Below are 57,671 nucleotides of genomic sequence, written 5' to 3'. Positions count from 1 at the left end.
GGTGCAGGATCGCGATCACGTCGTCGCTGACGTGATCGTGTAGGTCCTCGGTCAGGACCGGCGCTGTGCAGTCTGGGTCGGCGACGTCGTGCAGGAGAGCTGCCGGAAGCACGGCGAACGGAAGGTCCCAGCCGGCGGCGATCTCGGCGACCTGCACCGGGTGGGTGATGTACGGATGCCCGCTCTTGCGTCGCTGCCCGGCGTGAGCGCCCTCAGCGATGGCGTAGGCGGTGCTGAGGCTGGTGACCTGCTCATCGGTGAGCTGGCCGTGACGGCGACTGGCGGCCAGAAGCAGCGCGCTCAGCAGGGTTTCGGGCATCATGGGGTCCCGGGGTGAGGGGTGAGTGGCTGCCACGTCGCCTGCAGGGCAGTGATCTCCCGGCGTGCTTCCCGGGCGCCCAGGCCGGTCAGCCGGTACAGCCGCCGGGCAGGCCGGCCGCTGCTGCCGGGGTCGATGTCCTCACGCCGGGACTCCAGCCACTGCTGGTCCTCGAGCCGCTGCAGCAGCGGATACACAGTGCCCGTGAGCAGGCCGGCACGCTGGCACAGATCCAGGCCGTAGTACTCCGCGGTCTCGTCCTGCAGCATCAGCCCCAGGATCTTGACCGCTGCCAGGGACAAGGCACGGCGTCGTCTCACGCACCCAGCGTGCATCCTACGTCGTAATTCTATCTAGCCCTATGTAGAGTTATGGCATACCCTGCGATGAATGTGGGAAGAACCTGCCGAGGAGGCCGTCATGTCGAACATGCTGCTGCTCGTCCTAGGGATCCTGGGAATCATCCACATCGAGACCGCCCTGGCCGTCACCGCGGCGATCGCCCTTGTCCTGATGCTGCTCGGCTGCGTGTACGTGGCCGAAGCACTCCAGGGTGCGCACCCTTAAGCCCACCGGAGCACCGTCCGTGGTAGGCGAGACCAGGAGCCTGCTGTCGACGAACCCGCCATGCAACGTCCTCGGCTCTGCGACCCAACCAGAGGGGCACCAACCTTCAGCCTCACGATCTCGCCACGCCGGGGTGGACTCCGGTGAAGCGCCGCGGCCACGGGAGAACCAGGCACCAGCCAGGCGACAGCTCATGACTGAAAGGCTTCGCTGTTCAGCAACTTACAGATCGTGAAGCTTGCGTAGGAGACCAGTCAAGAGATACAGGATGGTGGCCAGCCAACGAATCCAGAAGTAGGCGATCAAGGCAGAGATCGCGGCGGCGAAGCCTGCAGCGCCTCCGACCTCACCTCCCACGTTCAGGGCGATGATGAGACCGAGAAACAAGGAGATCGAGGCCAGCGCCCTGAGATATCCGACGAGCCTGTAGCTGCCGTTCAGTTCCCGGGCCAGCATGACCAAGGAGCCTCTCGCAGCATCGGCGTTGCGCCTGGTGCGCCATGAGAGTCGCTTGCCCCAGCCTTCTCTGAAAATACTCACGGTCCAGATGTCGACTCTTGCCGAGCCAAGCTGGACAGGGTCATACGAGAGGCCTCGGTCAGCGGTTTCCTGGACCGGCGCTTCTCTGGGGGCACCGATATCTGCCCGGGGTTCTTGTCCGGCCGAGCCCCAGCATCTCACTACCCTGCGCGAATGGCTCGCTACTGTGGGAGCGGCCTTCCCGGAGCGCCCCCGGTGCGATGCCCCGCACCTGCCTGCCAGCCCTGGACCTACCTAAACGCCAAGCCCTCCGGCAGCGCCGTCATCGCCCGTGGGGACGCCTTCCTCGCGCTGCACTGGGCTCAAGCGCCGGCCCTCGGCAGGTGGGACCTGCCCGGCGGCTTCTGCGACGCCGATGAGCATCCCGGCGATACCGCTGTGCGCGAGACCGCCCAGGAAACCGGCCTGAAGATCTACCTCAGGCCGCTGATCGGCCTCTACCTCGGGCATTATCCGTGGCAGGGCGAGACCCATTCCACCCTGAACGTCTACTACCTGGCTAACCTGGCCGACAAGGATGCCCAGCCGCAGATGAACGACGAGAGCCTCGAGGCAGCCTGGATCCCCCTGCACGACACTCCAGGCCTGGCGTTCGAGCACCAGAACCTGATGCTCACCGACGCGGTATAGCTCCTGCACCGGCGGCGTTCAGCACCTGCGTCCGACGGAAGGGATGCTTGTGGCGATCGGTGCCGCGCAGGTCCTGGGTGAGCCCACCACTTCCAGATCCACGACGCCGCCCTGGAACACCCGCCCTGGTAACCATCGACCAGGTCCTCGCCCGCCCCGCCCTCGACGACCGCAACCGCCAAGCAGCCCGGCGGAACGGTCGAGCACAGGCAGGACCCCTGGGAGGCCGCTCTGCGTGAACTGCAGGAAGAAACCGGACTCGACCTTGTGGGCCCGCCCCAGCTGCTCGGCGTCGACTGGCGCCAGCCGGCGGGCACCGATCCCTACACGCAGTACTACTTCACCGGCCCCCGTCTCGACGCAGCACGCGTGCAGCCCCAGCTATCGGTCGAACATGACCAGTGGCAGATGACCTCGGCGAAGGAATGGCCCGACCTGGTGGGGCAGGCCCAAGCTGTCACATTCTCGCGGCTACTGAACGCTCTGCAGCACGGAACGTGCTTCTACCTGCGCAACAACCAGACCGTCCCGGCCCGGTGAGAGGAGGCCTGTCCCTGGGACCGGAATCACCGGCCACAGAGCCAACCGCGCAGGCCCACGGGCCGGTCCGGCTCAAGTTGGGTGCCCCCATGGCCGATCATCCCCGCTGCTCGTCTTTACCGGACGCGCCAGTGGGGGGATGCCATGCACGACGGCGCGGCGGATGGCCGCCACAAGGTGAGCACTTACGCAGACGTGACCTGGGAGCCTGCAGCGACCGACGCCGACGACAAGGATGTTCAAGATCTCCTGCAGGCCATCGACGGCGTCCTGGATTACCTGGTCCCGGCCTGGGAAACCCTGATCACCCAGACCCCGCAGGTGCTGGAAGCGGTGACCTCAGACCCCCGCTCCGTGGCATCCGGGCTGCACATGGGCCTACAGACCACCTGGGTCCTGTCGCATCAGTTCATGTCGCTTCCTGGGCACACCCTCCCCCAGCGTCTGGCTTACCAGGCTGCCGCTCGAAGCCGTTGGGCGCTGACCTTGCACCGGTTCTCCGCCGAGTACACCGTGACCGACGACGACTTTGCCTCTGGCCATGCCCAGAGCGACATGATCCAGCAGCTGTGCACCGTGCTGAACCTGCTGGCCGAGGCCCAGTCGATCCACCGCCAGTCCGATCACGCCGGAGCGGTGGCCCGGGCCCTGGTCCATCTGGCTCACGTAGTCCGCGGCCTGGGGCACACATCCGTGGACGAGCATCAGGACCGCATCGAGGCGTTGCAGCACAGCCTGGCCGGTGTCCTGGAACGTCACGGATACTCCCTTCAGGACCAGGCCACGCCCACGGCGCCGGTGTGGCAGCCTGCCATGTCCCTGTGCCTCCAGCGCCACGGTGACCATCCGCTGTGGAGACCGGTCATGGACCTCGTCGACGCACTCGGCGATGGCATGAACGCCCGCGCCGAGCACGAGAACCTCGACAAGGACTGGACGGCAACGGCCAGCGCCGTCGTCCTCGGGTGTTGTCTCAACCTCATCGTCACAGCCACCCTGGACCCCAACACGTTGGCAGCCGCGAGTGTCTTCGGGCGAGCCCCGTTCAGCCCTGATCGTTCCCTGCTGTGGTCGCCCCGTGATCTACAACGCCTCGCCGATCAAGCATCCGACCCCGACCTTCATGTGCTCCTGGAAGCCACCCGACTGATCGGCAGCGCCGAGGTCGCACATCCCCGCGCCATGGCCGGTATGACGGCCAGGCTGTCGTCGTGCCTCGATACCTGCCTGGACGCCCTCATGGCCGCCGTCAGCGCAACCCCGTCAACGTTCGCCTTGCGGCAACGGTTCGCCGACTGCAAGGCCGCTGTGCTGCACGACCTGGAAAGGGCGGCCCTCCCCTCGCCGATCACCGAGATGGTGCGCGACCACATCAACGCCTTACCATCCGTCTCAGAGGCCCACGGGCAGCGCCAACAGATCCGCCAGCAGGACCACGTCATTGACATCTACATGGCCGTCCGCCGACTGGTACTGGCCTGGTTCGCCGTCGCAGACCCCGATGAACAGATCAGCCGGCAGGAACGTCGATTTACTTCCCAGCAGGTGCTCTTCGGTCTGTGCGCGCCCCTTTTTAATGAGCTGAGCCCCGACCTGGATTCCTGGCTGTTGCAGCGCACCACTCACGGCAATGCGCACAGCGAACTGGAGGGCTTCGATCCGCCCGCGCTGCGTCGGCAGGCCGAGGAGACACTGATCGCCCTGTTGAGCATGGCCGCTCTAGCCTTGACCTCGGGCGGCCGTGACCTCGACTCTGCCATCGCCTCCTCGCTGGAACTGCTGAGCATGCTGGCAACCTTTTTCGACAGGATCATCACGGCCGTCGCCCCGCACGACCCACCGGATGCGCTGATGTCCGCCGTGGACGCCGCCGGTCTGGCACAGATCGGGGAGCGCACCGTTCAGCGGATCCTCCACGTCCTCGGCCAAGGAGCGTAGGTGTTCGAGACCGACATCGCCATGGACCGCTTCATCGACGAACTACGTCATCAGGAGTCTCTTCTGGGCAACCGGGTGGATGCGCTGCACGATCTGTTCGACCTCGACCGCCCCGAAGGCTTCTCCCCGGCCTCAAGCATCACTACGGGTCTCCTGGCCGAACACCTCCACTCTCTGCCCGTGGAACTGCGCTCGCGTCTGGCGGATCGACTGGACATCGAGGGCCTGGACGACGCGGATGCGGTCGCCCTGCTGCACGAGCGAGCCCAGACCCTCCTCATGAGCTTCTCGACGTTCTCTGGCCTGCACACGGCGCAACAAACAACGAGCATGGACGCCATGCCCGCAGCAGCAGCTGACTGGGTCCATGAGGTGTACAGCGATCTTCGGGACTGCAACAGTCTGCTGTCGCAGCTGCGGACGGGCACGTTCGACGCGGATACAGCCGTCTTTGAGGACCTGGCGCAGGAGGCGTCCGATCGTGCCTACGCGAACGCGCTCCAGAGAATGCAGGAGGTCGACGACGACGAAGCCAGCGACGGAGCCGAGGAGGCTGTCCCACATCTGGTCCTGGAGTCCTACGGTCGTGCGGGCAGGACCGGGCTCGCCAACACGACCCGGCGGTACCTGCGCGTGCCGGGCGCCAAGGAGTATGTGGGCTTCCTCGAACTGGAGAAGAGTCTCCTGCACTGCTGCGACGAACGTCTGCGGGATCAGATGCGCGCGCACCTGACCGCGGAAGGACTCGACGTGGCCGGCAGCCTGGATGCTCAGGAGCCCAGGGCGTTTCATCCCTGGGCGACCTATCCGCTGGAGGGATACGTGCGGCTGGTGGCCGCCTACGAGGAAGTCGGGCGCTTCTACTTCTCCGACCGCCGTTTGGTCGTGGTGGACGATTGCCTGCGCGACACCGCAGAGAACGTCCTGCGTCGCCTGGGCGTCGTCGCCCCGGACGAAGCAGTCGATCGCGCCTACCGTTCCATGGGTTACGACGGCAGCATCATCTGGGACCCACCGCCGAACTGGCCACAGACACCCGCTCAACGGCGTGATCACGAACGCGTGCAAGCCTTCATGCGGGAGGCGCAGGCCCCCGTCGGCAAGTTGACCAAGACGATGAAAAGTGCCTGGAAGTCTGCCAAGAAAGCCATCAAGCAGGGCGATCCGCAGGCCTGGCCCTTGGTCTGCGCAGCCGTGGCCGAGACCGGTTGGCACCGCTACTTCATCGCCGACGAAGCCGGGGTCTTCGAGAACAAGCACATTCCCGACGGCTGCTTCGTCGTGGCCGAGGACGGCCGGGTCCTGGTGAACCAGGAGACCTGGGGGTTGTTCCAGGGCGACCGCGAGGGCTCACTGAGCAACGACATCCTGGACGTGCCCAGCGGCATCCACTGGCTGACGCAGGACCAACTCGATGCCCTGAGCTTCGCTGCCCTGCCGCCGGTGATGACCCGCGAGCTGAACCAGGAGTGGGAGCGGGTCGGGCACCTCCTGGCCGCTCAGGACGTCGAAGCGGCACGAGCCCAGGCGACCCTGGCTGCCCAGGCGTGCGGCTGGGAACGCTACGAACCCGCCTCGCTGCGTGTGCAGTCCTTTAGCTTCCGCCTGAGCTCTGACGCCGACGGCGAAGAATTCGAGGGTGCCGGTGACACTGAGGACGAGGACGACGAGGAGGCCATTTTCGGGTTCGAGGCCACCATGACGTTGGGCGGTGACTCCCGTTTCTTTTCCTGTCCGGTGGTCCCCTCCGGGTACTGCTACGTGGAACATGCAGGCTACGAACGGCGGGGGGAATGGCGACGTCTGCGCAGCAAGCTGGTCGTTACGCACCCGGACGGCATCCGCGCACTGCGCGCCCGGGCCGACGTGGAGGCCCTGAACTCGGCGCTGGAACGTGCAGCCGAAGGCCTTTACCAGGTGGACGAACTCATCCACCTGGCCGCGCAGGCTGCCACGCCTGTCGTTCCCACGCTCAAACACACCGTGAAACCGCTTCCGCGAACGCAGTTGCCCGTCGAGATCGGGCTGCTGGATCGCTCCGACAGCTCCGACCACGGCGACGACTCCGACGATCGCGATGAGTACGACGACGATGAATCCGGCGGCGAGCCTGACTTCTGGTATTGGGACAGCTTCGAACCCGCCGGGATCGACCAGGACGGGCCGGACCTCAGCCGACTGTCCGAGCAATTGGACCACGTGTGGCCGGCGCAGGCAGACGACCTGTGCCATCTCCTTCTACAGCGCGCGGGCGGGCACGCACCCTCCTGTTTCGCCTTGCGAGCCAAGACCCTCTTTCCGGAGCTGGAACGATCGGCGTCCCTACCGGAGCTGGAAGGAACGATCTACTCACGCTTCGGTACCTGGCATCACGGTGGCCCCGTTGCCGCCCTCACCTTCGGTCGCATGCGTCGCCATGCGGCCTGGCAGGTACAGGCGATGGCCCAGTGCCCGATCTGCATGGCGCGTTTCCGGACCGACCAATTGGATGCCCGCAACGTCTCCGTCCTCGGAGCGGACTGGTTCTGCGGTGACTGCGCGGGTCAGGCCAGTTGGGGCGTCAGCCTCTCCGACCCCGCCCAAGCAACGCAGGCCATGCGCCTGTTCTTCTCGGTGTCCGGGCTGCCGCCGCGGGCGAACTGGCGAGACCTACCACTGCCAGACGAACTGGATGACCAGCAGCGGGTGTGGGCCGTCGTCCGTGCAATGGCCATGCCCGATAAGGACAGCGTCCAAGTCATGGGCGGATGGCGAAAGTTGGCTCGCGAGCTGTAGCCAGCCTCCTGTCCAGGCAGAGGAAGACGGGGCCAGATTTAACGGCCGCTATTTAGCCCTGGTCTTGCAGGAAGCCTGATGAGGTGATGTCCGCAAAATGGTGAGACTGCCCGTCCGACAGTGACATTCTGATCTTGTCTATGGAGTTAGAAGCACGTTCGGGGAGCGCTCTTAGTGACTGTACCCCTGATTTCATCGGCTTTTTCAGCGGCGACGACGGGCTCGTACATCAATACCGTGCGGACGCCGGTCGAGGACTGCCTGCGCAAGGTGGACCAGGTGCACGATTCCGAACTGACCATCGCGGTGGTGAACCTGGTGCGAGACGCCGGCGGGGTCGACCTGGACGCCCTGATCGAGGTGGTTGCCCGGGTCTTCGGCTGGACCCGGCTGGGGCCCGACGTGAAGGCCCGCATTGCCCAGGTGGCCGAGGAACAGTGCGAACAAGGACAGCTAAGGCGACATGCCTCCAGCTATGCAGCGGCCGACCCTACGTGAACAAGGCCGTCCCCGTCCGGCCACCGATCCCGGGCTGGGGCTCGGCCTGGTAGGGGGTGAAACGCCGGTCGATCTCGGCGATAGCCTGCCCCAGAGCGGCGTTCTCGTCCACCCACCAGTTGTTCGGCCCGTACCAGACCAGGTGACAGCCTGGTCGCCAACGTGGCGTCGACGGCCCGGGACTGCGCTGCTCGGGGAGCCTTGCGGCAAGGATCTCTCCGTTGCTGAAGACAGCTTCTGGCTCCAGCACGACGGGAATCGCGCGCTGGTTGAGGGCTAGGATCTTCTGCGCCAGATCCTCGACCAGCGAGCTCTGGTAGACGGCCACCTGCGATCCGGGGGAGACCGCCTCTTTGACGATCAGCAGGTCCTCGCTGAGATGGATCCGGACTTCACCGGCCAGCCAGGAGACCTTGGAGTGAACGGTCGTGGTCGGCTGCTGGCGAAACTGGGGAGCTTGCTCAGGCACCGGCACGGCATCGACGGCGGGAGACTCTGCGCCGAGAAGCTCGGCGATTTGCTCGCCTGCCTCGTACTCGTCCACCGATGTGTCCTCGGTGCGGTAGAGCTGATCCTCGAAGCACCAGTAGTTGTGCTCGCCGCCCTGGCGAGTCGTCCACACCATGACCGGCAAGGGCTGATCGAACAGGCCACGCAGGCCCTCCGGGTTGTCCTCGAGCCACTGCGGGGTGACCGAAAGGCCCAGGCTTTCGCCGTCCACCTGGAAGGAGCCCCGTTCGTCCTCGTGCCTGAACATGAAAGTGTTGACCTCTAGCTGCTGTGTCAACGGCCAAGCGTTTGTCCCCGCAGGCGGCCAGTTTTCCTCCCCACTGGCGGCCAGGTAGTTCTCCCCAACGGTGGCCAGATATCTCCCCGGCCTGGGGTGGGTTGGGTTAGCTGAAGGGCTTGACGCCTTGGCCGGTGGTGGCCTGGGCGAGCCGGTAGCTGTCACCGTCGGTGACGACGATGTGGGCGTGGTGCAGGAGCCGGTCAACGGTGGCGGTGGCGAGGGTTTTGGGCATGATCTCGTCGAAGCCCGAGGGGTGCAGGTTGCTGCTGACGGCCACGGACCGGCGTTCGTAGGCGGCATCGACAAGTCGGTAGAAGCCTTCGGCGGCGTCGGGTGAGACCGGGAGCAGGCCGATGTCATCGACGATGATGAGGTCGGAGCGGATGATCCGGTTCAGGGCGCGGGCAATGGAGTCGTCGGCGCGGTGGCGGCGGACCAGGACGCCGAGGTCTTCGATGGTGAACCAGGCAACGCTCATCCCAGCCTCGATCGCGGCTTGGCCGATGGCTTCACTGAAGTGGGACTTGCCCGTTCCGGAAGGCCCGCAGATGGAAAGGTTCTCGCGGCGCCCGATCCATTCGAGGGCCTTGAGCGCGTCCTGGGTGGCTCGGGGGATGGACGATTTGGCCTCGTCCCAGTCCCCGAACGTCTTGCCGGTGGGGAACGCCGCGCGTTTGCGGCGGGTGTGGAGGTTGGCCCGGTCACGGCCGGCGGCTTCCTCGGCCAGTAGGACACGCACGACCTCGGCGGGGTCCCAGCGCTGGGCCTTGGCGGTGGGCACGACATCGGCCAGGGCCCGGCGGATGTGAGGCAGTTTCAGCCGGCGGGTCAGGGCCAGGGCTTCTTCCAGCGGGTCGGGCCCGCTGCCGGGAACGGTCCGCAGCCCTGCCGCGAGAGGACCGGAACGGGACGTGCTCAAGGAAGACGCACTCATCAGCTGTGATCACTTTCGTCAGGCTCGATCAGGTCGGATGTCTCGGTCAGCTCGAGGTGCTGGGTGGGGCGGCCGAAGGTGGACCAGGCCGCGGTTCCTGGCTGCAGGGAGTGTGTTTCGCTGCGGCGGGTGGGCTCGGCCTGGTCATGGACGCTCTGGTAGTCCAGGATCGAGAGCAGATCGGGCTCGGCGAACCGCGCCGTGACCGCCGCGGTTCCCAGGGCCCGGTCAACCTGCCCGGGCGAGTAGAGCTTCGCCAGCGCCACGGCCTCGGCCATCTTCGCCGGAACACGCCTGGCGCCCGCCGCGCCGGCCTCGACCAGCCAGGCCGCAGCACCCGGTCCCAGGGCCAGAAACTCGGCCTCGGCGCTCGTGCGAGCCCGCGGAGTCCGGTCAGCATTCTTGTCTTCCCTCGGTGGGTAGTGGGTTTCGTCAAGGACCGGGTTGCCGGGGGTTCCCCGCTGGTGGCGGGCAACCTCGCTGGTCTGGCCCTGCTCGTCCACCGCGGTCACGATGAGTTCCTCGCCGTGGAAACGGGCCCAGACCCGGGTGTCGATCAACTGGTGCGGAACCGAGTAACGCACTGCCTCCACCGAGATCGTGCCGTCCCAGTTCACTCTCCGGGTCGTGCCGAACGCCGCCGTGAACGGCTTTCCCGGCTGCGGATGCAGCCGCTGCTGCTCCTCGGCCAGCCGATCAACCGGGCGGGCCCGGCTCTCGCGGTGAACCCGGCCGTTGACCTCTTCGCAGAAGACGCGGCAGGCGGCCTCGAGCTCCCCGAAAGTTCGGTAGTCGCCCAGCAGGTTCGCTTCGGTGGGCACCAGATCGGCCTTCGCGATCCGGACCGTGGCCTCCGAACCGCCCTTGGTCTCCGGGTCGGCCGGCACGCAGGTGCGGATCGTGGTCCCGTAGTGCCGGGCGACTTCCACGATCTCCGGGTTGCGGATGGCGATCCCGGCGACATGGTCTGTGGTGACGGTCTTCTCGTTGTCCGTCAGGACGTAGGCAGGGACCCCGCCGATCCGCCGGAACGTCGCATCAAGGCACGCTGTCACGGTCGGGACGGTCTTGTCCCAGATCGGGATCACCACCCGAAACCGTGACCAGGCCAGCCACGCGCACCACAGCACGGTCTGCCGGCCACCGACGATCGGGCCGTGCCCGTAGTCGTACTGCAACCACAGGCCCGGCTCGACGACCCACGGCCGATAGACCCGCCGGCGCCCGGCCCGCCACTGCGACTTGGCCTCCGCGACCGTGCGGCGGGTCGTGCGTTCACCGCCGGTGAAGCCCATCGCGAGGATCCGCCGGTGGACCACGTCCGCGCGGACCTTCCCGTGAGAACGGACCACCAGTTCTTCGATCTTGGGCAGGAACTCATCGATCGACCGCGCCCGGTGCTGGCGCTTGTCCGGGTGAAGGCCCGCCGCCCGCATCTTCACATAACGGGCCACCGTGTGATGGTCACACCCGGCCAGTTCCGCGGCGGCGCGGTAACTACCCGTGAGGTCATACGCCTCGAGGATCTCCATGATCTCCCTGCTGTTCTTCACCGGACGACCCTTGCCGACCGGCGATCGGACCCAGCCAGTGGGGAGGTATCTGGCCATCCGCGGGGAGAACCCTGGCCATCAGTGGGGCGGTAAATGGCCGCCTACGGGGAGCTTGGCATGGCCGCCGTCACTGCTGAGACCTGGCCTGAGCCATAGCCGCCTCATCTTTCATAGCCTCCCGCGCCTCGGGATTCGTACTGAAGTAGTGGTCGTACGACTCCCAGGTTCCCGTTCCACCCTCGCGCCGGTACTCCTCGTACTTCGCGCGCCGGATTTCCAGGAGCTGTTCGGGAGTAGGGTCCGGGAGGCTGGTCACCAGCCACAGCTTGTACCCCTCCAACTTCTCCATCATGGCGTCATACTCGGCGAGCTTGCGCCTATCTGAATCCACCGTTCAGGGCCTGTTGGATTCGTCAACGCCTGGTGGTTAGGCGCGTGCAGGCCAAGGAAGTCGGCTGCCTCAGCGAGGTATCCGCCTGCCCGTCGGGCCCGCGGCCCGGTCAACTCGTAATAGGTCGTGGTCGGGAGATGTTCCGCACTCTGACCGTACGGCCCTTGATGTGCAGAAGCGATCGCGTGGCCGTGATGAACCTGCCTTGCTCGTCCTGAACGTGGGCTCTCACCGCGTCAAATTCCTCGATGCTCGGTGCTGTGTTCCAGCCCGAAACTGCATCAAGGAAGCGCATGTCAGCCAGGTGAACGTCTTCTGCCGCCGTAATGACGTTCTCGTCAGCCAGGATTCGGAGCCTGGTCATGAGGTCCATCTTGGCCCGATAGGCCATGCTGATGCGCAACTCGGGCTCGTCCCTGGTGACAGCGTCTCGGGGCGCGGGAAAGCCCGCCAACTGCCGGCCCGCCCTTGCCGTCTCGAAGCTGGCGTTCAGGAACGCCTCACAGGTCTCCAGCAGCACCTCCCGGCGCCATTTCGACTCGTCCCGGCGTCCGGAGATGTACACGCTGACACCGGCCAGCGCCGCACCGGTCGTCGCCGCCACGGCCGACACGAGCGAGGCAATGTCCATACAGGCATTCTCGGATCCGCAGCCCCCTGCCGACTGGCCGGTGCGATGTTCCTGCACCATCTAAGATGCACCCACGATGCACCTCAGGGCAGCATTCAGAGGTTTGGCCTCGTCAGCACAATCGTCGCCACTCGGGGCTCGGGGCTCGGGGCTCGGTGCTCGGTGCTCGGTGCTCGGTGCTCGGTGCTCGGGGCCGACTAAATCGCTGACTAACGAGGAGTTCTAGCGGGCAGCGTGCAATGTCGTCCTGGGAACTTGGGGCCAGATCGAGCTGTTACAACCAGTCGTCCGAGCGGGCCCTCCGCTCACGCAATCCGCCAGGCTATCCAGAGACGAGGAGGTCGGCGGCGAGTCCAAGTGAGGTTGAGCAGGCCGGCCAGACGCGCGATCTGCTCGACAGGGATGTTCAAGAATAGACGGCGCTGCCAGCAAGGTGCTCGGTGGCCTGGCTGATCGCGGGATCCAGGCCTGGGTGGCCGAGAGCCTGGGCCCAATAGCGCCCCCTGCGTTCACGTCGCTGGACACGACGAGGATCTCGGTCAGGGGCATATTCGTAGCGCCCGGGACCGGTGTGGCGGCCGCGGGCGCGGCCCAGGGGCGCCAGGAGACGTCCGTGGGTCTCGGCGGTGTGCTCCTGGTCGGGTACAGCCTGCTTTGCAGGCGCACGACGACGTCGAGGCCGACTCCCCCGGCAATCGTGGCAGGTAGCTAGATGGGGGTCAGGGTCGTCGGGTACGACGTCCCAGTCGTCGAGCATGAGCAGGGCTTCTTCGAAGCCGCGCAGGGTGGCCAGTGATGCTCCTTCGAGGTCAGGGATCAGCGCTCGCCGGTGCGACTGGTGGAGGTCGCTGTCCTGACTCATGGACCGCACCGTACTGAGCGTGTTCGGTTGTGCCTCTTGCCCGTTCAGGTCCTGGGGCGCGCCAGACGACGGTGCGGTCGTGGACGATGCCGGGTGGTGTGGTGGCGGTGGCGTAACGACGGGCCAGAGCCGGCGTGGCGGCGCGGGCCACGACGGGCCGGTCAGTGGGCTGTTGGGCTGCGGCGAGATCGTTCCACAGGCGGGCGCCGTGTCCGTGGCGTCGTGGCCAGGCGGCGGCGCAGGTGAGGTGGATGGCGTGGGCCGGGATCAGGACCGGTGCCAGGGACGGGGTGTGGTCGAGGGCTGGCCGCCTGTGTGAGCGCAGGGAAACCAGGACGGTGGGGACGCAAGTGACCGCGAACTGCAGGCCTGCGATGACTAGACCGGTAAACAGGAGGGAGTTGAGCCAGGTCCACCAGGCTGGTGGGACGGCGATCACGAGGGCGGCTGAGGTGATGGCCAGGATCAGGATGATCTGGGTCAGGCACAGGCCGGCCAGGGTGATGGGTGCGTGGCGGCGGTGGGCGACGATGACCAGGGCGCGGGGGTGGGCGGCGAGTTGGCCAGTGGCGCGGGCCGCGGTCAGCAGAGGCAGCAGGAGTGGGATGAAGGGGGCGACGGCCAGGATCTGGGCGCGGCCAAGGTCGGGTGCGACGCCGGTGGCGGCGATCCAGGCCAGGCGGGGCAGGCGCCGCCAGGAGGGTGTCAGGTGGGCCGGCACCGTCCACGGAAGCGGGGTCTTTGCGCGGGTGGTCATCACGGTCATGATGGCACCGCGCAGCGCTTGGGAGCGGTGCTGCAGTGGGCGGGGCTGAGCTTCGACTTTGACGATCCAGCGTTTACACGAACGTGGGTGACTGTTCGACGCCGCTGAACATGCCGATGTCAACGTCGTTCAGGATGCCGAGGATCGAGGTGTGAAGAACCCCACCGCGGGACGCGGCGGGGTTCTTTGGTCGGCCTGGTGACGGCTTGGTCGGCTTGGTGGTGGTACCGACCAAGCCGGTTGGTTAGTCGGCGGTGGTTTCGGTGACAGCGGTGCAGACGGCGTTTCGTCCACGATGGCTTTGCTGGCGGCGTAGGTCGCGGTGAGGGCCTGGACGGCGAGGTTGTTCACAGCACGGGGGTAGCCGCGGTTTCGCCAGAGTGCAGTGGATTTGTTCCGGTCCACGCCGGGCGCGACGGTCAAGGGCATCGCTGCTGATCTGGGGTAACTCCCCTACGCGCTTCTGTGTGCAGCGAGCCTCTACGTGCTGGCTAGACTTCTGGCCTCTGGCCCCGGCCGGACGATCCGATGTTCGACGACGATTACAGCGTTCCTGCACGGTCGGCGTATCGGTGTGGTTTGCACGTCGGGCATGGCCTCGGCATCCCGGTTTCAGGATCGTCGGGCAGCCATCCGACCGTGCAGAGAGCGCATCCCAGGATTGGTTTCGGCGTTGCGGTAGCGGCTCGCTCCGCCGCTCGCGACAGCCAGCCCAAAAGCGCTGCGGGCGGGTCATTTAGGACTGTGTCGGCGTTGCGGATCAGGAAGTTGCGCAATTCCGTCCCTAGGTCGGCCTGTCCGGCCGCAGCCTTCCACAGCGCTGCCTGTTCACTGACGTCCACATCGTGTCTCGCGTTACCAAACAGACGACGACAGACCAAGTCAATCAATTGTGGGTTAGGGTCTGGGTGATGGACTAGGGGTTCAACCAACGACGAAGCATGTGCTTCGCGGCTGCTTCGGGAGCCTTCACGACGGCTGGCCCCGGATGCTCTGCCGCCGGCACGGCCGGCTGACGCCTTCCGCTCACGGTCGTGCAGAATTCGTTCTCGCGAGCGCTGCCAATCGAACCAGTCGTGGAACACCAGTTCGCCTGGTGCCGGGGTTCCTGGGCAGTGGTTGCTGCTGTGTGGACATGGTGAGTCGGTGTCGTGCCACATGCCAGCAGCAATGAGGGCGGAAATCTGGCTACTGCGGCCTCCTTTTTCGATGACCAAGGCGGAGGAGATGCGGCCGTCGGTAAGCTGCCCGCTGGACCAGACGCCAGCCATCGTCCATACGCCTATCGCGCTGACGCGGATACCTCTGGGTATTGCAAGGACCTTGGGGTGTTCTCCGAGTCCGTCGTCCACCAGGAACCAGACCATCGCTAACCAATCCTCCTCGTGTACACGTTCCTAGATAGCTCGCGGTGTCAGCGCCTCCGGAGAACGTGCAGAGCGTGTAAGTTTCCCCAAGGCACTCCTGCTTGGGGATAGAGAGCCCGACCGGTCCAGATCTGGAAAAATGCCGAATCATTTTCTCAATGAACAGGATCTAGGCAGGAGCCAACGACCCATCACTAACAGAAGCAGTTCTCGGCAGGAGAAGCACGAGAACTGCTACTCATTAAAAGGTCCTGTAATCCCTATCGTGACCTCCCTCTGGTAGCTCGCAGCTCTGGGCGAAGCACCGCCAGACGCTTGGCTGTCTGCGGCGGCAACGCTCGCGGCGTCGTGGCGTCGTGGACTTGCAGCAGTTGCCGCAACCAGTAATCAGCCTGGCTCGTCCGGCCTGATGCGTCGGCTGCCGCGATCAGGTCCAGATAGGTCATGTCGTCGCCACTTCCAGCTTCTACAGCAACTTTCGACGAGCTCATGGCCCGGTCCGGTTCTCCATGGGACAGCCAGTGACTGGCCAGGGCGTGAGCAATGTCGGCGGCCAGGGCGGTTAGCTCGGTCTCCAGGAGGGTGTCAAGCAGCCAGAGGTATCCCGTGGGCCTGCGCCCGTCGAGGACGGGACCGGTGATCAGGTCAAGGGCTGCTTGCAGGTCTCGGATGCTGGGTTCCGGCGTGCTGGTGGCTCGCTGGTAGAGACGACGGGCCAGGTCGGCGTCGGTGAGGAGATGATGGATGCGGTAGCGGGCATCGACGTCTCGGGTGGGGAGTTTGGGTAGGTAGTCCTCCCCGGTGCCGGGGTCGGTTCCGAGCCAGTGGCGGACTCGACCGATGGCTTGTCGGGGCATGGCTGAGGCGGCTTTTCGGCCGGAGTCGTGGGGCCACATGCACTCGGTGAACTGGTCGTGGGTCAACCCCTGGGGGTGCGCGTAGAGAAGGACGACGATCTCGGTCTGCCAGGGGATGCGGTCTCCCGGGCGGGGCGTTCCGGTGGATCGGACGTCGAGAGGGCCGAGGAGTCGAAGGCGGGGACGGGCGGTGTTCTCGGCGTACCAGTCCTGGAGGTCCGCATCGAGGGTCGCGTCGTCCGGGTGGCTGGCGGGTGGTGTTGCTGGCTCTTCAGGTCGGCGGGGCTGTGCCCCAGTTGGTTCATCGTCCGCCGGGCTCGGGTCCAGGTTGTACGGACTTGGGAGGGAACCTGTTGACGTGGTACCGGATTGGGCGTGCGGACTGTCGTTGGTGGCTGTGGCGCCGGCGGCCCAGGGCGCTGGTCGTTGTGTGGTGTTGCGGACGGCCATCAGCAGAGGGCTGATCCAGTTGATGTCGCTGCGGGTGAGCAGAGCCGCTGTAATGGGTTGCTCGGCGAAGCTCAGGTGTAATCGTCCGGTCGTATCGATGACCAGGCGCACGTTGTCGCTGTGGATGGCGCTCAGGTCGTCGGTCAACACGATGGTGGAGCGGCCGGATGCGGATCCATCGTCGGTGCGAAGCCTCGTATCGTGGTGGCCGCGTTCATCGACGACGAGCAGCAGGTCGATGTCGGTAGGACCGAGTTGGACGTCGGCGGGGATTGGTTCGGTTCCCACGAGGTGGGCCAGTTCAGCCAGATCGTGAGCGTCGCTATGGACCTGCACCCGGTGGGCCGGTTCTGGTGAGGCTGGTGGGCGGGAACTTGGTGTCTGGGACAGCAGGATGGCGCGGGTCAGGTCGGCAGTGTGGTCGGGGTCACCGAAGATGCGGATGCTGCGGGCCGCTGTGAGGTTGAGCAGCCACACGTCACCCTCGTCCGGTGCGGTGGAGCGCTGCTGTTCGGGGGTGAGCGTGCTGGAGCCGATCCAGGCCCACCGGTGGGGTGCATCGTCCGGTGCGCTCGAGACCGCACGATGGATGTGTGCGTCGAGGACAGCGCCGTCTTTGAGGATCCAGTGTCCGCTGGCCTGGTCGAGGTCCCACGGTGGAGGCGGGGGCGCGGACGGAGTGTGTTGGGGGACGAGTTCAGTTCGCTCGGCGTCGAGGCGGGCGGCAAGGAACCGGACGGGATGCCGGCCTTCAGCTTCGAGGGCGGCAGCGAGGTGCTGCAGAGCGGTGTGAAGACGCTCCCGCAGTGCTTGAGCGAGCGAGGCGCTGGTCACCAGGTGACGTTCCACGCGGACGGCTTCGGGTGAGGGTTGCTCGGGTAGGTGGCCGAAGTGGCGGCCCGCGTTTTGATGGCGTCGGCGTCGCACGACGACGGCATGGAGGCCTGCTGCCGCCAGGCTGACGCCGATGCCGGAGGCCGTCCCGAGCAGATACGTCTGGGCCGAGGACGAGCCGGCCGGTTCGAGGGGTTGTCCTTCAGGCGTGTGCGCAGGAGCGCTGTCGGGCACCGGGGTGTGCTGGCTGATGGGTGCGGTGCGGGGTGCTTCCTCGGCGGTCGAGGCCAGGTTCAGGGTTTGCCCGGTCGTGGTGCCGGGGTGTGCTGGGTCGATGGTGTCGGGGGCTGTTCCGGCCTGGTGGACGCCGCTGGCGCTGACGGCCAGGGCGGGAGCGGCCAGGACCAGAGCGGTGATCAGGGACCGGGTGATGTTCTGCTGGCCGGGCAGGACCGGCAGGGTGGGTGCCGGGCGTTCCAGGCTCTGTGCGCGGGCCTCGACGGTGACGGTCAGGACGAATGAGGCCCAGGCCAGCCAGAGGAGGGTGGCCAGCATGTGCAGGAGCACGTCGTCGGAGAAGTCACCGACCTGCAGGGCATCCCAGTCCGGCAGTGGATTGCCGATGGCAGCCCACAGCACGATGGGCAGGCCGAACAGCACCGCGGCCAGGATGGCGGCCGCGCCCAGCGCTCGGAGGTACAGCCTCAGCGCCCTCACGAGCGGGCTCCTGCGGGCGCGGAGGCACGCGGCAGGGCGCCGGTTGCGATGGGTTGGCCGTCGCTGCCGGGGGTGCCGTACAGCAGCGTCGCGCTGGCGGTGGCGGGCCGGGACAGGTCACCGTAGCCGAGCACAGCCAGCAGGGTGGCTCGGCAGGGAACGCGGGCGGTCACGGTGACGACGGTGTTTCCGGCCTCGACGTCGACCTGGCCGGTGGCGCCGGCCTGGGTGAGCCAGTCCTGACCAGCGGTGCGGGCGGCGGCCGGGTCGATGCGCACCTGGGCCGGGTCGCCGGACCGCAGGGATTCCTGGGTGACCTGGTCGGCGGCCGCCCGGGCCGCTTGGGAGGCGACTTCCAGTGAGTCGCCGTGTGCTTGGAGGGAACGGCTGATGTCGACGAAGAACGCGGTCAGCAGGAATGCCAGGGCCACCAGGGAGATGATGAAGATGCTCGCCTGGCCTGCATCCTTCTGGGAGTCAGAACACAACCTGCAGAAACAGTTTTCGTCGTCTCCTCGAGCACGGTGAGCGGTCTGTGTCCGCGCCCGGTTCTGAGGTCGGCAGATAGGCGTCATGAGCGGTCCTGGTACAAGCGGCGTCGCTCCAGCGGCGCACTGGCGCTGGCGTCCACGTCGCGGTGGCTCGGGAACCCGGCGATGCTGACCGGGGCCAGGTTGACCCGGCACGAGACGTGGACGTCGACCTGCCCGCCAGGACCGAACCGTCCGGTGTCGACCTTGACGTCAGGACGGCAGGTGGTGCCGCTGTCGGTAAGGACCTGTTCTGCGGTGTCGCGGGCCGCAGAAGCCGCCTGGCGAGGGCTGTACTGCAGGCTCGCGGCACGGGCTGCCGCGGCGGCGGCAGCGTCGATGCGTCCGTTGGCCAGCACGAGCGTCCCGGCGCCGATGCCCAGGCACAGGGCGGTCACGGCGACCGCCGCCAAGATGACCATCTCCACGCTCAGGGATCCCTGCTCGGCGAATACACCAGGCCTTGTTCGGCGGCTCGCGTGGGGGCGGTTCATCGGCCGGCCGCGAACTGCTCGATCGGCCCGTGCGCCTGCACGGTGAACGTCTTCAGGGTCAACGCTGGTAGTGGGATCTGTCGGGGCCTGGCGGTGATCGTGACGCTCACGCTTTCCTGGGTGCGAACGACCGCGACGCTCGGGTCTTCGATCAGAGGGCCCGCGACCTCGGCCAGGTAGGCGTTCGCCTCCCGGATCCCATCGGCGTCACCAGCGCCGTACAAAGCGGCGTGATGAGCCCCGTACCGGGCCGCGCCCTGGGCGGCTTCCTTGGCCCACGTGTACTCAAAAACCTGCAGGACGAGCACCACGATCAACAGCAGTCCAGGAAACCAGACCAGCAGCTCCACCGTGCTCGCCCCGGCATCACCAGTGGGCCGCACTAGGCCCGCGCCCGATGGGATTTCGATGTCCTCTGCTCGAGCGCGCGTCGCGTCTCGCGCCGCGCGTTGAGCCGTTCCTTCCGGGTAGCGCTGTCCCCGAAAGGTTCTCGCGGTCGTCATGGCGTTCACAACTGGGTCACGGCGATGACGCCCGGGTACAGAAGCAGCAGAATGACCCCGGCTGCGATGACCAGGACAGCCAGGCGCATGGATTCATCCCGCTGCCCCGCCTGTCCCAGCGACGCGGCCAGAAAACGGCGACGCATTCCCTCAGCCCGCTCGATGAGGGTGTCCCGGACCTGAGCTCCTTCATGGCTGACCAACTGCGACAGGCGCCCGAGCTGGGCCAGATCATCCACGCCGATGCGCTCACCAAGGGCCGAAAGGGCCGGCCAATGCGGCTCACGAGCGGTGACAGCCCGATAGAGCGTGTCCCGCACGACCTGCATCGGCCACGTGGTGCCAGCCTCGGCCGCCGTCACCAAAGCCTCCTGCGGGGCGGCCGTTCCAGCCATCTCCAAGGCAACCAGATCACACCACACCGGAAGCGCTCGCTCGAACTCCCGCCGGCGAGCCCGGGCCTGACGTCGCACGAACGCATCCGGCAGAAAATAGGTGGCTGCCCCGAACAACAGGGCCAGCGCTACCACCCCAACGCCGGGAAGTGCCAAACCCCAGACACGATTGAGAACGATCCCGCCGCCTGAAGCGGTCAGGCTGCTGGCGCACGTGGTGAGGATCTTGGCAGTCAGGACGTTGTCGTGGTCGAACCCGCTGATCGCCAGATCCTGCGCCGAAACCCGGATACCGACGCCGTGTCGCGCCGCCCACGCGCCCAAACCACGTGGATAGTGAAGACCGGACGCAGCAGCCGCACCGAAAACGACGGCCAGCAAGCGATGATTCGCATCCACTATCGGGCCAGGATCTGTTCTCCCATCTGCCCCGGTATCCGGGTCCTCGCGAGTCGAGGAACCCTCGTGTCCGGCCGAACCAGCGCTCACGGCTGAGCTGTTGTCCGCCTGGAGAGGAGGCCAGAGCGCATTCGCCAGGGCCACCACCGCCAGGCCCGCGGCGATGGACACGGCAACGGTGATCACCACGGATGTGTCCTCCCATTCTCGTCGGCCCCTGCACCAGCGACACCATGACCAGCTGGACCTGTTGTCCCCTTCCCGGTGTTCCGGGCCAGGGGAACCGAGCGGACCGGCTGGACGGGGCGCCGGGCAAGCGTCATGACAATTTGATGCTCACGGGCGCTGAGGCGCTTGTCGGCCAAAAACCCGGCGATGGTGCTGGTGGTGTCCAGACGTATCAGCCAGATGAAGCCAGCGGCCAGGACCGCCATGACGATTGCCAGAACGCCCTGCCCGGACCAACTGTCGTAGGGGGCCATGTAGGCGGCACCGACGGTCGCCATCCAGACCAGGATCGCCACCGTGACCCCGATGATGATCTGCACACTGCGGTGAATTCCGGCCCGGGCAGCCAGAATCTGCCGCCGCTGTGCCACTTCGTGGGCGCTGGTGGTCACGATCCCGGACAGCACATCCGGCAATCGGTCACCACGGCGGCGAGCCGCCAGGATCAACGCGGCCACCACGAAGTCGGCACCGGGGACAGCCTGCAGCGGACGTAGAGCGTGATCCAAGGTCTGGCGCACCAGCATGCGACTGCGGACCTCCTGCAGGCTGGGACGCAGAACCTCAGGAGCCCCTTCAACGCTGACTCCTATGGCCTGTTCCAGGCTCGCTCCCCCGGCCACCGTGTCCCGCAGGCCCTGGGTCCACACGACAATGGCCTCCAGCACCTCGATGTCGTGGCGTTCGCCGCGGCGTCCTCCTCCGAGCACCGGCCACGCCATCACCGCGACCGCACACGCCAATGCCGCGACCGGCCACCCGGTGAACCAACCCACCAGAGCTGCAACCGCAACAGCCGCCACTATCCGCACCACCAGCGGAACCCAGGCCCGGCCAACTCCCGGTTCCCTGAAACCAGTTCTTCCCGCGAGATCACGTTGCTGCTCAGAGGAAGCCGGGGCGAGGTGACCCCGCAACTCGTTCACCAGAAGGTTCACGACCGCGACCAGCGAAAAGGCTAAGAGAGCGCTGGTCAGGAGCGTGTAGGGCTCGAACGTCATGACTGGCTCCGAGGCCAACTGCTCAGCTTCCGTTCAGGCTCACGTGAGTCCTCGCCCGGCGTCGGGTCTGCAGCGATGGTGGGCGTCAGCGGAAACCCGAGGCCTGAGGCGGGAGTCCCTGCGGCATCGGACTGCGCGCCTGCGTCAGGGCTGTAGACCGAGGTAGACGCTCGCTCACGCCGGCTACGACGACCAGGATGCGGACCCATCAGCGCAGCGCCAGAGTCGACCGTGTGCAAAGGCGCTGCCGGCTGGTGGACAGCCTCCCCGGTCCGAGAGGTTCCCTCGCCCTGACCCTCCAGCCCAGGCCATCCCGTCCTCGACCCAGACGCCGACGTTTCCGAACCCGCTGCAGGACGGCGGGCGCCCATGTCAATGATCGGGCCCTCGGCGTTACGCCCGCTGCTCCAGGTTCCCGCATCCCGGGGCGGATCCGCGAACGGATCATCGTCCACGCCGTGTCCCACGACCGTCGGCTTGCCCGTACCCGGGGCCCCGAACGTGTCCAGGGCCAGGGGTTCGGGCCGCCGGCGGTGGATGATCGGTTCATCCGGGCTGCGCCCGTCCGCCGGAAGACCCAGTCGGGCCCGCACGACCTCCTCCGGCACGCCCGCATCACCAGCGAAAGCGTCAGGGCTCCGGCCCGTGACATCGGAACCCTGACCGGTCCAGGAGCCGTTCAGGAGGGGCTCCGGAATCCCGGCAGGGTCACGGTGACCAGGGATGTCCTCGACGAACCCGGTCGCGCCGCCGGAGGCAGCATCCGACTGCGCTGCCATCGCAGTTGGCTCACTCTCGCCCGCGCTCGAGCTGCGGCCGAGCGGCATGATGTCCATCCAGGCCGGTCGTTCCGGATCAGCCGGACGAGAAGCACGAGCGGTGGCCTGCGGGCTGGAACTACTGGACGAGTTACTGGAACTGCCAGCAGGAACCTGACGGCCTCGGCTCACACGGGAACGGTCGGCGTTCAGCCGCTCCCCCATCTCGTCGGTGTACCCGTGACGGGCCAGCAGCGCAGCACGTTTCAAGGGGATCCGCGTGTCTCGGCGCGCCAGCACCGTCTGGTCATACTGCGCCGCGACCCCTGCTGCGACGGTCGACCCCTCCCGTCCCGGCCGGGGCGCTTCTTCTCCTGCAGCAAACTCAGCAACGAAGGTCTCGTCGATTTCGGGAGCTGCGAAGATCGTCGCGTGGGAAACGGTTTCGCCTTGGTGCCCCGAGATCTCCAGGACCTCCGTCACCACGCGCCGCCGGACGTGTACCACGAAGTCGATGGCCTGCCCGATCAGTGCTGCGGCCGTCGCGGGCTGGATCGGTTCCCTCAACGAGCCCAGGCCGATGATCAGGCGGGCGATCGCGCCGTAGGCGTGGCGGGCGTGGATGGTCGACATCGACCCGTCGCCGCCCTGCAGCATCGCCTCCAGCATGGCTCGGGCCTCCGCGCCCGCCAGGACCTCGCCGAAAATGAGCCGGTCGGGATTCATCCGCTTAGAACGGCGCACCAGGTCTGCCCCGTCCAGGCCGCCGGCGCCATCAGGGGACGCCAGCACCGTCTCCAGTTCCACGACGTCAGAGTGCAGTGACGCGTCCCGGCCCAGCCGCAGTTCGCGGGCCTGCTCGATGCTGATGATCCGTTCTGTGACCGGGACCTCGTTCGCCATCGCCCGCAACAACGTGGTCTTACCAGCATTCGTCGCCCCAACGATGAGCACGTTCGCCCGGGCACGCACCGCTGCCGCCAGAAACGCCGCGCACTGCGGATCCAGCGTCCCCAACTCCACCAGCGAGATCGCATCCGGATACCGGCGCGGAGGCACATCCAGGAAAGCCTGCGGGCCCAGCCGGTCACGACGGATCGAGACCTGCGGACGTTCTGAGGCCGCCAGCAGCCCCGAGACTCGAACCCCGCCCGGCAGACCCAGATCCAATTGCGGATGCACCGTGCTCCACGGCCGCGCAACCGGGCCGGCATAACTGGCCAGTGCCCGGAGAATGTCGACCAGTTCCTCATCGGAGTCAGCCACCGGCGGCAACTGCACCCGCCCCCGAGACGCGTACGTCGCCCACACCTCGTCGCACCCGTTGAGGTCGAGGTTCTCCAGATCCTCGTCCTCCAGCAGCGGCTGCAACGGGCCGGCCCCGAACATCGCTGCCTCGACAGCCCACTCCAGCGCACCGTCACGCGCACCCTCCGGAGCGGCCCGTCCCTGCGCCACATGCACGGACACCAGATCGCTCACCGCATCCGCGATCAACGACAACGCCAACTGACGATTCTCGTCCCGGCTCAACGGACTCTGCCCGGCCCGCGCCCGTTGACTCTGAGCACCTGTCAACCGCTGAGCCACCTGAGCACGCAATTCCCTGACCAACGCGAAATCTACAGCCGTCACCCTCGCTCGCCTCTCCCCTCGCCCTGCCCCCGGCAGACCGGATCCTTCGCGAAAACCTCGACGTTGAGCGGGATTCACGCAGCCACAGCGCGCTCCCCGACCCGTGCAGTTCAACGACGCTGTCAGCTACCCCCGACCCGGATCAGCCCGATCTGCTCACGGCTGGCCGCCACCAACAACGGCATCGCTGAGTCCGACGCCACCCGCAGCGTCACCTTCAGATCCCCGGAACTCGAGGATTCTTCCGACACGTCAGCCACCAGCGCGCCGTCCACCAGCACTGAACCCGACGAAAGATCACTCGTACTATTGTCGTTCGAGGAACCGTCCGGGTCCGGAATGAGCGCCACCCGGACCGTGTCCCCAGCCTGCAGACCGTGCGGCACCATGCCCGAGCGAATACTGACCCCCAGGCTGGCCTGACCGGCGTCCGATGCCGCCGGCGCCATCACCGAGGTCGGCTGAAGAATCGTGCCCGCCTCCAGCGTGAAAGCCGCCCGCTGCCCAACAACCTGATCCAGCTGATCCACCGACATCACCGAAACATTCCCGGCCACATCCGTACTCGTCAGATCCGCCCGCGTGATCTCCTGCGCCTGCACCACCCGCTGCGCCAACACCAGCACCTGCGCCTTCGTACCAGCACGCTCAATCACCATCGCAACGAAGAACATCACGACCAGAAACAGCACCAACGTCAGCACAATCCGCGCCGGACTGCGACGACGCACCAGTACACGCTCCCGGGCAGGCGCCGCCAACCTGAACGGCCCGGTACTCACCGCACGCCCGCCGTCACCGACTCCAGCACCGTGATCGTCTGATTCGCGCTGGCCGTCAGCACACCCAGATCACCACCGGAACCGCCCGATCCAGTCCACGACACCTCGTAAGGCACCTCCACCGACACCTCAACCCTCCGCCCTGATTCCGACACCATCACCGCGCACCCATCACCGTCGGGAACACCCGCACCATCCGCCAGCCGCCAAGCCCTCCCCGGCCCCGCGCAACTCACGCTCTCCGAACCCACACGAATAACCATCTCCCGCGGCCGGGCCGTGACCGTCGCCCACTGAGCACCCAGACCTCCACCAGCCCCGCCACCTGTACTCGCGGTCGCTTCCTTCTCCTCCCAGGAACTTTCAAGCCACACCCACAAGTACTCGTTGACCCATCCCGAACCCGACGGCGATCGAGCCAACCTTGGCTTCGGCAGCCGGAGACCCTCCTTCGCCTGCTGGGCCAGGACGATAGGATCCACGCCGACGGCCTCGGCCTCCGCGCCCGTCGGCGCCCAATAGGTGTTGACCACCGGTTCCACGTACCTAGTCATGGGGCAGGTCCTTGTGTAAATGGTGCCGTCCGTGTTGCCTTTCCATACGGGATCCGAAACAGGAGGCTGCGGGGCCATGGGCAAAACCACGCAGAGATCTCCCTTGCTGTTCCTGTCTGGTCCGGCAGAGCTCTCTTTAGCGGTCCGTATTGTCCGCTCCGACTTCTGCGAGTTTGGCCGATCGGGCACCACCTCAAGCGATTGCGCCTCAGCGACGCACATGCCGAGACCGGAATAGCACGTTGCCCCAACCTCACCTTCAGGATCCGTTGTAGCCCAAGCGCTCGTCGCTACCAGCCATGTCGCTGCGATCGCTCCGAACGGCATCAGTAGGTTCGCGCTTAGGGCTCGCATGAACCTCCTTGCTTCGCTTCGGCCTCCTGGACACCCCAGCGCCCGTCGACGGAGATCAGGGCAATGTTCGAAAGGAACGGCTCATCGAGATGTTCGTCGTCGACCAGATCCAACGCTTTATCGGTCTCGCGGTTGTACGGCGCGAACCGCCCCTGCGGAACTTGACAATCGGCGAGTCGTACGAGCGGGTACGGTTTCGCATTCAGCTTGGCCTCGACGACCGACACGTTGGACTTTGCCGCATCGCCCCGGAACTCGGCGTCATAGGAGTCAAGCACGTACATGAAGACGATGGTTTCCGATCGAGCAGGATCGTAGGCCCAACGCTTGAATTCAGCCCCTTCTGGCCATGTCTCGCCCTTGCCAACGGGATTCCGCAGAACACTGTCACGGGCCCGCACATAAGACTCGTAAGCCGCGACCGCCTGCTGGACCTCTGGATCCAGGGCGGGCGACGGAGCCGACGAACTGGCAGTCACAGGAGGAGACGGATCTGCTAACGAACCGCCTTCATCATCCGAGCATGCGACTAGCGCGGCGAGCGCCACGCCCGCCATGACAATGGCGTGGATTCGCCTGTTCACCTGTGGTCTCCCGTAGCCGCCTGCGCACTGCACTGTCAGTGCAACCATTCGTCTACCGTCCGTCACCAATCAATGTCAACACATTACGGACATATGTAACTGGTTCTTGTTTCGCCGAAATCCCGAATACCTCTCTGGCCTGCACCCTTCACCTTTGGTCCGGCGCGGCCGCTCCTTGGAGCATTCGGTAGCCCGCTGCGTACGCTGGCCCGCTTCCGGGCCTCTGGATCGGCTCAGAAGCGGCACTCTGTCCGTGCTGAATGAGCCAGTGTCGGCCGGTCCAGATCATCGCCTCACAGTGCGCGAAGAACTCTGAGTTCGAGTGGTCGGCCGTCTGCTTCTGCTCGGGGATCTGCACGCGCAGCAAGAGGCAGACGTTGTGCCGATCTTGCGTGGCGCTCTTGTCGACGCGGGCCATCACGGGAATCACCCGCAGGTTCTTGATCGGACGGTCGCGTACGTCATCGATAAGCGCCTCGATGGTCCACTGTGGCGAACGGACCGTTTCGCTGTTGGACCAGGCGCGCAGAGATCGCTCAGCGACCTTGAATGGCTGGCTTAAAACTGCGACGTCGATGGCGGCCAACTGCGCGACAGCACCTTCGGGCGACTGCGGATACCCGGTAGCGACGCCGTGGATCCCGGTGACCGCGGATGCTGGGAGGACGAGGGGCGCCGGCGTCGTGCTCGACGTGGCTGCCGATGGTGGATGGGCAGCGGCATCGTGGTCGTTCGAGAACGTGCCGATTGCGGGCTCGGACCGATTGCCATCGGTCACCGAGAGACCCTCGTGCTGCGAGTCGTGCTGTTCGTTGGAGGGCCCCGTTCCCAGTACAGCAGCAACGGACAGAACGAGACCGGTGATCAGGATGATGAGAATCCCGCCAGCTCCCACGACGAGAGCGAGCAGTCGGCGCCGGGGCACCCCTGTTCGGTGGGTCAGGCGGCCAGGCGCGCCAGTTGGTCGGTGGTGAAGCATCAGTGTCTCCTGCCGGAAGGGTTCGCTGGTGACGACGCCTCACAGGAGACAGAAGACTTGTTCCAGTATTTGTTCTAGTGGTCCCTGACCTGGACTTTTATGCGCTCTCCAGCATGTGGCCGATGACGACCAGAACGTCTTGGCGTGCTCGCAAGCCTCAAAGCCGAGCCTTCAGACGGCAGGCGACGGTGCTCCCCCGGGTAAATGAGCGCTATCACGAGCGCTTACCCGGGAAGAAGATCTGACAGTGGTCAGTGAGAATTTCCCGCTGGCGGCGAGTTACGGTCCCCGCCACGGCCAGATGGGCGCCCCACTGCCGGCCACGAACATGCGGAGAGTGACGACAGCCGGAGCTACGGTCAGCTCTGTCGGGTGCCCCATTCGGGAAGGATGGGCGGCAGGTCGCCCAGCGCCGGCCGAGGTCGCCTCGGCGCTGGGGACTCGCCGTCGTCGCTGTCCCAGGCGCGGGCGTACTGGTCGGGGATCTGTCCCCATCCCCAGGTGGGTAGCGGCCGGTCAGGGATGATGCCGAGTTCTTCCTGCGGATCGATCCGGGCTTCAGCCACGGTGCACAGGTGCGCCCAGCAGTCGCCCAGATCGAAGACATAAGCGAACTGCTCGCCCGGCTGTAGGCGGCTGAGCTTGGTCGTTCGCCCGTCCAGAGCATCATCGGGGTGTTCCCCGTCCCACCAGTCAAGCGGGGTGACCGGGGTGCCATCGGCCAAGGTGAACAGGTGCAGATGGGCGTGGTCCCAGCGAGCGAAGGCATCGTCGATCGACTCCGCGAACTGAGCGAAGGTGTGCGACCGGGCCGCTGCCAGGATCCGGCCAGGTCGAGGCCAGAGGTCGCCCCCATGTCCTGAGACCAGGTCGACCCGGATCGACAACCACGTCCGAGCCATACCGCTACCCCCGTCCTCCCACAGCCGCGACGAAGCTTTGATGGCGCTCGCTGGAATCTGCCGAGCAACTCTGGGGACGTTCACCTGAGCGCCATCAGCTTACCGAGAGTGTTCTGCGGGCGGGGAATCTAGCTGGCCGTCCACGGGGAAAATCGGTCCTGGCCACCGTCAGAGATCCTGCACGACTGGCTCGACGGCTGCCTTGCGGGCCCTCAGGGAGCAGCTCCCCTCGCGTGGCTATCGGGCAGTTGAGCAACCTGCTGTTCTCGCCCTGCGAGCCGCGCGGTGCGGTCGATGTAGAGAGAGGTATAGGAGATGATGACCTACCGGTGGGTGCCCGAAGCTAAGGCTACGGTGCTCCTGTGCGTGGCCTGTCGCGATCAGACAGTTTTCAGGTTGGCCAGGCGTGTGGTCGGGAGGCGAGCAGGGCCTCGGAGAACTCTCGAACTCGTTCGTTGGTCTTGGAGGGGGCCAGGAGGTGCAGCAAGTGATTGATGCGACCACTGCTCCGGGCGCTGGCGACACCCATCGCGGCTTCCAGTGCGCGGAGGGCCACGGTTACCGAGGCTTCCACGTCCTTCGCCTGCAGGTGGGCCTCGGCAAGATAGGACAGGTAGAGGGACGTCTCGCGCTGGTGGGAGTCGTCGTAGCGATCGACGGCCCCGGTTAGAAGGGTGATCGCTGGTTCTGGTCGCTGAAGTTGGACGTAACAACGACCCGCCATGACGGCGATCTCGTCTCGGGTGAGCCAGTAGGTGAAGTTGGGCTCAGGCTCTGCGTATTTGGTTTCGGTGAACAAGTCGTCCACGGCCCCGAGCGCTCGTTCTGTGGCACGAGCATCACCGAGGCGAGCGTTGGCCCAAGCCACACGTTCCATCAGCAGAGCTCGTGTTGTTCCGGTGGTGTGCGGCGGAACGCCGTTCGCGGCTGTGGTTGCCAAGAGCACGGCTTCGCGGGGGTCTCCGATGTTGGCGTACTGGTAGGACAATGTCGAGAGCAGGTTCGCGGCCAAGGGTTCGTCCCGAGCTGCGTGCGCCGCGCTTACCCCAGCTAGGTAATAGCGTTCGGCCTGCTGACGCAGGCCGGCGTCGTCGGCCACCCATCCGGCCAGTTGCGCGAGTTCACCTACTGACGCGAGGATCTGGCGCCCGATGGGCTCGGTATAGGAAGCGTCATCGATCATGGTCAGGGTCGTCGTTAGCTCTTGCCGAACAAGGTCATGCATGTCGGCGCCACCGAGGAAATCGTCCATCCGGCGTAGCGTCTCGGTGCGCTCGATCACCAAGTCGGCCAGTCGCTGCCCGATGCGTCGGCCGGAGCGAAGTTCGAGAATCTGCGGGGGCTGCGTTGTTCGCCATGCTTGAGAGACCTCTCGGGCCGTCTGTGGGCCCAATTCGCCTCCGCTAGCAATGAAACCAGCTAGCTCATGGATACGGTCAGGCGTCCATGGCGAGTCGGAAAGGTCGATACTTTCGATGGTTCTCTCGGCTGCCCTCAGCGCCTTGCTACTGTTCCCAGCCGCTGATGCCACTGACCCGGTCCGCTCCTCATGCTCCGCACCATGGTGGTCGCCCGAGGGTCGTTGGGGTTGGCTTCTCTGCCTGGGGTAGAAGCCCAGGGATGCGTCGTCGGGCGCTGGCAGGATACTTCGAAGTGCTGCGCGATACTGGGCATTTGGCCAGTGATGCTTGCCGAGCTCCAGCTTGCTGATGTACGAACGGTCAAGGTTGACCAGCCGGTCGTAGTGTTTCCACACGTAGGCATTGATGGCTTCGGCAAGTTCCTGCGGAGACATCTCCTGCCCTGACCCGCTGGGAGACCTCACAGATCGGCGCGCCCGGGTGAGCCGCTCGTTCGGCGTTCTCCCGGTCGCATCGCTCCGTTCAGCCATGGTCAGTGCTCCCTGGCCCCCGGGTCGGCGAACGATGCGAGAAGTTCGGTGACGGTACGCCACTCGAAGGGGTGGCTGGGGTCTGTCGGCCGCAAGGATTCGGTTTCGGTGAAGATCACGCCGGCGCCGGTGAGAAGGCCGATGTGTGTCGCGAACGCGGGGTGCGATGTCAGGCTGGGCTTTGCGTAGACAGTCGCGATGACCGGCAGACGAATCCCGAGCACTTCGTTGAGGATCCCGAGGGCCAGGGTGTCGTTAGTGCCGTTGGCCCACTGGTTGATGGTGTTGAACGTCGCCGGCGCCACCACGACGGCGTCAGCCTTCGGGAGGCTGCGAGCTTCATCGGGACGGCGCGGTCGGTGGGAGACAGGGTGGCCGGTCTGCGCTTCGACCGTGCTGACGGGGATCCACTCCATTGCGCTCGGGGTCGCGATGACGTGGACATTCCAGCTGTCGGCGTGGAGGAGGTCGATCAGCTCGGTGATGCTCCGCGCTGGGGGTGCAGCGCAGACGATGAGGTAGAGAACGCGGTTGCTCATCGGCTCAGACTTCCACCTTGGCGCGGGCTGCGAGAGCGCGTAGCCCTGGGGTGCTCGTTCGTCGCTCCCTGGTCAACAGGCCCATGATCAGCGAACGAGCTGGTGGATGAACACGCAGCAGCTGGGGTGCCATCACTTCAGCCTGGAGCAGGTGAAGCAGGGCTGAGGGGTCGCCTTCGGGTCGCTGGCTGAAGGCTGTGGCGAGGTCTAGGTGCACCTGCGTCCGGCGGCTGACCAGCGAGACCGGCATGCGCGAGGTGTCGAGCCGTTCGCCCAGGTCGATGGCGCGCTGAGGGTCCGTCTCGGTGGTGATGCCGACCTGGTGGATCAGGACGTTGGTGGGCCCGAATCCGGTCCACAGCTCGTTGCGGTCACCACCGAGTTGATCGGCGAGGACGCGGGCAGCCTGAAGGTGCTGCTCGGCCTGAGGCAGATCGTGCCTACGGGATGCGAGGACGGCCGCCAGGAGCGTCAGCGCCCCTACCACGGAGATGCGTGCTGGATCGTTGATGGTGCCTGACCTGGCGGTGGCGAGACCTCGTTCGACCAGGTGGCGGGCTTCGTCCTGTCGGTCGGGCAGTTCGTAGAGAGCGCAGCCGATGGAAAAGTGTGTGGCTGTCTCCAGCGTGGGGTCTTCGGCAGCGCGGGCATGGGCGCGAGCGCGGTCGGCGGTGATCCAGGCGAGGTGAATGTCGCCGAGCTTGAGCATCAGTTTCGACAGCGCCAGATGGGCTAAGGCAGCGGCGGCGCTGGCGGATCGTGGATCGCCCGATGGCGAAGTCGCCCTGATCGCAACGGCGTTCATCACAGCTGGGACGAGGGCCAGGGCCCGTTCGTAGTCCGCACCTTGATAGGCACCGTTCATCTGCGTGACAAGCGCCCTAAGTTGGAGGTGATCTGTTTTAGGTGCGTTCGCGTCGATGGGTTCACCTGCAACGATGCTGCAACGCACCCGTTCCGAGAGTAGATGGGCTGGAGCATTGGCGGGAGGCGTTGTGGCGTCTGTTTCCTGATGGGCAGCTTGCCCGGAGGGTTTCGCTGATCGATTTCGCCGCCCGTAGAAGCCGAGGGCTGCGTCGGTGGGGACGCCGAGAATGTGTCGGAAGGCCTCCCCGTACTGGGGATTGGGCCAGCGATGCGTGCCGTTCTCGAGCTTGTTGATGTACGACCGGTCGAGATTCGCCTGACGTTTATGGTGCTCCCACACGTAAGCGTTAATCGCCTCAGCGAGTTCCTGAGGAGACATCTCCTGGCCGGAACCGCTGGGCGAGGACAGACGCCGGCGAGCCTGGATGAGCCGCTGGTTTGGCACTCTGCCAGATTCTTCATCCCGATCGGACATAGGCCCATTTTCTGCTGTCCTGCCCTCCAGGGCGAGCCCCTGGGGAGCAGCTACCGAGGAAACCGCAGGTCAGGAGAACTCGCCATCCCGGACTCCGGCGTGGAACGCCTCCCACTCCTGGGTGGAGAAGGTCAGGTGTCCGCCGTGGGCGTTCTTGGAGTCGCGAACCCCGACGTAGCCCTCAGCGTCGAACGACACCTCGACGCAGTTGTCACCGCCTCCGCTGTGGCTGGACTTCCGCCAGGTGAGGAAAGTGGGGGTGTCAGTCACGATGGTCATCCTGTCCTGTGCAAGTTCTCCGCCACAGTGGCGAGGAAGTCGAGGCTGTCGGCCGTGGTCAGTGCAGCCTCAGCGAGGTCGCGATGCAGTTGGCGGTAGTAGTTCACCTGGTCGTTCTGCGTGATGACCAAGGTCGGAGGTGATGATGTCCACCGCAAAGACCACGGGGTCGTCGGGGTCACGGTAGCTGTAGATGGAGAACGCGGACCGGGGAACCATCTGGGCATCAATCCGGGCGGTGAAGGGCAGCGCCCGAATGATGATGTTCGTACGCTCATGACCAAGGAGCAACAGGTGATCGATCTGCTTGCCGACCACCTCGGCCTGAGCGGCGTACCGACGGATCGCCAGTTCATCGATCACTACCTCGTACCGGGGAGGTCCCGTCTCCCGGTACAGAACGTCCTGGCGTCTCCGTCGGGCTTCCGGTGATTCGGCCCGCCGCCAGGCAATCAGCGCTGGTTAGCGGTCGAGAGCGCTACGATCTACCGCCCGACCGGCATCCCTCCAGGGATCTTCACCGGCCGAGGGCACTCGACACGCCACATGACCGAACGGTTGATTCGCTCCCGCCGGGCCGGCCGTTCAAGATCCACAAGTGGAGCCAAAACTCACTTGGGCCAGATCAAGCTGTTACGACCAACCGCGGCGCTTTTCGCTCTCATCGACGTGCAGTAGGCATTCAGAGCTGTGCCGAACGTCAAGCGCCTCGGCTATCGATGGCGATAGCCGAGGCGCCCCGTAGCAGTGCCAGAAATCCGCTCAGTCGAGCAAAGCGTCGAACTCGCCGTTCTTCGCCCCCGCTACCCAGACACCGATCCCACCCTGGGCGACTTCTAGAACAGGGCCCCGCCCGTGCTGCTTGGAGTCGCGCACCAAGACGGTGTCGTCCCTGGTCAGCCCCATCTCCACGCATTGATTGGTATCCGCACTGGCGGATGCCTTCACGAAGTCGATCTTCATGTCACGCATTGCAGATGCTCCTCAATCGGTACGGACTTCGCCTTGATGATGGCGAACCGACGGCGCGCGTTCCGCACCGGCTCGGTGTCCGCAGAGTATTGCGCCGCCAGGTACCCGTCCGTATGCAGCACGTCCGGCTCTTGCGACTCTTCCGAGAAGCCCAGCAGAGCGAACTCGCCCTTGCCACCGGGGTGCGCACCGACCGAGAACGGCAGCACTCGGATGTCGACATTCGGGAGTGCGTTCAGTTGGCGTAGGTAGGCGATCTGCTCTTCCATACCTTCTGGCCCGCCCACCTGCCGGTGGAGCACTTCTTCTCCGACGACAACGCACAGGTCGGCCGAAGCCATCGCTTCTTGGCGCCTGGTGCGAACAGCCACCTGCCTGTTGATGGTCTCCTCGTCGAACCCGTCCGGCGCGGTCTGGAACTGCGCGACCTGGTAGCGGTGAGACTGGACCAACCCGGGAACTAGCATTGGACCGAAGATGTCGATGCTGGTGGCGAACGCTTCGAGCTCGAGCAGAGTGAAGAAGGCCCGATCGTTGGGTAGGCCCTTGGCCAGGTCGACGTACCATGTGACCTGCTCATCCTGCTTGGCCATGGCTTCGAGGTTCGCCGTCGTCTCTTCGTCGGCACCGATGATGCGACACAGGTGCAGGATGTCTCCGGGGCTGGGCCGTGTCTCAGCCTTTTCGATTCTCTTCCATTTCGATACGGACCCAGCGCCAGCATCGGCGAGATCCCTGTGCGAGAGGCCGGCGGCCTCTCGCAGTGCGCGGACCTGACGGGCCAGCGAACGTCGAACACTCCGTTTGGATTGCGGCTTATCCCCCATAAAACTAATTGTATGGGGTCGTTTCGGACAGAGCCAGGGTGATCCGGTTCGGATTGAACGGGTTCACAGCGCACGGTTCACGCAGGGCGGTCCACTCCTACCGGTCCACATTGCGGGGTCCAAAGTGGACTCTTAACAGAATGATTGAAAGGGAACAATCTATTGACCTACCCCAACGCCGCTGACCAGAAACCCTTTTTGACCCCAATCCCACCGCCTGTCTGGCTCAGCACCAGAACTGTCCAGCAGCAATTCACTGACCGCCCCGGGCTACGGCGAGTTTCGACACCACCGCAGCCCGGGGCCTCCACGGAGACCGAGAGGGTTCGATCTCCACTCTGAAAGGTTCACTAGAAGTGAAAACTCAGATGAAGGTCGGAACTTAATGGAAACATCGGTCAAGACACAGCACTCCATCGGCCCCTTACCAGAGGCCCTCCCCAGCGATCTGACGATCAATGGCGCCGTGACGGTGGTGCGGTGGAACGGCAAGATGACCGAGGCACTTCGCTACGCCTTGCGTCGACCGATCGTAGATTTCGCACGCTATCTAGGCGTTTCACCGCGGACGGTTTCGAAGTGGGCGTCCCGCGGTGATCAGGTCGTCTTGACCCTTCCGTTCCAGAGCATCCTCGACGCCGCTCTTGAAAGATCCTCAGAGGATGAACGAAACAGGTTCATTGCCCTCTGCCACGATGAGGTACCTCTGGTGATTCTGACTTACGTCAAAGACGAAGCTCGCGATGACACATCGGATACTGCACCGCGATCCCAGACCGACTGACCACCGGCGCATGTCCTGGAGGGAACGAAGTAATGCCTACACTCGAAGTTTTCCACGAGCCTGCGGGCGCAACGCTGGTCCGTCATGGGAAGGATCCTAAAGGGCCGCGCCTGCGTTTCTCGTTCTCGGAGTGGTGCGACTTCGTCGCTGCCACCAAGGAACGAAAGCTCGAAGATGACTGTGCGGTAATGATTCGCCAGTATCCCGGCGGCGTGGTGCTGATGTCCAACAGGCAGACAGCCGAAGGCCCAGTTCTCATCTGCTCCCGTCAGGAGTGGGGCCAATTCATCATGGGCGTCGATGAGGGCGCCTACGACCGGGACGGGTACGAACCCGTGGACGGTTGCCATGACGCCTCCTACTGCTCGAGCACCGACAGTTTGACTTCGGTCTGATTGATCGGAGTCAGTTGAGAGGTCCGCGATCGATCGTGAAACCTCTGACCTAGAAAGCCGGGGCGGGTGACAGTCACCCGCCGACACCCTCCACCCGTCCCGGCTCAAGGTCATCAGCCAATGAGCGCATCTCTGGAGACGGTCGCCCAAACTGACTGCTGGTTAACGCTTATTCCGATCCGATTCCAGTGGAACAGTACGTGCAGAGCTAGTACAGAGCGCAGCCCGCGCGCCATTGACCCCTGCTGGGCGCTCGCCCCGAGTTCGGCGCCTACGGCCGCAAGATCTTGAGCCCAGCCAGAGACAGCACTGAACGGACCACTCTCACAGGTGACGGCGGCTGTGTCGGTGGTGAGTAGTGCCCGGGCTTTCTCTATAAGCGTTTTCCGTGTCTCGGGTGCCAAGTCGGGGGTAGGGCGCTGCGCTGCCACCTTGGCCCAGACGTCGCCTCGTTCATATCGGTCCAGTCCTGCAGCGCGCTGTAGGTGCGTCATCAAGATCAACGACAGTAGGCGCCGATCGGGTACATCTTTTCCGAAGGGCCGCTCGGTGAGCAGATGGGCGATCCCGGTGCTGTCGGCGACGAACACGTCGTGTGCAAGGGTCATGCCGAGCGGCCCGCCGAACGCCGTGGTCTCCTCTTCATAGATCGACAGCCACCAGCGTGAGACCACACCGTTGGTGCGTGCTCGCTCCAGTGCGGTCCGCACCGCGACGAACTCCTCCAGCTCGGAAGACACCCGGAGCATCCGCACTCGCCATCCCGGCGGCTTGCGCATGAACCACCATGTCAGATCACCACGCTGGTGAGCCTGCTGGAGCACAGGCAATAGATGCTGGGCGGCGATCTCGTCGGCCCGCGAGCTCTGGGCAAACTCGATGTTCAGCTGCAGCCAGGTTGTGGAAGGCGCCTCCACAGCAGCGATCTGCGCTTCGTCAAGGTCATTGCCGTCCATCGCCATCTCCCGATCAGACCAGGGCCAGACAGGCGTCCCACGGCAGCGCTTTGCCTTGGGTCGCAAGTCGAACGCCAGCGCTTCCGTCAATAAGCCCGGGCACCGCCGGGACGGGGAGGACAGCGAGCCGGCTGCGCAGAGCGTCGATATGGTCACGGAACAGGTCAGGGTTCGCTGCGTCATGCGCAATGTGCTCGCAGGCCCTCAAGACGCCGGCGGTTCCGTGGCAAATCGTGGAGCCTCCGGTCCCTGCGGGGTTCGGCGCAGAGATCTGCTGCAGAATTGCCTGTTCCACCGTGCTGCGCCGGCCGCAGTCGTCGAGCGCCAGGCCAGCCAACTGTTGCGCGCGGGCGATCCCCGGGGTGCCGTAGCACCATGAAAGCGGAGGTGGCGACGTACGGCATTCGGTGTCCCACCGGTCCCACCAACAGGTCACACCGTTGGTCTGTTGCACGGCGTCGAGATGTTCCATGATACGTGCGATGGCGTCTTCGTGGCCCGTTACCTTGATTCCTTTGATCCAAGCCAAGGCCAATACTGCCAAGGGGCCGCAGATGCCGTGTGCAAGGCCGTTGTTCGTGTGAGGGCCGAACGTGGTGAAGGCATCTCGGCGATGCCAGACGCGCCAACCGGTCTGGCCGTCCGCGGCCGGTTGGGTCAGACGTACGAGGTAGGTCAGGATCTCCTCAAGGAGGGTTGGCCGGGAGCCCCGCTGGAGCCACAGGAGGGCCAGGCCGGCCAGTCCACGGAACACGTCGTACTCGGTAAAGGCCGCCAGTTCGCCGCGGTCGATGCGCCGGTGCGCTGCCGCAAGACGCGTTCGGGTCACTCGTTCGTTGACCTCGTCCAGATGCTTGATCGCGTTCTGATAGGCGCCTTGGGCCATGTGCAGCACGAATGCGAGGGCGGGGGCGCCGTAGAAGAGTCCGGCGTCTTCACCATCTACGACCGGTCCCAAACGGTTCAGATGGTGGTGCAGCTTCCGGCGGGCCGCGGGATCGGCGTGCGCTTCGATCGCCAGGGTGAGCGCGGCACCGAGGTCTCCCCGTGCCAGGGACTGCGGGTGGCTCGGCCAGGTGGCGCTGCTCATGCTGTCACCGTCTTTCGGGCTCGGGCCAGCAGAGAATGTGCGATCTCGCGGGCGCAACGCTGGGTGTGGTCCTCATGAGCGGAGTCCAGGCCGTAGGCCCGCACGTGGTGCAGGTGCACGAGTGCCGGCAGCACGTGCTCGGGGAGGCGGCCAGCGCTGCGAAGGGCCGTGCGGTAACCCTTCAGGGCGCCTTCCCGCTGGTTCCAGCTGCGGGTCAGGTTGGGGGCGCCGATCAGAGCGCCGAAGCGCTGCTCCTGTTCCGGGGATCCAAGTTTTAAGGCGAGAGTCCGGGTCTTGCGATCGATTCCGCCTGCGACGCCTCGGAGCCCGCCGTCCTCCCAGAGACGTATCGCCTGGGAGTAGTCACCGACGAGGTGGTGGGTGATGTCGAGCAGGCTGGCCATCAGCAGGGCTTGGCGTTCGTGGGGGTCGTGTCCTGGGGTGTTCTGGGCAAGGGCGGCACGGGAGTCGGCCGCGAAGAAGGCTTCGGCCGCCTGCAGGGTGTCACCGCTTCCGTACCGGCCTGTCTCGGGCTGGTCGGTATGCCATGAGATATCACCGACCAGTCGCTCGTGGTGTGCGCGAGCCGCCCAGGTCGCGATCAGCGTGGCGATCTGGCCGAAGTGATGCGCTGCGGTCAGAGTGATCCTGATGCGCAGGTGCTGGCGGGGATCGCGGTAGCGAGTAAACCACCAGCGCTCAACCCGGGAGTCGCCGTCGAGCAGGTCTCTCAGGCCGGCGGTGAGAACGTCGATGGCGGGGCTGATGCCTGTTTCAACCCTCAGCAGAACAGTACGAGCTGTACCGGGTCGTTGGGCATCGGTGGCCCGCCTGAGCACGGGCGCTGGCGGACGGTTGCGTCGCGGTGAATGTGGCTGCTGCGCGGCAAACGGCAGAGTGAGCTGCCCAACTCGGCCAAGCCATCCATGGGCAGTGTCGGGCGCAGCTTCCTGAACATGGATTGAGCCGCGCTGGCGAACCAGGGTGGCCAGCTCCCGCCGGAAGGCGGGCTGTTCAAGATCCAGGCGTAAGCGGCGGTCTGTTTCACCGGCTTGAACGACGGCCGGGACTCGCCACTGCTGGCGCCACCTCTGAATCGTCTGATCCGGGTCATATTCGCCCGCAAGGTCGGCAGCGGTAAGACGCCAGCGTGATGGTCGCAGGATGACGCGGCCAGTCCGAACACGGGGTAGATACGGCAGGTTGAAGGCCGCGCCCCAGTCGAACGGGTTCAGGACCGGCACATGCGAGCGGGGCAGTTCGACAAGGAATCGGGCGAGAGGGTCTGTCGCGTCCTTCAGATCGACCGAGTGAGGCATGAACGGTTCGATGCGGCGCTGACTGGGCAGATGCACGAGGTACAGCTGATCGGGGGTAGCGGCCACGGCGATCTCGTCAAGCCACATGGTTGTGTGCTCGGTGTGCTCGCCGAGGGCCAGTACTTCAGGAACGAGGTGCACTGTGCGGGCGACGTTTTGGGCCCGCCACCGCAGTGGGGGCGAGCACAGCTGCACCCGAACCGCCTCGTCGTCCAGGGTAGGCATGGCACGGTGCATGGCGGCAGCTTGTTCGCGCTCGCTCTGATTGCCGAGTGGAAGGAACCGGCCGGACAGAGCACCGGCTGCCGATCCGATCCCTTCGATGACCACGTCATACTTGCCCTGCTCGACATCTCGGGCGCTTTCGGCTTGGACCGCCACCGTCACATCTGTCCCGGGCAAGATGTGCCCCTGGCATTGGTGATCGAGTGCTGCGATGTCGTCGCTGGTCAGCGCGAGCTCTCCCGATCTTGCGATCATCAGGCGCTGGGCGCGACCGAGCAGGTAGGCGTCCCGTGCGGTCAATGTCTCGTCTCGAGCGACCCACGTAGAGCCGAGGAATCCGGCCGGGTACCCGAGGCCGATCACCGGGTCGATAACGTCGCGGATCGGGACCAGCTGCCCGAGAGAAAACTTTTCGAAGAATCTGGTCCGGTAGTCCTTCCACGCCGGCGGGCCCTGCGGGTGTGCGCTGGTTCGGGCCATGATGTCCAAGGCTTCAGCGACGTCCTGAATCAGCCGGTGGGGAACGACGACCGGTTCCTGTTGGCGGACGTCGAACATCAGAGGAGGAACACCCACGTCAACCAGCTCGGCCGTGGGGCCAGCACTGTGAGCGAAGCCTGCCAGCCGTTCCCGCGGCGGTGACTGGCGGGCCCGGGTCAGGGCCTTGTCGATCTTGATCAGCCCGAGCGCTGTCGGGTCCTGGTTCCGGGATCCCGCGGTTGTTCTTTCTAGAACTGTGCGGATGTGCGTCAGGGGGAAGCCGATCAGGCTGGAGGGACGCAGGTTGGAATGCAGAAAGCCGTTGCGGAGTGCGGCAGAGATGAGCGCCAGCACCCGGTCACGGGGGACATCAGGATGCAGGGCCAGAAGCTGGTTCGTCACCTGGGCTACCGGTATCGGGCGAGCAGCCGTGGCCAACAACTCGCCGAGCGCGGCCGTGGCGGTCGCCGTGACCTGGTGAGGTCCGACGGCGCCGGGCCGGTAGGGAACCCGGACCTGCCCCTGGCTGATCTGGTGCGTGGGCTCCGCCACCACGATGAGACCCTCGAGAACATCGGGATTGGCATGCAGCCGGTCCATGCAAGCGGCCAGCCATCGAGCGTCAGCGCGAGCCACCACCGTCTCGGTGACGTCCGAAGGGGTGGAGCACGTCTCCCCCACCGCGAGCGGGCCCGTCGCGGAGAACAGCCCGAAGGGCGTCGCCCGATACCACGCACGCAGCGCATAGTGCAGGGCCGCGCTGCTCACCCGCCGGGTTTCCTGGAGGGAGGGCCGATCATTACTCAGCAGACCTTCGATGGCACGGGTGAGATCCGGGCTGGCCGCACCAATGGCTTCGGCCAGCAGGGGCACACGCCACAGGCCATCCAACCACCGCAGCCAGGCCCTCGTGTCGGCGTCCTCGGAAGGGGGCACCGGGAACGGCTCGGACAGAGGCATTCTCGCCGATCGCAGTTGCCCTAATCCTGTGCAGAGATATGTCATGGCGCATCCTTCTGCCCGGCCGGGGCCACGAGCGTGAGCCCGTGGCCCCGGCGTGTTCAGATCAGAGCAGGCCGTTCACACCGGCCGGGTCGGGGGTCTCCCCGCAACCGTCGTCGGTGCTGTTGAGCAGGTCCGGCGACCGCGGCGCGGACGCGACGGTGGTGATGTCGAGGTCGAAGTCCTCCATGGTGTGTACCTCCTGATGGTTGGGATCTGTTTTCTTTGGTGCTCCTGCTCGTAGACCCCCGAGGGTCTACGACCAGGCGATCGTGAGCGTGCTGTTGCGCCGCTGCACGCTGCGGCTCGCGAGCCCGGTCGTAACAGGCGTCGGCGACGGGTTACGGGTAACGGTCAGCTGGGGCCGGCGCTGTGGGCTCCACGATCGGATCGCTTCCGCGTAGCGCTCGGCCAGGTCCGAGGCGGCCGGCCCGTACCCAATGACGCCGAGTTCCCACTCGGAGCCGTTGGGACGCAGGGTCCTATAAGCCATGCTGGAGCCCTCGACCAGCGTGGGCCTGCCGATCGGCGACGGCTGAGGAATATCGGGGGCCTCGTGCGCCCCGGCGGTGCCCGTCAGGACGACGGTGTTCAGGAGAGTGGCCAGCCATAGGTCCAGTGGCGCGAACCGCGGTTCCTGCGGAAGGTTTACTCCGGTCCAGACATGGGTAGCGTCCGACTGGATAGCTTGGGTCAGGGCCTCAGCATCGACGAGGGTGCTGTCCTCGACGCGTAGAGTGGCCCGCTGCTGGGCGTCGTCGAGCAAGGCGATGACGGTCTCTCGTTCCTCGCCGATCCCCTGCAGCGGTACGAAGCCGGCCTGCGCGATGTTGTCCGCGACGAGCGTGTCCTTCGTCTGGCGGACAAGCGCCACGCTTCGGCGCTGACTCTGCCACCGCATCGGCGCCACGATGATGCCGTCATCGCTGAGTTGATCCCACCACGCCTCGGCAATATCGGTGGTCTCAACCGTGACCACGATGCGGTCGAACGGAGCAAACTCCTGGGCTCCGAAACCAGCGTCGCCTGTCAGCACGGTCACTTGCTCATAGCCGTTGCTCTTAAGGAACTCCGTGGCCCGGGTGGTCACGTCCGAGTCGATGTCCATCGTCACTACCTGACCGGCTGGACCCACCAACTCTGCGAGGTAGGCGGCGTTGACGCCACCCGATCCGATTTCGAGAACGCGATGCCCCTTCTCGACCTGCGCCTGTTCCAACTGCGTCGCCTGGATGTAGGCCGCTGAGACCGAGCTGAGGTTAACGCCGTCCCGACCGGGCTTCGTCACCGCTGCCTTGTAGGGGTCATAGACGAGCTCGGGGTCCACGCCCTTCACCAGATGCCGCGGGACCGCCTTCAACGCCTCGATGACCTCGGGCGAGCGTGCCAGTCCCTTGTCCACCATGACAGAGACCATCTCCGCACGTAGTTCATCGGCACTGGGGTTAGTTGATGCTGAGGCGGTAGCAACCACAGGTTCTCCTCGAGAATTCATTGATAGCTGATGGTTGATGAAAGGCGAGCGGCGACGAACGCTACAGCCGCAGCACGGCTTCCGTCACATACGACCCGAATCTAATGAAATAACATTCATAAGAATAAGTTTCATTACCGGATCATCCAATTGCGTTTCACCACACTCTCTCACAAGGACAACCTTGAGTGACTTCCCGGAACGGGACGGCGCTCACATCAGCGGGATACGCGGTGGTCATTTGTGCTCAGTGCTGTTCGGGGAGATGCCACCCAACGAAGGCCATCGCTGGACTTCACGCCGCGATTCTTCTCATGATCAGTGCGATAGCAGGCGGCCTGGCGCCGAGACGGGTGGAGGGTGTCGGCGGGTGGCTGTCACCCGTCCCAGCGCTTCTCTGGGAGCGTCTTGGCGACGGTCGCATGCGTCGTGTAATTCCGGTCTTCAGGCCGCGCAACGCTCCTTCCGTTCTCCTATCCGGAAAGCAATTTGTTGAAGACCATTTGATGGGTATCAGCCGAGCCGAACAAGACGGTGGATGCGGACGATCGCTGCTGTCTGCATGCCGCAACCAGCGTGCAAGTTCCTGGAGCGTGACGGGTTGGCGATCGGACTGGCAGGCTGGGACTATGACCGCCGGAGATCAGGAATGACCGCGTCCGTCGATGAGGTCCTGCACCTGCGCGTTACTCAGACGCTCCGGGCGCAACGGCTGCCGGCCTTGGCCGTGGGAGTCAGTCGATCCGAGGCTGAACGGCATCTAGTCCAGGCCGGCTACGCCGAGACATCGACCAGGCGACTGGTGGATGCTGATACCGCGTTCCGGATCGGTTCGATCACCAAGACGTTCACCGCTGCGCTCACCCTGCTGCTGGTCGAACGCGGGCTGTTGAGCTTGGACGAACCGGTTGAGGCGTACCTTCCCGGAACCTCCGCCGGTAGGCCGCTCGTCCGTCAACTTCTGGCCCACAGCAGCGGCCTCCAGCGTGAAGCTCCGCATCCGATGTGGGCCTCCATGCAGGGCCCAGACAGCGCAGAGTTCATGGAACTCCTCGCCCAGGTGGAGTTCGTCGACGAGCCTGGCGTGAGATGGGCGTACTCGAACCTGGGGTATGCAGTGCTGGGTCAGGTCATCGCCACGGTGTCCGGTCAGACGTGTGAAGACCTGATCGATCGGGAATTGCTGAAGCCGCTGGCGCTGAACAGCACGATGTGGCAGCCCACTGACCAGGCTGTGACGGGATATCGGCCGGATCCCTACAACGATTGCTTCATTCCCGAGCCGGTGATGGATCAAGGCGTGATCGGTGTCGGTGGCCAACTCTGGAGCACCACAACCGATCTCCTGACCTGGGGAAATGCGTTGCTCGGCGGCGCACCGGACATCGTCCCGGCCAGCGTGGTCGAGGCCATGCATCGACCCCAGATCATAGTCGACCAGCAGGCTTGGACTCAGGGCTGGGGACTAGGCCTCATGCTGAACCGTCGCGAGCGCGGGGTGCTATCCGGACACACGGGCGCCATGCCTGGATTCTTGGCCTCCATGACCTTGGAGCGTCGCAGCGGAACAGTCGTAGTCGCTCTGACCAACGTCACCCGAGGGGTGCGGCTCGGAAACCTGACCACGGAGATCCTGGAAGAGCTCATCCCCGTCCCGCAGAGCATGACGCCGACCGTTGCGGTGCCGAAGACCGACACGGCCCCCTGCCCCCCAGAACTGGTGGGCGTCCTAGGCCGCTGGTGGTCTGAATCCGAGGAGACCGTCTTCACCTGGTCTGACGGGACCCTGCACGCCCATCTGGCCGAAGCTGCCGCATCGTCCGCTACACGTTTCGACCGCGTGACGAGCGACTCGTTCCGCGCTGCATCGGGACGGATGAAGGGCGAACGGATGTTCGTCCGACGTGACGCCGACGGAGGCGTTAAAGCTCTGGAATGGGCCACCTACCCCTACAGCCGAGAACCCCAGTAGCTGTCAGCCTGGAGATACCGCGACGTCAGCCTGCACCTGCCAGGACGCGTGCCCGAAGTTCCTTGACCTCTGCGGTGCTTTGCCAAGGAGTGAGGTTGTTGAGGCTGATTGCCAGGCGATGGGTCAGGCGCGCGGAGGTGGTCCCGGCTGCTGCTTGCCAGGCCGCGTAGAGATCGTCACAGGCGGGCGCGACTTCGCCCTGCGCGAGGTGGGCATCGCTGCGGTCGAGCTGCCAGATGACGCGGTTGCGTACGAACAGGTCGCTGGCTGTTTCGTCTTGCTGAGTCAGTGCGGTGATGGCCGCTCCATGAGAGCCGAGATCCAGCAGGCAACTGCCAGCGTGGCCAGCCAGCGCGGCCTCGTCAAAGACGGACAGCCAGTCCGGGTCAGGACTGCTCGAGGCTCCTGAGCGAGCCAGCTCCAGTTCAGCGGCTGCGAGGTCCAGCATCATTCTGCAGGCCTTCTCCTCACCGAGCTTGGCCTCGATCCGGGCAGCGATGGTCACCACGAACGCTGTCAGGCGGCGGTTGCCGCTGCGCTGCGCCTGCGCGAGCGCCTGCGCGCAGAGCTCTCTGCCGACCGGTAGGTGGCCGTGATTGGCGGTCATAAAGCCGTGACTGGGGCCAAGAACGTAGGCAGCCAGATCAGCCTGGCCTGCCTCCTCGGCCATACTCCGTGCCCGGGTAAGAGCAGATTCGGCCGGGGCAAGCTCACCGCGGTCGAAGTGCATCCAGCCAGCTAGTTGGTGGAGTTCAGCGACTACAGCGAGCGCAGAACGTCTTTCAGCTTCGTTGCTGGCGGCCAGCAGAATGGCGTCAGCCACGTGGAGCTGAGCACGCACAATGGCCAAGGCCGGTCCCGACCCGAGAGCGTGGTCGACCTGGCGCAAACCCCGCAGCATCTCCCGCAGACCTGCAATGGCCGGGTCCATGGCGACACGCCCTCCAGGCATGAGCTTCAGGAAGTCCAAGGGCGGTGAAGTACCTTTCGACAGCCGAGTGGCGGGCGCAGCGAGGATCAGCGATCCGTCCGCCCCCAGTTCGGCGTCCAAGGCTTCGATGAGCTCCGGCGTTGCCCGGCGCTGAGCCTTCTCGATCTTGCCCAGCAAGTCGCCACCGGTGTGCACCAACTGGCCCAGCTTGGAGAGGGACAGCCCTCGTTGTGTCCGAAGCTGGCGCAACTGCGCGCCGAAGTAGGCAGCGCTGGACAGTGACGGGTCCAGATCCGCCGGTCGTTGTCCCATCCCCGTTTCCCCGATCGTTCCGGCCCGACAACGGGCCCACCCCGTTCATGTGCGTGCCGGCTCTTCAGCGCCATCGGCTGGTGCGCTGAGGTGCCGGACATCGCAGATGATGCCATCAGTCGCAGAACTCCGTGCCAGCTTAGCCACTTGGTGGTACGCCAAGACGAAAGCGGCCAACCAGCGGTCCCTGTGGAACGCGGGCGTGTGGCGTGCTGCGCTTGAACCAACCCTGAACAGACTGAACAGCGCGATCCTGAACCGGCCTCTCCCTTGAACGGGACGGAATACACGCCTGATGCTCTGAGCCGTTAAATCGCCGACAGGCACCGCCAAAAGACTCGAAGAACCGGTCGCCCATCTAAGCGAGGTGGTTCACGTTTCACCCGGAAGAAGTGGGCCAGGAGTCTTCAGGCGGAACCGACAGCCAGATGGCATGTGGCACGATCAGCTGCCCGCTACTTCTGGGGCCGTGCGTGTGCGGGCGCGGCGAATCTCGTTCTTCATGGCGGTCTGGCCGACAGCGAAGTGCTCCATACCGGCGCCGATCATCGCCTTCCAGCGATGTCCTTCCCGCAGCCACCGTTCCACTGCGGCAGCTCGATCTTCTCCCGGCAGCACCGTAGGTTGCCTCAGACTGGTGCCTTCCGAAGGCGCGCCACCGGTTATCTGCTTCTTCTGCCCAGCATTCTGGCTGTCTCCTTCCTGTTTTGGTTTCCTCGGCTCCGCCGACGGTTTCCCTGCCCGCGGTGTTTTCGCTGCTCGTGGTGATCCCGCTCGTTTCCAGGATCTGCTTTCTGCGATGGCAGCAACCGACAGGAAAGCCAGCGGCGGGACGACCGCGAACGCATCAGCCCAGGGCAGCCGTGCGGCCCACGCGTGCGCGTCGGCGGCCGCGAGGTTGGCCAGGACGATGAAGGCCAGTGAGGCCAGCAGGACCAGGATGGGGATGACCCGGTTCCATCCGTGGCGTCGTCGGGCTTCCCAGGCGGCGTAGGCGGCGAGTGCTTCGAGGCTTCCGGCGACGCTCCAGACGAGCCAGCCGGTGACGTTGACGTGGGGGTAGGCGCCGACGTGGAGGATGTGGGTGGCGGAGCCGGCGAAGGCGATGGATCCGAGGATGAGGCAGACGGTGGCGGCGAAGAGGCTGTCGGGGTCGTTGCGGATGTGGTGGTGCAGTTTCTGGGTGAGGGTCCGGGTGGGTGCGGGCGGGGTGTGGCCGGTCATGGGGTGGTCCTTGGGCCGGTGGGGCTGACTGGCGTGATCTTGGTGTGGGCGGCTGGGGGTAGGCCGGTTTCGGCTTGTTCGGCTTGGGTGATGAGGGCGCGGGCTTCGTGGGGGTGTTCGGCCTGGATGAGGTCGGCGAGCGCACGTTTGGCGCGGGCTCGTTCGCGGCGGAAATGGTTGCGGTGTGGGGTGAGCCAGGGGTAGCCGGTGGTGCCGTCGTCGGCGAGGTGTCCGTTCTGGGCGGTGAGGGCGCGACGCAGGTGTTGTTCGCGGTGCTCGGGGTCGGTGCGGGCGAGGGCGAGTTCGCGGGTGAAGGTCCAGACGTCGATGTCGAGGCTGGGCAGGAGTCGGTAGTGGCCTCGGTCGGCGGGGACCGCGTCGAAGCTTTGGTCGTGGACGCCGGCGGCGGTGCGCATGGTCCGTCGTAGGTTGGACAGTTCGGTCGAGAATCGTTTTTTGGCGCTGGCGAGGGTGGCGTCGGGCCAGAGGGCTTCTTGGAGTTGGTCGGTGGCACCGCCGTCGGGGTGCAGGACCAGGTACAGGAGCAGGGCGAGGGCTTGTCGGCGTAGCCCGGTGACGGGTGCGCCGGTGCTGTCGAGGACGGCGGGGGTGCCGAAGAGACGGATTTGCGCAGACTGCAACGGCAGCGCGCTCGTCTGGTCCTTCGGTGGTCTGCTCTCCCAGTTCTCTTCGTGCGTTTCGGGGGCGGCCAGAGCGCGCTGGGGCTCACTGGCTGCTGCGGTGAGACTGTTGCTGACCGCGGGCTGTGGTTGGCCGACCGCGCCGGGTGCGGCGTGCTCGAGCGTGCCAGGTGGTCTATCGCGGTCTGGTTGCGGCGGTGAGGCGGCGCGAACCTGGGGGGTGGGGTGCTCAGTGGGTGGTTCTGCTCGGTGTCGTGCTCGCCGATGGGTGCCGTTGACCGAGGTGGGCCGGCTCAGGATCTGGGGATGATCCTGGTGGTTGTCGGGAAGGGGCAGGAGGTGAGGAACGCGTAGCGGTTCCTGGGAGGGTGCCGCCGTGCTGGCGACTGCAGGCAGCGGCGGGGTTGCGCGGGATGGGCTGGGGTGTAATGCAGGCTCGGCCTGACCTTGGTGGTGGGTGGCAGCGGGCACGTCCGGTTCGCGTTCGGGTATGAGCTGACCAGCGGCAGGGTTGGGGGCAAGCTCTGTCTGGTGGTCGGGACTGCTGGGAGTTGTTCTGGATGCGAAGGTTTCCTGCGCCATCCGATGGATGGCGACGCGCGCCTGGTCGATCGCCGGGCGTCGTAGGTCGTTCGCGCTGTCGGTCGAGAGCTGTTCCTGCTGAACGGATGTGAGGCTTCCGAGGGTCTGGACAGTGTCGAGTTCGTGGTCGCCCTCGGGCTCGGTGATCGACTGGCCTTCATCGCTGCCCGTGCCGCGGCGCTGATGCGGCGGGCGGTTGCGGGTCCAGTCGTTGCGGCGGGTCCGGCTGCGTCGCAGGAGAAGGATCGCAAGTATCCCTCCGCCGAGTCCGAGGATCCATTGCCACGAGCCACCGGTGCTGGTCGTGCTGCTGGCTGGTGCGCTGCGCTCGGGTGTCGGGGTTGCGGGTGGGCTGGTGGGGCCAGGTCGGGTGTCAGGAGCAGAGGACGAGGTGCTCGGCGATGGCGTGACCGGTTGCGGGCGGGGTGCGCTCGCCTCGGTAGACGGCCGGGGTCGTTGCGGCGACGTCGTCACGTCATCACCTCGCTCGCCGTGTCGGTTCTTCCGATCGGAGGTGGTCGTGCGTGACGTCTCGTCCTCGACCTGCGGTGACGCGATTCCGCGGGCGTGGCGGCGGGTGCCGCGGTCGTGGGTCTGTTCGGGGAGCCAGATCGTGGCGCCGGTCTCGATGTGGTCGGCGTCCGTGACCTCGCCCTGGTTGAGGGCGTGCAGGCGCGGGTAGGTGTGAGGGTCGCCGAGGAAACGGTCGGCGATGTCCGCGAGGCGGTCACCGGCGGCGATGGTGTAGCGCACCCGATGGGCGGTGGGGTCCTGTTCCGGGTGTGGGGAATCGGTCTTTGTGCGGGCGGGGATCTGCTGATCAGGGCCGGGGATCAGGATCGTCCAGCCCGGTCGCAGGAAGGACGGGGTCTGCATGGTGGTTCCGTCGTTCTGCCGGCGTCCCTCGTTCAAGGCCCAGATCTCGTTCCAGCGCGTGCCGTCTCCCAGGTAGGTGCTGGCCAGTCCCCACAACGTGGTGCCGGACCCGCGTGGTTGCACGACGACGGCCCGCACTGCAGGCAGCTCTTTCTCTTCTTCAGATCCGGTCAGCGCCTCGCGGGAAGCCGGGGAGGTCGATGGCGGAGGGTTGGTGTCTGCGGACCGCGACGGTGCCGATGCCATTTCGGTGGTTGCCGGTGTGGAGGACGACTCGACGACGGCGGGAGCGGTGCTGGCGCTCGGAGCGGCGAGCGCTGTGGCCGGGAGACTGATCGGGGCGAGGGCGACGGTGGTGACCAAGAGACGGATCCACCAGCGTCCTGGTCCTGTGTCCTGCCCGTCGCTGACCGATGCGGGTCCTTCCGGTGGACGCTTGGACTGCCGTCCTTGGATGAGTTGGCCCCGCATGCGCCTGATTTCCCGAACGATGGCTGCGACGGCCCACATCCACCAGAGCCACACCAGCATGCTCGGAGCGGCCAGGAGCAACCACACGTACTGTCCGCCTGCGACAACATCCCGGACATAGGTCAGTGTGTGGACAGGACCGGCACCGAAAACGATCAGAATGGTAGGGATTCCGGCCACGATGGCCAGCAGGATGAGCCCGGCGCCCGCTGCCCTGGCATGCAGCATGATCGTCTGGGCTTGCGGAAGCCCTGAGGATGGCTGCCCGTAGCGCGGTGAGGGCCTGTGCAAGCCGCTGGGGACGGGACTCATGACTTTCCCCGCTCCGGAGCCGCTCCCTGGAGTTCGGTTCCAGCAGAACCCGAACTGCGCCCGGCAGTATGGGGTTCCGCCGTTAGATCACGAAAGCCCGCCGCATACGCAGCATCCGTGCCCGGCTCCGGCTGAGACACCAACTGCGCAGGAACAGCGCCCGGCCCGATCAGCCACCGCCGACCGTCCCACAGCATCCGCTGACAGTCAGCCACCACCCCATCATGGCCGGCACCGTTCACCTGCACGTGCAGCGCGACGTTCACACACACCACAGCCCACCCCGCACCGACCTCCTGTCCCCCGGTGTCCTTCACCAGCCCCATCACCGGACGCCCGCTCACTCTCACACCCGGCGAGCCCACGAGTGGCGCATCCATGGTGGTCAGAAGGTGCGCCATCGTGGACCTCCAGGTCCACTCCCCTACACCCGGGCCACCCGATGCCACCCATCCCTGCCGAACTCGCTCCACCCCTGGCAGCGAAGAGGAGTCTGCGGCGGCGCTCGCGATGGCCGCCAACTGTGCCACGGCGCCCTCCTGCGTGGCTGGGAAACCCGTGGCCACGCCCACCTCGTCCACATCCTGGGCTTGCGGCAGGTCGATCGAGGGTGGGATCGCCACCGTGGGTGGTTCCGCCCGGCCGTACGCGCGACCGGTACCGGCCTCCGGCATCGCCCGTGCGGCAACTTCATCACGAGCTCTCTGAACCTCAGGGCCGACCAATACCGACGCTGCGGTACTGCTCGCATCCATCGACCACTGCGTGGTGTCAGTTGCCGGTAGACCGTCCTCCGCCGTCAAGGTCGAGTCCTGTGACTCGTTTACCGGGGAACTGCCCGACAGCTGTTCATTGTCTGAATCGGAGTTGGAGGCGATCCCCTTCGCCAGGATCATGATGACGATGCAGACCGCGAGCGCGACGCCTAAGAACGCGAGCCAGCGCTGCGGCAGCGCTGCACGCCGGGGCGAGGACCCGCCGCCCGGGCGGTACAGCATCACTGCTCACCGCCACAACAGGTACCCCGCTCCGCCGGCCATGCCTGGCAGACAGGGATCTGGAACGTTCGGGACCGCAGAAAGCAGCTTCCCGGCGGTCGATTGGGCAGATCTGGAAAGCGCATGAGCGGTGTCCTCTCCTCGCACAACTTGATACGCCAGCAAGGACAGCTGCTATTACGTCCACAACTTGTTCTAGTGCCCTCTGACCAGGCCTTCCGCACGCTCGACAGGAGCTGCAGACAAGTTCTGTACTGCTGGCCGAGACCAGACGTCGGGCCGTCTGGCCATAACATCCCTCGTCTGGTCCCGCGTTTTAGCGAGTTCTGGCTCCACTTGTTGATCTTGGCCGGTAAACCCGAGAGTAACGAATCAACCGGTCGACCGAACGGAGCAGCGCCATCGATCGTCCAGGACCGATGTGGAGCGAAGTTCCACCGTCTGGATCGCCCGATTGGCTGGTGGATCGAGATGTCGTTGGTATGTAGGGTCAGCTTTCATCCGCCGAGTCACCTGCACGCGCGGCCCCTCTCGGCTCCGCAACGCAGGGCTTGTCGCAGCTTCCTGAAAAGTGGTTCTGGCGCACTTTATGTGATGGTTTGCGGCGTGGCGCGCTGACCTCGGGTGTTGTAATGGCCATGATCGAAAGTGTGATCTCGATGAGGCACTTCTTCCCCCCCTCTCTGCCAGCCTTGTGTGAGACATGAAGGACGTACTCTCATCTGTAGCAAGCAGGGCGAGATGTGGATCATGAACGGTGACATTGACAGTGGCAGACATGACGTCGCAGGGCCCCGACCGGCCACAGGAGCCGCCCAAGGGCAGGCCAGGGCCGCGGGCCGGGCAGCGTAAGCGCCGCACGTTCCCAGCGGCGTACAAGGCCAGGATCCTGGCCGAGTACGACCAGTTGGAAGCTGCCGGGGACCGGGGCGCCCTGCTACGCAGGGAAGGCCTCTACCACTCTCACATCCAGAACTGGCGCAAGGCCGCCGCCGAGGGCGCCCACGCCGCCCTGGCCCCTTCGGCCGGTCCGGCCAAGACCAGCACGGAATCGGCGGAGAACCGCAAGCTCCGGAAGGAAAACGCGCGCCTGCAGGCGGAACTGGCCCGCAGCAAGGCGGTCACGGAGGCCATGGGAAAAATGGTCGCGCTCTTGGAGACGCTCTCCGAGAGCGCGGACACTCAGCAGAAGTAGCAGCGATCACCAGGCAGACGTTCGCTGTGGTCGCGGCGAACTCTTCGACCCAGGCGGCCTGCCGGCTCCTGGGCGTGGCCCGGGCCACGCACTACCGGCGCCAGCGCCCGCCGGTCCTGGGGCCGCCCCGTGCGCCCGGAGGAGGCGTCCAGCCGGCCGCGCTGAGCGACGGGGAACGAGCCCGGATCCTTCATGAACTCGACAGCGACCGGTTCGCCGACAAGTCCGCCTCCCAGGCATGGGCCGTCCTCATCGACGAAGGAACCTATCTCGGAAGCATTTCCACGTTCTACCGCGTCCTGCGCGACGCCGACCAGGTCATCGAACGCCGAGCCCAGGCGCGCCATCCACCCCGGACCAGGCCCGAGCTCGTGGCCACAGGACCAGACCAGGTCTGGTCCTGGGACATCACGAAACTCAAGACGGCTACCAAGGGCGTTTACCTCGACCTGTACGTCGTTCTCGACATCTACTCACGCAAGGTCATCCACTGGGAGGTCCATTCAACCGAAACCAGACCCTTGGCAGCAGAATTCATCAACCATGCGATCGAGCGCAACGGCGGGGTGATGCCACACACCGTGCACTCCGACAACGGGACCTCGATGACCAGCAAGGACGTCGCGGACCTCCTGGCCGATCTACGCGTCAACCGGTCGTTGTCCCGACCCCACACGTCGAACGACAATCCCTACAGCGAATCAGCTTTCAAGACCCTGAAGTATTGCCCGGCGTTTCCCGAGTTCTTCACAGGCCTCGGCGACGCTCAGATCTTCCTCACCATCTTCTTCCGCTACTACAACAACGAGCACCGCCACTCCGGCATCGGTCTCTACACGCCCGCCTCCGTCCACGACGGCACCTGGAAAGACGCCCGCGACCACCGTCAGAAGATCCTCAACCAAGCCTACGACCAGCACCCTGAGCGTTTCCGCCGTCGGCCCACCGCACCAGGCCTCCCGGCCAAGACCTGGATCAACAAGCCACCATCGACCATCGAATCCGACCAGGATCTACATAAGACCTCGGCAGCGTAGTGTCTCAAACAGGTTGACAGGTTCCGCCCACCTGACTCAGTTGCGTCTGACTGTAGCCAGTTCCGCCAGTTCGAGCGTGACCCTGCGAGCCGAAAGCCGCACTTGTGAGGCCGTCTGTCATCGCTGCGGAGCCAGTTCAGTCCGCGTCCACGGCCGCTACCGGCGGACACTGATGGATGCTCCGATGTCCGGCCGGACGGCGACCATCAGGCTGCAGGTGCGCCGATTCCGCTGTGAGAACGTTTCTTGTCCGCAGGCCACGTTCAGCGAGCAGATCCCCGAGGTGACTCACCGCCACGCGCGCCGAACGGTCCTGGCCGGAGCCATGCTGGCTCAGATCGCCCTGGTCCTGGCCGGCCGGGCAGGAGCCCGCCTGGCCAGCGGTCTCGGGTTGCCCGTCGAGCGGGACACGCTGGTGCGCATCGTTCGACGGCTGCCCGACCCGGATTCTCCCGAAAGGGGTTTACGCATCTTGGGAGTAGACGACTTCGCGCTGCGCCGAGGGCACAACTACGGCACTGTCCTGATCGACCTCGACACGCGTCGCCCGCTCGATCTCCCCGCCGGCCGAGACTCCGAGACGCTCACCACCTGGTTGCACGAGCACGGCAACGACGTTCACGTCGTCTGTCGCGATCGTGCCGGTGCATATGCCCAGGCCACGCGGGATGCGATCCCCGACGCAGTACAGGTGGCTGACCGGTGGCACCTTTGGCACAACCTCGCTGGCCACGTCGAGAAGGCGGTCAAACGGCTGCGCAGTTCCTGGAAACACATTTCAGAAGAACACCTTCCACATGAGCAGGGCGTTGATGAGCCCGGGGCATACCCAGCGGAGCCCGGTGAGCCAACAACGCTCAATGTCGTCAATGCAGGCCCCGTGACCGGTCTCGATGCGCGCCATCAAGAACGGTGGCACGTCGTGCATGACCTTCTGGATCAGAAGCTCTCGCTCCGGGAGATCATGCGCCGTACCGGCCTGTCGCGGGGCACGGTCAGGGTGTTCGCGCGAGCCGCCCGACCTGAGGAGCTGTATCGCGGTCACCGAGCCGGCCGTGGACGAGAACTCGACCAGCACCGTGACTTCCTCCGCCAGCAATGGACTTCGGGCATCACGAACGCCGCCGTCCTCCTGGGCCTGCTCCGCGCACGAGGCTACCGAGGACAAGGCAACGCCCTGCGCAAGTATCTCCAGCCCTGGCGCATCGAGACACCGTCCGCCAGTCCAGCCCGCAAACCATTGACCGTGCGCGAACTGACTCGGCGGTTGTGCACTCGCCCCGATGACCTCGACGCTGACGAAAAAGTCGGCCTGAATCACCTCTTGGAGAACTGCCTACCCCTGGCCCAGCATGTCCGCGGCTTCGCCGAGATGATGACCAGACGCACCGGCGACCGAAATCTGAACACCTGGCTCGCGCAGGTGAACGTCACCACCGATCAACCCGAGCTGAAGTCCTTCGCCCGTGGCCTGCTCACCGACTACGACGCCGTGCGCGCAGGACTGTCCCTGCCCTACTCCAGCGGCCCTGTCGAAGGCCACAACACCCGCATCAATCTGTGGAATCTCGATTGTCAAGTGTGTGCCGCTTTGCCCTGTCGGACTGCGGCGATCGGTAAGAGCCGAGCCGTGCTCGGTGTCTGGCTCAACTGGCTCGGAGTGGGGCCGGCCGGGGTGGGGATATCGGCGAGTCTGGTCAGGAGACGATCGAGCGCGCTCTGTCCGTCGGTGACGGCCGCGTGCTCGTCATCAGTCAGCGAGATCGAGACGGCCATCCTCTGGAGATTTCCTTTGGCTTCCAGGAGTTGGGCTTTCGTTGATTCTTTCGGGGTGTAGAAGTCGCAGCGGGCGCAGGCCATACGGTGCTGGCACTGTTCGAAGAAGGTGTAGGTGCAGTATCCGTGGCCGAGGTCGTAGTGCTGCCAGGGGTCACCGTCGGCAGCGGCGCCCGAGGCGACCTTGTCGCGATCGATGAGGACTTCGACGGTGCGAACGTTCCGCTCGAAATACCCTGCTTCGCTGTAGGCTTTGGAGAGTGTGTTCGGGGTGATCTTCGCGTAGTACTGGGAGGACTGCGGCGATCGGTGCCCGAGCCACGCCTGAAGCTCGAACAAGGTCATCGGTTCCTTGGCGTTGTAGAGCTGGCTGGCGATGGTTGAGCGGGCGCGGTGGCTGGTGATGCTGCCACGAATATCGGCGGGCGGGACTCCCGCCTTGCGGCAGAGCATCGGGATGACCGTATTGTTGATGTAGCTGGTCGAAACACGCTGGGCACGAACGGCGAACAGCAGATCTACGCGTTCCCCGGTTCGGCGATCGGTGAACTTCGGCTGGGCCGGTCGCAGGGACTGCCATGCGTCGATGGCCTGGCCGAGGATGATCCGAGGTGCTATCGATGGTGGCGTCCTGATGCTGCCAGCGGATGCAGCCCGTTCTCAGGCGGGAGATCTCGTTGCTTCTCTGGCCTGAGAACAGCCAGGTAAGGGTGAGTGCACGGACCAGTTCGAAGGGGTAGAAGTGTCCGGCCTGGGTCTGCGGGAGATCCTCAGCGCTGAGGTTCAGACCGGCCCACAGGAGTTTCGCCCAGATCTCGTCGGCGATGATCCGCGGGTCGGGGCCAAGTAATGCCGCGATGGTGCGGGGAACGGCAAGGGCGCGTTGAGGATCGAAACGTTGCGGCAGCCAATCCCATTCCTGACAGTCACGGAAGAACGTGCGCAGCGCGGTGATCTGACCGGCCTTCGTGGCAGCTTCCAGAGGTTTGCCCAGACGGTCCTTGAGCCCGACGGTGCGCTGGACGTAGTCGCCGACGTTCATCCGGTCGAGCGCGGCGATCCAGGTCGCGCAGGTCTGGCGGGTCCAGTCGCTTGGGTCCCCGGCTTCGGGATGTTCGGCCGCGATCCACCGGCCCACTCGCAGCAGGGTGCAGCGGAAGTCGCCACGAACGCCCGGGGTGAGTGTGGAGGTGTCGTGCCAGCGATCGACCCATTGTTCCCAGACCCTGGCTCCGCCACTGGCCCGGGCATTCTGGCGGCCGGTGCGCTGCTGAGGAGGATCGCAGAACCCGAGATCGGCAACGGCCCGCTGCAGCGCATGGAGAGTGTTGAGTTGAGGCCCCTGCAGCATGCGGTTCTCGCGGATGCGGTCGAACAGATCCGTATCGAGATCCTCGCAGTATGGGCTGCGATTGAGGAGGAACACCTGGCAGGCGACCATCGGCAGCAAGGTGTCCTCGGGGCGGCCCAATTGGTATCCCCAGGCGCCGAGAACGGCGCGGATGCGGGTTATCTCCTCGTCTACTCGGGCACGTCCGAAGATCCGCCGGGACAAGGTTAGGCGTTGGAAGCTGCCCAGTTTGTGGAAATCAGTGAAAGAGCCCAGCAGGTAGGCATGAGCGGCGAGATAGGGCCGAACCTCGTCGCCCGCCCACGCGGGTGAATGCCGGTGGAACTGGATCTGGTCGCGGCCGAGCAGATGGATCCACTCCTCGCCGGTCCAGGCCCAGAAGGTGCGGCCGGTCTCGGCGCAGTGAGTCAGCAGAAGAGCGACCGTGTCGAGCATGGCTCGACGTCGGTGCGTGGTCGCTGGCGAGTCCAGGGCAGCGTTGACTGCCTCCAGCGGTGCCAGCAGGCGAGCGATCTTTCGCCAGTCGGGTGCGTGCGGGTCGTGGTGCTGCAGGCGCCGCAGATTGTGCACCCCGAGGTCCTCTACGCCCCTTACCTCGGCCGGCCGCAGGGCAGCGGACCGGTCATAACGGTCCACCTCGACCGGCCACGCCCAGCGTCCGGCTCCGTCAGCGACACCTCCGGCGGACGTCGGTGAAGCGCTCACCTTTGCCCGCCCGTCACGACGACAGATTCCGCAGTGAGCGCCTGAATTCGCCAGGCGTGGACGTGGTCCATGCCCGGGCCAGCTTGTCGGCCAGGTCCCGGCCAGACAAATGAATGTAACGCAAAGTGGAATCGGTGTTCCTGTGCCCGGCGAACGTTGCGATCGCGTGCAGCTCCCAGCCCATCCGGGCCAGGTCAGTCAGACACAGATGTCGGGTCGTGTGCGTTGAGAACCGTTCAGCTCCAGCCGTGATAGCAATCTGGCGAACAACTTTCGACCACGTCCACAAACTCAGAGGCTGACCCGGATTACGCCGCGACTCTGACACGAACAGAGCGCCTCGAGCCCGGGTCAGCGTGGCCCGATGCTCCAGGTATGCCGACATCAACACGCCGGTCGATGCCGAGTACGGAACCACCCGCTCCAAGCGGTTCTTTGTCGTCTGCGCCCGAACGCGCAGCGTGCGATGAGCCGGATCCAGATCATCGGTCCGCAGCGAGCACAGCTCCTCCCGACGCAACGCGGCGTCGTAAGCCAACGCCAACATCAACCGATTCCGTGCAGACAGGCCACGAGCCACCTGCAGGACATCCAGCCACTGTCCCTCGAGCACATTCGCCAACATGCCGCTGGAACCCATCCCGCGCCATCAAGACGGCTACACCGATGGCGAGCAGGCTGGCTACCGGACTGCCTTCCACCTCACGGTGCGACCTCCCAGCAACAGTCAGGGGGTTGTGAACCTGGCAGGCAAGTTGACCCGGACCCAGGACACGGACGACGTGGACGTCTGGAGCGCTACCTATGACACGAGCCAGGCCCTGGAATTAGGCCGCTACGTCGTATTGGCCGGGCTCACGCTGTTTGACCCGAACGGGAACGAAGTCAGCCAGAAGGCTTTCGTACGTGACCCATTGGTGCGCGGCAGTTCCAACCTGACGATCGCCGCTTCAGGCACCAGCATCCTCAAGGGCGCGCTGCTTACGTTCAGCGGCCTGCTCGACGGCGCGCCTGTAGAGCGACAGCAGGTTCGACTGGATTTCCGCTCGTCCGGCACCAATCGCTGGAAGAAAGTGGCCACGCTCCGCTCGAGCGCCGAAGGAGCCCTAACCGCCCGAGTTCGCGCTTCCCACAGCGGATCTTGGCGCTTCTCCTTCGCTGGTACCACCATCACGGCACCTTCCTCGTCAGCCGCTACGGCGGTCAAAGTGAAGAACCCTGGAGCCTGCACGGGCGTACAAGGATGCAGAGTAGTGAAACGGATCGACATCGACGGAGACAAGATCGCCGACCAACTCGGCGTCGTAAGGCGAGGAGACAACGCCCAGTTCCGCGTCCGAACACGGGATCGCCTGCTGATCAAGACCGTTCCCATTGCCTGCTGGCCCGGTGACCCCTACGCCGGCGCAGGCCCCATCGACGGAGACCCTGGTGCCGAGATCATCTTCCACTACTGCGCCGGAGCCAATGTCGTCACTGAGAACATACTGAGTTACTACAAGGGCGAACTGTTCTACCTCATTTCCCCGGGCGGCGACGGGGAGAGCGCGAACTGGAAAGTTCAAGGTGCATTCAACTACTTCCTGGGTATCACCCGAACCGTACGCAAGGGGATCACCTACGTCGGCCTATCCCAAGGAGAGCGCAAGGCATCCG

Annotated in this window: 48 protein-coding genes and 5 pseudogenes; 13 read left to right on the top strand and 40 right to left on the bottom strand. The window is 65.4% G+C overall.

The features are described from left to right. Positions 1-16 precede the first annotated feature (16 nt). Together LR394_RS43885 and LR394_RS38810 are read right to left on the bottom strand one after the other, a co-directional pair. Positions 17-319: pseudogene (locus tag LR394_RS43885) on the bottom strand (HD domain-containing protein); the annotation flags it as partial. Beyond that, positions 319-639: a PadR family transcriptional regulator gene (locus LR394_RS38810; protein ID WP_231449713.1), complete on the bottom strand. Its 321-nt coding sequence runs from the start codon at positions 637-639 to the stop codon at positions 319-321. The gene LR394_RS38810 and the pseudogene LR394_RS43885, both read right to left, overlap by 1 nt. 70 nt (positions 640-709) lie before the next feature. Here LR394_RS38810 and LR394_RS38805 point away from each other — a divergent pair, with 70 nt between their 5' ends. After that, the gene (locus LR394_RS38805) at positions 710-886 is read left to right on the top strand and encodes a hypothetical protein (RefSeq protein ID WP_231449712.1); all 177 of its coding nucleotides are present in this window, start codon (positions 710-712) and stop codon (positions 884-886) included. 222 nt (positions 887-1,108) lie between these two features. On the opposite strand, the gene LR394_RS38800 is transcribed toward LR394_RS38805, so the two are convergent. Then, on the bottom strand, positions 1,109-1,342 hold the full coding sequence (locus LR394_RS38800) for a hypothetical protein (RefSeq protein ID WP_231449711.1): 234 nt from the start codon (positions 1,340-1,342) through the stop codon (positions 1,109-1,111). Positions 1,343-1,621: 279 nt separating this feature from the next. Between LR394_RS38800 and LR394_RS38795 the strand changes: the two genes are divergently transcribed. The 5 genes and pseudogenes from LR394_RS38795 to LR394_RS38775 all read left to right on the top strand — a co-directional run bounded on the left by LR394_RS38795 (position 1,622) and on the right by LR394_RS38775 (position 7,807). Next, positions 1,622-2,056, top strand: coding sequence for an NUDIX hydrolase (locus tag LR394_RS38795; protein WP_231449710.1), 435 nt, complete (start codon positions 1,622-1,624; stop codon positions 2,054-2,056). A 195-nt stretch (positions 2,057-2,251) separates the two neighbouring features. After that, positions 2,252-2,596, top strand: a pseudogene (locus LR394_RS38790) (NUDIX domain-containing protein); the annotation flags it as partial. Positions 2,597-2,740: 144 nt separating this feature from the next. Then, on the top strand, positions 2,741-4,534 hold the full coding sequence (locus LR394_RS38785; protein ID WP_231449709.1) for a hypothetical protein: 1,794 nt from the start codon (positions 2,741-2,743) through the stop codon (positions 4,532-4,534). Further along, positions 4,535-7,309 (top strand): hypothetical protein, encoded by a 2,775-nt coding sequence (locus tag LR394_RS38780; RefSeq protein ID WP_231449708.1) that lies wholly within the window; start codon positions 4,535-4,537, stop codon positions 7,307-7,309. 237 nt (positions 7,310-7,546) lie between these two features. After that, positions 7,547-7,807 (top strand): hypothetical protein, encoded by a 261-nt coding sequence (locus tag LR394_RS38775; protein ID WP_231449707.1) that lies wholly within the window; start codon positions 7,547-7,549, stop codon positions 7,805-7,807. On the opposite strand, the gene LR394_RS38770 is transcribed toward LR394_RS38775, so the two are convergent. The 26 genes and pseudogenes from LR394_RS38770 to LR394_RS38650 all read right to left on the bottom strand — a co-directional run bounded on the left by LR394_RS38770 (position 7,800) and on the right by LR394_RS38650 (position 33,907). After that, positions 7,800-8,564 carry a hypothetical protein gene (locus tag LR394_RS38770; protein WP_231449706.1) on the bottom strand — a complete coding sequence of 255 codons (765 nt, stop codon included), beginning with the start codon at positions 8,562-8,564 and terminating at the stop codon, positions 7,800-7,802. The genes LR394_RS38775 and LR394_RS38770 overlap by 8 nt on opposite strands. Positions 8,565-8,700: 136 nt before the next feature. Further along, positions 8,701-9,480, bottom strand: a complete 780-nt coding sequence (gene istB, locus LR394_RS38765; protein WP_231449728.1) for an IS21-like element helper ATPase IstB — start codon at positions 9,478-9,480, stop codon at positions 8,701-8,703. A 50-nt stretch (positions 9,481-9,530) separates the two neighbouring features. Next, positions 9,531-11,084 carry an IS21 family transposase gene (gene istA / locus LR394_RS38760; protein ID WP_231449705.1) on the bottom strand — a complete coding sequence of 518 codons (1,554 nt, stop codon included), beginning with the start codon at positions 11,082-11,084 and terminating at the stop codon, positions 9,531-9,533. A gap of 127 nt (positions 11,085-11,211) precedes the next feature. After that, positions 11,212-11,436, bottom strand: a complete 225-nt coding sequence (locus LR394_RS38755; RefSeq protein ID WP_231449704.1) for a hypothetical protein — start codon at positions 11,434-11,436, stop codon at positions 11,212-11,214. A 148-nt stretch (positions 11,437-11,584) separates the two neighbouring features. Then, positions 11,585-12,106, bottom strand: coding sequence for a hypothetical protein (locus LR394_RS38750; RefSeq protein WP_231449703.1), 522 nt, complete (start codon positions 12,104-12,106; stop codon positions 11,585-11,587). Positions 12,107-12,915: 809 nt separating this feature from the next. Next, the gene (locus LR394_RS38745) at positions 12,916-13,725 is read right to left on the bottom strand and encodes a hypothetical protein (protein WP_231449702.1); all 810 of its coding nucleotides are present in this window, start codon (positions 13,723-13,725) and stop codon (positions 12,916-12,918) included. Positions 13,726-13,978: 253 nt separating this feature from the next. Beyond that, positions 13,979-14,106, bottom strand: a pseudogene (locus LR394_RS43880) (ExeA family protein); the annotation flags it as partial. Positions 14,107-15,361: 1,255 nt separating this feature from the next. After that, positions 15,362-17,959 carry an AfsR/SARP family transcriptional regulator gene (locus LR394_RS38740; protein WP_231449701.1) on the bottom strand — a complete coding sequence of 866 codons (2,598 nt, stop codon included), beginning with the start codon at positions 17,957-17,959 and terminating at the stop codon, positions 15,362-15,364. Further along, on the bottom strand, positions 17,956-18,390 hold the full coding sequence (locus LR394_RS38735; protein WP_231449700.1) for a hypothetical protein: 435 nt from the start codon (positions 18,388-18,390) through the stop codon (positions 17,956-17,958). The genes LR394_RS38740 and LR394_RS38735 overlap by 4 nt, the downstream gene beginning before the upstream one ends. 140 nt (positions 18,391-18,530) lie before the next feature. Further along, the gene (locus LR394_RS38730; protein ID WP_231449699.1) at positions 18,531-18,917 is read right to left on the bottom strand and encodes a hypothetical protein; all 387 of its coding nucleotides are present in this window, start codon (positions 18,915-18,917) and stop codon (positions 18,531-18,533) included. A 62-nt stretch (positions 18,918-18,979) separates the two neighbouring features. After that, positions 18,980-19,486: a TadE/TadG family type IV pilus assembly protein gene (locus LR394_RS38725; RefSeq protein WP_231449698.1), complete on the bottom strand. Its 507-nt coding sequence runs from the start codon at positions 19,484-19,486 to the stop codon at positions 18,980-18,982. Between the two features lie 5 nt (positions 19,487-19,491). Beyond that, on the bottom strand, positions 19,492-20,469 hold the full coding sequence (locus LR394_RS38720; RefSeq protein ID WP_231449697.1) for a hypothetical protein: 978 nt from the start codon (positions 20,467-20,469) through the stop codon (positions 19,492-19,494). After that, the gene (locus LR394_RS38715) at positions 20,463-21,509 is read right to left on the bottom strand and encodes a type II secretion system F family protein (protein WP_231449696.1); all 1,047 of its coding nucleotides are present in this window, start codon (positions 21,507-21,509) and stop codon (positions 20,463-20,465) included. The genes LR394_RS38720 and LR394_RS38715 overlap by 7 nt, the downstream gene beginning before the upstream one ends. After that, positions 21,506-23,776, bottom strand: a complete 2,271-nt coding sequence (locus LR394_RS38710) for a CpaF family protein (protein WP_231449695.1) — start codon at positions 23,774-23,776, stop codon at positions 21,506-21,508. Before LR394_RS38710 ends, LR394_RS38715 begins: the two co-directional genes overlap by 4 nt. A gap of 248 nt (positions 23,777-24,024) precedes the next feature. After that, on the bottom strand, positions 24,025-24,684 hold the full coding sequence (locus LR394_RS38705; RefSeq protein ID WP_231449694.1) for an SAF domain-containing protein: 660 nt from the start codon (positions 24,682-24,684) through the stop codon (positions 24,025-24,027). Beyond that, entirely contained in the window at positions 24,681-25,238 is a 558-nt protein-coding gene (locus LR394_RS38700; protein WP_231449693.1) for a hypothetical protein, read from the bottom strand. The genes LR394_RS38705 and LR394_RS38700 overlap by 4 nt, the downstream gene beginning before the upstream one ends. 341 nt (positions 25,239-25,579) lie before the next feature. Further along, on the bottom strand, positions 25,580-26,176 hold the full coding sequence (locus LR394_RS38695; RefSeq protein ID WP_231449692.1) for a hypothetical protein: 597 nt from the start codon (positions 26,174-26,176) through the stop codon (positions 25,580-25,582). 148 nt (positions 26,177-26,324) lie between these two features. Next, positions 26,325-27,071, bottom strand: coding sequence for a hypothetical protein (locus tag LR394_RS38690; RefSeq protein WP_231449691.1), 747 nt, complete (start codon positions 27,069-27,071; stop codon positions 26,325-26,327). A gap of 443 nt (positions 27,072-27,514) precedes the next feature. After that, a complete protein-coding gene (locus LR394_RS38685) occupies positions 27,515-28,057 on the bottom strand; it encodes a plasmid pRiA4b ORF-3 family protein (protein WP_231449690.1) in 543 nt (180 codons plus the stop codon). 391 nt (positions 28,058-28,448) lie between these two features. After that, entirely contained in the window at positions 28,449-29,852 is a 1,404-nt protein-coding gene (locus tag LR394_RS38680) for a hypothetical protein (protein WP_231449689.1), read from the bottom strand. 98 nt (positions 29,853-29,950) lie between these two features. Continuing rightward, entirely contained in the window at positions 29,951-30,487 is a 537-nt protein-coding gene (locus LR394_RS38675; protein WP_231449688.1) for a flavoprotein, read from the bottom strand. Positions 30,488-30,491: 4 nt separating this feature from the next. Beyond that, on the bottom strand, positions 30,492-31,829 hold the full coding sequence (locus LR394_RS38670) for a hypothetical protein (protein ID WP_231449687.1): 1,338 nt from the start codon (positions 31,827-31,829) through the stop codon (positions 30,492-30,494). A 69-nt stretch (positions 31,830-31,898) separates the two neighbouring features. Next, positions 31,899-32,108 (bottom strand): DUF397 domain-containing protein, encoded by a 210-nt coding sequence (locus tag LR394_RS38665; RefSeq protein ID WP_269330488.1) that lies wholly within the window; start codon positions 32,106-32,108, stop codon positions 31,899-31,901. Between the two features lie 69 nt (positions 32,109-32,177). Continuing rightward, positions 32,178-32,561, bottom strand: a complete 384-nt coding sequence (locus LR394_RS38660) for a Scr1 family TA system antitoxin-like transcriptional regulator (RefSeq protein ID WP_331283138.1) — start codon at positions 32,559-32,561, stop codon at positions 32,178-32,180. Positions 32,562-32,870: 309 nt separating this feature from the next. Continuing rightward, positions 32,871-33,071: a DUF397 domain-containing protein gene (locus tag LR394_RS38655; protein WP_231449685.1), complete on the bottom strand. Its 201-nt coding sequence runs from the start codon at positions 33,069-33,071 to the stop codon at positions 32,871-32,873. Beyond that, a complete protein-coding gene (locus tag LR394_RS38650) occupies positions 33,068-33,907 on the bottom strand; it encodes a helix-turn-helix domain-containing protein (RefSeq protein ID WP_231449684.1) in 840 nt (279 codons plus the stop codon). The genes LR394_RS38655 and LR394_RS38650 overlap by 4 nt, the downstream gene beginning before the upstream one ends. Before the next feature lie 385 nt (positions 33,908-34,292). Between LR394_RS38650 and LR394_RS38645 the strand changes: the two genes are divergently transcribed. Then, complete coding sequence (locus tag LR394_RS38645) at positions 34,293-34,691, top strand: helix-turn-helix domain-containing protein (RefSeq protein ID WP_231449683.1); 399 nt, start codon at positions 34,293-34,295, stop codon at positions 34,689-34,691. Between the two features lie 32 nt (positions 34,692-34,723). Next, complete coding sequence (locus tag LR394_RS38640) at positions 34,724-35,086, top strand: DUF397 domain-containing protein (protein WP_231449682.1); 363 nt, start codon at positions 34,724-34,726, stop codon at positions 35,084-35,086. A gap of 113 nt (positions 35,087-35,199) precedes the next feature. Here the strand turns inward: LR394_RS38640 and LR394_RS38635 are convergent, their stop codons facing one another. The 5 genes from LR394_RS38635 to fxlM all read right to left on the bottom strand — a co-directional run bounded on the left by LR394_RS38635 (position 35,200) and on the right by fxlM (position 41,653). Beyond that, positions 35,200-36,042: a thiopeptide-type bacteriocin biosynthesis protein gene (locus tag LR394_RS38635; protein WP_231449681.1), complete on the bottom strand. Its 843-nt coding sequence runs from the start codon at positions 36,040-36,042 to the stop codon at positions 35,200-35,202. A gap of 13 nt (positions 36,043-36,055) precedes the next feature. Next, entirely contained in the window at positions 36,056-37,132 is a 1,077-nt protein-coding gene (locus tag LR394_RS38630) for a lanthionine synthetase C family protein (protein WP_231449680.1), read from the bottom strand. Continuing rightward, on the bottom strand, positions 37,129-40,029 hold the full coding sequence (locus tag LR394_RS38625; protein ID WP_231449679.1) for a lantibiotic dehydratase: 2,901 nt from the start codon (positions 40,027-40,029) through the stop codon (positions 37,129-37,131). The genes LR394_RS38630 and LR394_RS38625 overlap by 4 nt, the downstream gene beginning before the upstream one ends. Positions 40,030-40,222: 193 nt before the next feature. Next, positions 40,223-40,348 (bottom strand): FxLD family lanthipeptide, encoded by a 126-nt coding sequence (locus LR394_RS38620; protein ID WP_231449678.1) that lies wholly within the window; start codon positions 40,346-40,348, stop codon positions 40,223-40,225. Positions 40,349-40,414: 66 nt separating this feature from the next. Further along, entirely contained in the window at positions 40,415-41,653 is a 1,239-nt protein-coding gene (fxlM, locus tag LR394_RS38615; protein ID WP_269330487.1) for a methyltransferase, FxLD system, read from the bottom strand. Positions 41,654-42,281: 628 nt separating this feature from the next. Here fxlM and LR394_RS38610 point away from each other — a divergent pair. Further along, positions 42,282-43,604, top strand: a complete 1,323-nt coding sequence (locus LR394_RS38610; protein ID WP_231449676.1) for a serine hydrolase domain-containing protein — start codon at positions 42,282-42,284, stop codon at positions 43,602-43,604. 25 nt (positions 43,605-43,629) lie between these two features. Here LR394_RS38610 and LR394_RS38605 read toward each other — a convergent pair whose 3' ends face one another. From LR394_RS38605 to LR394_RS38590, 4 genes are all read right to left on the bottom strand, one after another. Continuing rightward, on the bottom strand, positions 43,630-44,847 hold the full coding sequence (locus tag LR394_RS38605) for a helix-turn-helix domain-containing protein (protein WP_231449675.1): 1,218 nt from the start codon (positions 44,845-44,847) through the stop codon (positions 43,630-43,632). A 444-nt stretch (positions 44,848-45,291) separates the two neighbouring features. After that, on the bottom strand, positions 45,292-46,071 hold the full coding sequence (locus tag LR394_RS38600) for a hypothetical protein (protein ID WP_231449674.1): 780 nt from the start codon (positions 46,069-46,071) through the stop codon (positions 45,292-45,294). After that, on the bottom strand, positions 46,068-48,308 hold the full coding sequence (locus LR394_RS38595) for a LysM peptidoglycan-binding domain-containing protein (protein WP_231449673.1): 2,241 nt from the start codon (positions 48,306-48,308) through the stop codon (positions 46,068-46,070). Before LR394_RS38595 ends, LR394_RS38600 begins: the two co-directional genes overlap by 4 nt. A gap of 641 nt (positions 48,309-48,949) precedes the next feature. Further along, complete coding sequence (locus tag LR394_RS38590; RefSeq protein ID WP_231449672.1) at positions 48,950-49,951, bottom strand: hypothetical protein; 1,002 nt, start codon at positions 49,949-49,951, stop codon at positions 48,950-48,952. Positions 49,952-50,729: 778 nt separating this feature from the next. Between LR394_RS38590 and LR394_RS38585 the strand changes: the two genes are divergently transcribed. From LR394_RS38585 to LR394_RS38575, 3 genes and pseudogenes are all read left to right on the top strand, one after another. Beyond that, positions 50,730-51,146, top strand: coding sequence for a transposase (locus LR394_RS38585; protein WP_231449671.1), 417 nt, complete (start codon positions 50,730-50,732; stop codon positions 51,144-51,146). Positions 51,147-51,151: 5 nt separating this feature from the next. Next, on the top strand, positions 51,152-52,183 hold the full coding sequence (locus LR394_RS38580; RefSeq protein ID WP_331283137.1) for an IS3 family transposase: 1,032 nt from the start codon (positions 51,152-51,154) through the stop codon (positions 52,181-52,183). 76 nt (positions 52,184-52,259) lie between these two features. After that, a pseudogene (locus LR394_RS38575) lies at positions 52,260-53,732 on the top strand (ISL3 family transposase); the annotation flags it as partial. 26 nt (positions 53,733-53,758) lie between these two features. On the opposite strand, the gene LR394_RS43875 reads toward LR394_RS38575, so the two are convergent. After that, positions 53,759-54,433 (bottom strand): hypothetical protein, encoded by a 675-nt coding sequence (locus tag LR394_RS43875; RefSeq protein ID WP_407937207.1) that lies wholly within the window; start codon positions 54,431-54,433, stop codon positions 53,759-53,761. Positions 54,434-56,028: 1,595 nt separating this feature from the next. Beyond that, complete coding sequence (locus LR394_RS38565; RefSeq protein ID WP_231449667.1) at positions 56,029-56,628, bottom strand: tyrosine-type recombinase/integrase; 600 nt, start codon at positions 56,626-56,628, stop codon at positions 56,029-56,031. Positions 56,629-56,638: 10 nt separating this feature from the next. On the opposite strand from LR394_RS38565, the pseudogene LR394_RS38560 reads away from it, so the two are divergent. After that, a pseudogene (locus LR394_RS38560) lies at positions 56,639-57,671 on the top strand (hypothetical protein); the annotation flags it as partial.

Origin of the sequence: Kineosporia babensis (assembly GCF_021129305.1) — a bacterium.
In the GTDB taxonomy this organism is placed as follows: domain Bacteria; phylum Actinomycetota; class Actinomycetes; order Actinomycetales; family Kineosporiaceae; genus Kineosporia; species Kineosporia babensis.
This window is presented reverse-complemented; position numbering and strand designations above follow the sequence as displayed.

What these genes read in the sequence shown, in the direction of transcription:
- LR394_RS38685 (WP_231449690.1), bottom strand. Translation starts at nt 28,057, where the DNA reads ATGGCTCGGACGTGGTTGTCGATCCGGGTCGACCTGGTCTCAGGACAT.
- LR394_RS38670 (WP_231449687.1), bottom strand. Translation starts at nt 31,829, where the DNA reads ATGTCCGATCGGGATGAAGAATCTGGCAGAGTGCCAAACCAGCGGCTC.
- LR394_RS38755 (WP_231449704.1), bottom strand. Translation starts at nt 11,436, where the DNA reads ATGATGGAGAAGTTGGAGGGGTACAAGCTGTGGCTGGTGACCAGCCTC.
- LR394_RS38655 (WP_231449685.1), bottom strand. Translation starts at nt 33,071, where the DNA reads ATGAAGATCGACTTCGTGAAGGCATCCGCCAGTGCGGATACCAATCAA.
- LR394_RS38630 (WP_231449680.1), bottom strand. Translation starts at nt 37,132, where the DNA reads ATGAGCAGCGCCACCTGGCCGAGCCACCCGCAGTCCCTGGCACGGGGA.
- fxlM (WP_269330487.1), bottom strand. Translation starts at nt 41,653, where the DNA reads ATGAATTCTCGAGGAGAACCTGTGGTTGCTACCGCCTCAGCATCAACT.
- LR394_RS38635 (WP_231449681.1), bottom strand. Translation starts at nt 36,042, where the DNA reads ATGGACGGCAATGACCTTGACGAAGCGCAGATCGCTGCTGTGGAGGCG.
- LR394_RS38680 (WP_231449689.1), bottom strand. Translation starts at nt 29,852, where the DNA reads ATGTCTCCGCAGGAACTTGCCGAAGCCATCAATGCCTACGTGTGGAAA.
- LR394_RS38675 (WP_231449688.1), bottom strand. Translation starts at nt 30,487, where the DNA reads ATGAGCAACCGCGTTCTCTACCTCATCGTCTGCGCTGCACCCCCAGCG.
- LR394_RS38585 (WP_231449671.1), top strand. Translation starts at nt 50,730, where the DNA reads ATGACGTCGCAGGGCCCCGACCGGCCACAGGAGCCGCCCAAGGGCAGG.
- LR394_RS38620 (WP_231449678.1), bottom strand. Translation starts at nt 40,348, where the DNA reads ATGGAGGACTTCGACCTCGACATCACCACCGTCGCGTCCGCGCCGCGG.
- LR394_RS38750 (WP_231449703.1), bottom strand. Translation starts at nt 12,106, where the DNA reads ATGGACATTGCCTCGCTCGTGTCGGCCGTGGCGGCGACGACCGGTGCG.
- LR394_RS38600 (WP_231449674.1), bottom strand. Translation starts at nt 46,071, where the DNA reads ATGACCGGCCACACCCCGCCCGCACCCACCCGGACCCTCACCCAGAAA.
- LR394_RS38770 (WP_231449706.1), bottom strand. Translation starts at nt 8,564, where the DNA reads ATGTTCAGGCACGAGGACGAACGGGGCTCCTTCCAGGTGGACGGCGAA.
- LR394_RS38700 (WP_231449693.1), bottom strand. Translation starts at nt 25,238, where the DNA reads ATGACTAGGTACGTGGAACCGGTGGTCAACACCTATTGGGCGCCGACG.
- LR394_RS38640 (WP_231449682.1), top strand. Translation starts at nt 34,724, where the DNA reads ATGCCTACACTCGAAGTTTTCCACGAGCCTGCGGGCGCAACGCTGGTC.
- LR394_RS38665 (WP_269330488.1), bottom strand. Translation starts at nt 32,108, where the DNA reads ATGACCATCGTGACTGACACCCCCACTTTCCTCACCTGGCGGAAGTCC.
- LR394_RS38590 (WP_231449672.1), bottom strand. Translation starts at nt 49,951, where the DNA reads ATGCTGTACCGCCCGGGCGGCGGGTCCTCGCCCCGGCGTGCAGCGCTG.
- LR394_RS38605 (WP_231449675.1), bottom strand. Translation starts at nt 44,847, where the DNA reads ATGGGACAACGACCGGCGGATCTGGACCCGTCACTGTCCAGCGCTGCC.
- LR394_RS38645 (WP_231449683.1), top strand. Translation starts at nt 34,293, where the DNA reads ATGGAAACATCGGTCAAGACACAGCACTCCATCGGCCCCTTACCAGAG.
- LR394_RS38800 (WP_231449711.1), bottom strand. Translation starts at nt 1,342, where the DNA reads ATGCTGGCCCGGGAACTGAACGGCAGCTACAGGCTCGTCGGATATCTC.
- LR394_RS38725 (WP_231449698.1), bottom strand. Translation starts at nt 19,486, where the DNA reads ATGACGACCGCGAGAACCTTTCGGGGACAGCGCTACCCGGAAGGAACG.
- LR394_RS38610 (WP_231449676.1), top strand. Translation starts at nt 42,282, where the DNA reads ATGACCGCGTCCGTCGATGAGGTCCTGCACCTGCGCGTTACTCAGACG.
- LR394_RS38745 (WP_231449702.1), bottom strand. Translation starts at nt 13,725, where the DNA reads ATGACCACCCGCGCAAAGACCCCGCTTCCGTGGACGGTGCCGGCCCAC.
- LR394_RS38715 (WP_231449696.1), bottom strand. Translation starts at nt 21,509, where the DNA reads ATGACGTTCGAGCCCTACACGCTCCTGACCAGCGCTCTCTTAGCCTTT.
- LR394_RS38785 (WP_231449709.1), top strand. Translation starts at nt 2,741, where the DNA reads ATGCACGACGGCGCGGCGGATGGCCGCCACAAGGTGAGCACTTACGCA.
- LR394_RS38650 (WP_231449684.1), bottom strand. Translation starts at nt 33,907, where the DNA reads ATGGGGGATAAGCCGCAATCCAAACGGAGTGTTCGACGTTCGCTGGCC.
- LR394_RS38805 (WP_231449712.1), top strand. Translation starts at nt 710, where the DNA reads ATGTGGGAAGAACCTGCCGAGGAGGCCGTCATGTCGAACATGCTGCTG.